At 62.8% G+C, this 57,671-nt stretch carries 44 protein-coding genes and 1 pseudogene (1 of these 45 cut by a window edge); 28 read left to right on the plus strand and 17 right to left on the minus strand.

Annotated features, from left to right (window positions below):
- The first annotated feature begins 144 nt into the window (after positions 1-144).
- From J2J99_RS04640 to J2J99_RS04650, 3 genes are all read left to right on the plus strand, one after another.
- On the plus strand, positions 145-1,077 hold the full coding sequence (locus tag J2J99_RS04640; RefSeq protein WP_205918928.1) for a TAXI family TRAP transporter solute-binding subunit: 933 nt from the start codon (positions 145-147) through the stop codon (positions 1,075-1,077).
- A 165-nt stretch (positions 1,078-1,242) separates the two neighbouring features.
- Positions 1,243-3,354: a TRAP transporter permease gene (locus J2J99_RS04645; RefSeq protein ID WP_168297616.1), complete on the plus strand. Its 2,112-nt coding sequence runs from the start codon at positions 1,243-1,245 to the stop codon at positions 3,352-3,354.
- 32 nt (positions 3,355-3,386) lie between these two features.
- Positions 3,387-3,710 carry a DUF1850 domain-containing protein gene (locus J2J99_RS04650; RefSeq protein ID WP_311043843.1) on the plus strand — a complete coding sequence of 108 codons (324 nt, stop codon included), beginning with the start codon at positions 3,387-3,389 and terminating at the stop codon, positions 3,708-3,710.
- Positions 3,711-3,967: 257 nt separating this feature from the next.
- On the opposite strand, the gene J2J99_RS04655 is transcribed toward J2J99_RS04650, so the two are convergent.
- Positions 3,968-5,308 carry an Nramp family divalent metal transporter gene (locus J2J99_RS04655; RefSeq protein WP_168297614.1) on the minus strand — a complete coding sequence of 447 codons (1,341 nt, stop codon included), beginning with the start codon at positions 5,306-5,308 and terminating at the stop codon, positions 3,968-3,970.
- 181 nt (positions 5,309-5,489) lie between these two features.
- Between J2J99_RS04655 and J2J99_RS04660 the strand changes: the two genes are divergently transcribed.
- The 10 genes from J2J99_RS04660 (at position 5,490) to J2J99_RS04705 (ending at position 16,417) form a co-directional block, all read left to right on the plus strand.
- On the plus strand, positions 5,490-6,350 hold the full coding sequence (locus tag J2J99_RS04660; RefSeq protein ID WP_168297613.1) for a S49 family peptidase: 861 nt from the start codon (positions 5,490-5,492) through the stop codon (positions 6,348-6,350).
- Positions 6,351-6,368: 18 nt separating this feature from the next.
- The gene (locus tag J2J99_RS04665; RefSeq protein WP_064837015.1) at positions 6,369-6,560 is read left to right on the plus strand and encodes a hypothetical protein; all 192 of its coding nucleotides are present in this window, start codon (positions 6,369-6,371) and stop codon (positions 6,558-6,560) included.
- 321 nt (positions 6,561-6,881) lie between these two features.
- Positions 6,882-7,838, plus strand: a complete 957-nt coding sequence (locus tag J2J99_RS04670; RefSeq protein WP_168297612.1) for a glycine--tRNA ligase subunit alpha — start codon at positions 6,882-6,884, stop codon at positions 7,836-7,838.
- On the plus strand, positions 7,835-8,386 hold the full coding sequence (locus J2J99_RS04675; protein ID WP_168297611.1) for an AAA family ATPase: 552 nt from the start codon (positions 7,835-7,837) through the stop codon (positions 8,384-8,386). Before J2J99_RS04670 ends, J2J99_RS04675 begins: the two co-directional genes overlap by 4 nt.
- 61 nt (positions 8,387-8,447) lie before the next feature.
- Complete coding sequence (locus J2J99_RS04680; protein ID WP_168297610.1) at positions 8,448-8,999, plus strand: LemA family protein; 552 nt, start codon at positions 8,448-8,450, stop codon at positions 8,997-8,999.
- A 90-nt stretch (positions 9,000-9,089) separates the two neighbouring features.
- Positions 9,090-10,352, plus strand: a complete 1,263-nt coding sequence (locus J2J99_RS04685) for a 3-phosphoshikimate 1-carboxyvinyltransferase (protein WP_168297609.1) — start codon at positions 9,090-9,092, stop codon at positions 10,350-10,352.
- Between the two features lie 38 nt (positions 10,353-10,390).
- Entirely contained in the window at positions 10,391-12,325 is a 1,935-nt protein-coding gene (locus tag J2J99_RS04690; protein WP_207600947.1) for a DUF2207 domain-containing protein, read from the plus strand.
- A 65-nt stretch (positions 12,326-12,390) separates the two neighbouring features.
- Positions 12,391-13,662 carry a phosphoribosylamine--glycine ligase gene (purD, locus tag J2J99_RS04695; RefSeq protein WP_168300695.1) on the plus strand — a complete coding sequence of 424 codons (1,272 nt, stop codon included), beginning with the start codon at positions 12,391-12,393 and terminating at the stop codon, positions 13,660-13,662.
- Positions 13,663-13,767: 105 nt separating this feature from the next.
- Positions 13,768-14,229 carry a plant virulence effector HPE1-like domain-containing protein gene (locus J2J99_RS04700; protein WP_168300696.1) on the plus strand — a complete coding sequence of 154 codons (462 nt, stop codon included), beginning with the start codon at positions 13,768-13,770 and terminating at the stop codon, positions 14,227-14,229.
- Positions 14,230-14,593: 364 nt separating this feature from the next.
- Complete coding sequence (locus tag J2J99_RS04705; protein WP_168300697.1) at positions 14,594-16,417, plus strand: methyl-accepting chemotaxis protein; 1,824 nt, start codon at positions 14,594-14,596, stop codon at positions 16,415-16,417.
- A gap of 79 nt (positions 16,418-16,496) precedes the next feature.
- On the opposite strand, the gene J2J99_RS04710 is transcribed toward J2J99_RS04705, so the two are convergent.
- Entirely contained in the window at positions 16,497-16,985 is a 489-nt protein-coding gene (locus tag J2J99_RS04710; protein WP_168300698.1) for a 2-thiouracil desulfurase family protein, read from the minus strand.
- A gap of 395 nt (positions 16,986-17,380) precedes the next feature.
- Entirely contained in the window at positions 17,381-19,495 is a 2,115-nt protein-coding gene (gene glyS, locus J2J99_RS04715) for a glycine--tRNA ligase subunit beta (protein ID WP_168300699.1), read from the minus strand.
- Between the two features lie 354 nt (positions 19,496-19,849).
- Between glyS and J2J99_RS04720 the strand changes: the two genes are divergently transcribed.
- From J2J99_RS04720 to ubiA, 5 genes and pseudogenes are all read left to right on the plus strand, one after another.
- Positions 19,850-22,159, plus strand: a complete 2,310-nt coding sequence (locus tag J2J99_RS04720; RefSeq protein ID WP_168300700.1) for a Tex family protein — start codon at positions 19,850-19,852, stop codon at positions 22,157-22,159.
- 133 nt (positions 22,160-22,292) lie between these two features.
- Positions 22,293-23,552, plus strand: a complete 1,260-nt coding sequence (locus J2J99_RS04725) for a cyclopropane fatty acid synthase (protein ID WP_168300701.1) — start codon at positions 22,293-22,295, stop codon at positions 23,550-23,552.
- Positions 23,553-23,620: 68 nt separating this feature from the next.
- On the plus strand, positions 23,621-24,199 hold the full coding sequence (locus J2J99_RS04730) for a histidine phosphatase family protein (protein WP_168300702.1): 579 nt from the start codon (positions 23,621-23,623) through the stop codon (positions 24,197-24,199).
- Positions 24,200-24,463: 264 nt separating this feature from the next.
- Positions 24,464-24,718, plus strand: a pseudogene (locus J2J99_RS04735) (MipA/OmpV family protein); the annotation flags it as partial.
- A gap of 114 nt (positions 24,719-24,832) precedes the next feature.
- Entirely contained in the window at positions 24,833-25,792 is a 960-nt protein-coding gene (gene ubiA, locus J2J99_RS04740; protein ID WP_168300703.1) for a 4-hydroxybenzoate octaprenyltransferase, read from the plus strand.
- A gap of 82 nt (positions 25,793-25,874) precedes the next feature.
- On the opposite strand, the gene J2J99_RS04745 is transcribed toward ubiA, so the two are convergent.
- Positions 25,875-26,441: a DUF6101 family protein gene (locus J2J99_RS04745; protein WP_168300704.1), complete on the minus strand. Its 567-nt coding sequence runs from the start codon at positions 26,439-26,441 to the stop codon at positions 25,875-25,877.
- A gap of 300 nt (positions 26,442-26,741) precedes the next feature.
- On the opposite strand from J2J99_RS04745, the gene J2J99_RS04750 reads away from it, so the two are divergent.
- Entirely contained in the window at positions 26,742-30,071 is a 3,330-nt protein-coding gene (locus J2J99_RS04750) for a DUF1217 domain-containing protein (protein WP_168300705.1), read from the plus strand.
- A gap of 330 nt (positions 30,072-30,401) precedes the next feature.
- On the opposite strand, the gene J2J99_RS04755 is transcribed toward J2J99_RS04750, so the two are convergent.
- From J2J99_RS04755 to J2J99_RS04765, 3 genes are all read right to left on the minus strand, one after another.
- Positions 30,402-31,838: an FAD-binding oxidoreductase gene (locus J2J99_RS04755; protein ID WP_168300706.1), complete on the minus strand. Its 1,437-nt coding sequence runs from the start codon at positions 31,836-31,838 to the stop codon at positions 30,402-30,404.
- 33 nt (positions 31,839-31,871) lie between these two features.
- Positions 31,872-32,846, minus strand: coding sequence for an L-threonylcarbamoyladenylate synthase (locus tag J2J99_RS04760; protein ID WP_168300751.1), 975 nt, complete (start codon positions 32,844-32,846; stop codon positions 31,872-31,874).
- 61 nt (positions 32,847-32,907) lie between these two features.
- Positions 32,908-33,516 (minus strand): DUF6656 family protein, encoded by a 609-nt coding sequence (locus tag J2J99_RS04765; protein WP_168300707.1) that lies wholly within the window; start codon positions 33,514-33,516, stop codon positions 32,908-32,910.
- A 413-nt stretch (positions 33,517-33,929) separates the two neighbouring features.
- Here J2J99_RS04765 and J2J99_RS04770 point away from each other — a divergent pair, with 413 nt between their 5' ends.
- A complete protein-coding gene (locus tag J2J99_RS04770) occupies positions 33,930-35,174 on the plus strand; it encodes an aromatic ring-hydroxylating oxygenase subunit alpha (RefSeq protein WP_168300708.1) in 1,245 nt (414 codons plus the stop codon).
- A gap of 117 nt (positions 35,175-35,291) precedes the next feature.
- Positions 35,292-35,759, plus strand: a complete 468-nt coding sequence (locus J2J99_RS04775) for a BA14K family protein (protein WP_168300709.1) — start codon at positions 35,292-35,294, stop codon at positions 35,757-35,759.
- Between the two features lie 113 nt (positions 35,760-35,872).
- Here the strand turns inward: J2J99_RS04775 and J2J99_RS04780 are convergent, their stop codons facing one another.
- Both J2J99_RS04780 and J2J99_RS04785 read right to left on the minus strand, forming a co-directional pair.
- Positions 35,873-36,136, minus strand: a complete 264-nt coding sequence (locus J2J99_RS04780; protein WP_168300710.1) for a DUF982 domain-containing protein — start codon at positions 36,134-36,136, stop codon at positions 35,873-35,875.
- 424 nt (positions 36,137-36,560) lie between these two features.
- A complete protein-coding gene (locus J2J99_RS04785; protein WP_168300711.1) occupies positions 36,561-37,556 on the minus strand; it encodes a transporter in 996 nt (331 codons plus the stop codon).
- A 208-nt stretch (positions 37,557-37,764) separates the two neighbouring features.
- Between J2J99_RS04785 and J2J99_RS04790 the strand changes: the two genes are divergently transcribed.
- Positions 37,765-39,543, plus strand: a complete 1,779-nt coding sequence (locus J2J99_RS04790) for an acyl-CoA dehydrogenase family protein (protein WP_168300712.1) — start codon at positions 37,765-37,767, stop codon at positions 39,541-39,543.
- 29 nt (positions 39,544-39,572) lie between these two features.
- The gene (locus J2J99_RS04795; RefSeq protein ID WP_168300713.1) at positions 39,573-40,325 is read left to right on the plus strand and encodes a crotonase/enoyl-CoA hydratase family protein; all 753 of its coding nucleotides are present in this window, start codon (positions 39,573-39,575) and stop codon (positions 40,323-40,325) included.
- Positions 40,326-40,354: 29 nt separating this feature from the next.
- Here the strand turns inward: J2J99_RS04795 and J2J99_RS04800 are convergent, their stop codons facing one another.
- Positions 40,355-41,359: an MBL fold metallo-hydrolase gene (locus tag J2J99_RS04800; protein WP_168300714.1), complete on the minus strand. Its 1,005-nt coding sequence runs from the start codon at positions 41,357-41,359 to the stop codon at positions 40,355-40,357.
- Positions 41,360-41,978: 619 nt separating this feature from the next.
- Between J2J99_RS04800 and mcpU the strand changes: the two genes are divergently transcribed.
- Positions 41,979-44,060, plus strand: a complete 2,082-nt coding sequence (mcpU, locus tag J2J99_RS04805; RefSeq protein WP_168300715.1) for a methyl-accepting chemotaxis protein McpU — start codon at positions 41,979-41,981, stop codon at positions 44,058-44,060.
- Positions 44,061-44,172: 112 nt separating this feature from the next.
- Here the strand turns inward: mcpU and J2J99_RS04810 are convergent, their stop codons facing one another.
- A complete protein-coding gene (locus tag J2J99_RS04810; protein WP_168300716.1) occupies positions 44,173-45,423 on the minus strand; it encodes a class I SAM-dependent RNA methyltransferase in 1,251 nt (416 codons plus the stop codon).
- Positions 45,420-46,205 (minus strand): TlyA family RNA methyltransferase, encoded by a 786-nt coding sequence (locus J2J99_RS04815; protein ID WP_246735419.1) that lies wholly within the window; start codon positions 46,203-46,205, stop codon positions 45,420-45,422. Before J2J99_RS04815 ends, J2J99_RS04810 begins: the two co-directional genes overlap by 4 nt.
- Positions 46,206-46,481: 276 nt before the next feature.
- On the opposite strand from J2J99_RS04815, the gene J2J99_RS04820 reads away from it, so the two are divergent.
- Positions 46,482-48,425: a methyl-accepting chemotaxis protein gene (locus J2J99_RS04820; RefSeq protein WP_168300717.1), complete on the plus strand. Its 1,944-nt coding sequence runs from the start codon at positions 46,482-46,484 to the stop codon at positions 48,423-48,425.
- 400 nt (positions 48,426-48,825) lie between these two features.
- Here J2J99_RS04820 and dxs read toward each other — a convergent pair whose 3' ends face one another.
- The gene (gene dxs, locus J2J99_RS04825) at positions 48,826-50,742 is read right to left on the minus strand and encodes a 1-deoxy-D-xylulose-5-phosphate synthase (protein WP_168300718.1); all 1,917 of its coding nucleotides are present in this window, start codon (positions 50,740-50,742) and stop codon (positions 48,826-48,828) included.
- Positions 50,743-51,029: 287 nt separating this feature from the next.
- Between dxs and J2J99_RS04830 the strand changes: the two genes are divergently transcribed.
- A complete protein-coding gene (locus J2J99_RS04830; RefSeq protein ID WP_168300753.1) occupies positions 51,030-53,006 on the plus strand; it encodes a phospholipase D-like domain-containing protein in 1,977 nt (658 codons plus the stop codon).
- A gap of 33 nt (positions 53,007-53,039) precedes the next feature.
- Here the strand turns inward: J2J99_RS04830 and J2J99_RS04835 are convergent, their stop codons facing one another.
- The 4 genes from J2J99_RS04835 to J2J99_RS04850 all read right to left on the minus strand — a co-directional run bounded on the left by J2J99_RS04835 (position 53,040) and on the right by J2J99_RS04850 (position 56,181).
- The gene (locus J2J99_RS04835; RefSeq protein WP_168300719.1) at positions 53,040-53,963 is read right to left on the minus strand and encodes a pirin family protein; all 924 of its coding nucleotides are present in this window, start codon (positions 53,961-53,963) and stop codon (positions 53,040-53,042) included.
- Between the two features lie 175 nt (positions 53,964-54,138).
- Complete coding sequence (locus J2J99_RS04840; protein ID WP_168300720.1) at positions 54,139-54,906, minus strand: SDR family NAD(P)-dependent oxidoreductase; 768 nt, start codon at positions 54,904-54,906, stop codon at positions 54,139-54,141.
- Positions 54,907-54,991: 85 nt separating this feature from the next.
- On the minus strand, positions 54,992-55,243 hold the full coding sequence (locus tag J2J99_RS04845) for an exodeoxyribonuclease VII small subunit (RefSeq protein ID WP_003545921.1): 252 nt from the start codon (positions 55,241-55,243) through the stop codon (positions 54,992-54,994).
- Positions 55,244-55,245: 2 nt separating this feature from the next.
- Complete coding sequence (locus J2J99_RS04850; RefSeq protein WP_168300721.1) at positions 55,246-56,181, minus strand: histone deacetylase family protein; 936 nt, start codon at positions 56,179-56,181, stop codon at positions 55,246-55,248.
- Between the two features lie 190 nt (positions 56,182-56,371).
- On the opposite strand from J2J99_RS04850, the gene J2J99_RS04855 reads away from it, so the two are divergent.
- Positions 56,372-56,773, plus strand: coding sequence for an acyl-CoA thioesterase (locus J2J99_RS04855; RefSeq protein ID WP_168300722.1), 402 nt, complete (start codon positions 56,372-56,374; stop codon positions 56,771-56,773).
- Positions 56,774-57,009: 236 nt separating this feature from the next.
- A protein-coding gene (locus J2J99_RS04860; protein ID WP_168300723.1) for a helix-turn-helix transcriptional regulator crosses the window boundary here: on the plus strand, positions 57,010-57,671 show its 5' portion. The gene runs 442 nt beyond the window's last position; the window shows 662 of its 1,104 coding nt (coding positions 1-662); the start codon lies at positions 57,010-57,012; its stop codon lies off the right edge, out of view.

Below are 57,671 nucleotides of genomic sequence, written 5' to 3' on the forward strand. Positions count from 1 at the left end.
GCCCGCTTGGCTGAGTGACGGTGAGAGTTCATTGTTGCGTGCCTTCGTCGTCTCACTCGTTGACGCGCTAGATGTATCCGCCCATGATACATTCTTGACTGATTGATTAGGAGGACAATCGTGAAAAGAATTATCATCAACGGCATGATCGCAGGCGCTTTTGCGCTGTCCGGCCTTTCCATTTCAGGAGCCGCCAGGGCGAGTGAATTCATCAACGTTCTGACCGGTGGCACCTCTGGCGTTTATTATCCTCTCGGCGTCGCACTCGCCAAGATCTATGGCGACGGTATTTCTGGCGCCCGGACCCAAGTTCAGGCGACGAAAGCCTCGGTTGAGAATCTGAATTTGCTTCAACAGGGCAAAGGCGAGATCGCGTTCGCGCTCGGCGACAGCGTGAAGCTGGCGGCAGAAGGCAATGCGGAAGCAGGCTTCAAAGCGCCGCTCGACAAATTGCGTGGCATCGCGGCGATCTATCCCAACTACATCCAAATCGTCGCATCCAAGGATTCCGGTATCAAGACACTGGGAGACATAAAGGGAAAGAGCATTTCCGTCGGCGCGGCGAAGTCGGGGACAGAACTGAACGCCCGCGCGATTTTCAGCGCTGATGGCATATCCTACGGGGATCTCGCCAAGACCGAATACCTGCCCTTCGCAGAATCCGTCGAGTTGATCAAGAACCGACAGCTCGACGCGACGCTGCAGTCGGCTGGGCTGGGCGTAGCATCGCTGAAAGATCTGGCGGCTTCCGTGCCGATCAATGTCGTTGCGGTTCCGAAAGACGTGGCGGACAAATTGGGCGCACCCTATATCGCCGCGACGATTCCCGCCAATACCTATGAAGGCCAGGCGCAAGACGTGCCGACCGTTGCTGTCGTCAACTTTTTGGTCACGCGTGCCGATGTTTCGGATGAGACCGCCTACCAGATGACCAAGCTGCTGTTCGACAACCTCCCTGCCATGACCGCCGCACACAATGCGGCCTCGGCCATAAAGCTGGAAAATGCCATCAAGGGTATGCCGATCCCGCTGCATCCCGGTGCCGAACGCTACTACAAGGAAAAAGGGCTCCTGTAGGACGCAAGCGCAACGGCGTCCGTTAGAGGTGCTGGGACCCTCTGTCATTTTGAAACTGCACAAAGTCCTTTCCTGAAATCGCTTCTGGTTTTCGGGATTTTGCGCCAGTCTGGCCGCCGCCAGAGATATCGGCGGCCGTCTTGATCACGCTGGGAGGAGAATTGCGTGCGTCAATCAGAAACTGCAGCGGGCGCGCTGTCCGCCGATGCAACTGAATCTCACAATAGGTTGGGTGACGACTTTCCGGGTTCCAGAGAGGGCCGATTGCTGTTCCTGATCGCCGTCGTTTTCTCGCTGTTCCAGATCGTCACGGCAGCGCATATTTTGGATCTGCCGAGCCAGATTGTCCGCGCCGTTCACGTCGGTTTTCTGCTGCTGTTGGCCTATCCGCTGGTTGCATCTACGGCCCGTAGCGCGATCGGCTTTCGCGTGCTTGCGTGGGTCCTGGCGGCCTCAGGCGTTGCTGTCGCCATCTATCAGTACGTCGAATATTCGGACCTTCTGATTCGCGCCGGCGATCCGCTTCCGATTGACATCGCCGTCGGCATAGTCAGTCTTGCGGTGATCTTCGTGGCGTGCTGGATCAGCCTGGGGCCAGCACTGCCGATCATCAGCGGCACGTTTCTGGCCTATTGTCTGCTTGGCCAGTATCTGCCGGCGCCTCTCGATCATCGCGGCTATGATCTCTCGCAGGTCATCGATCACATGGCTTACGGCACCGAAGGCATTTACGGGACCCCAATTTATGTGTCCTCGTCCTATATCTTTCTGTTCATACTGTTCGGCTCTTTCTTGGAAAAAGCCGGAATGATCCAGCTTTTCACGGATACGGCTCTCGGGCTTGTCGGCCATATGCGCGGTGGCGCTGCGAAAGTCGCCGTGATCTCGTCCGGGCTGATGGGAACGATCTCCGGCTCTGGCGTCGCGAATGTCGTTACAACAGGTCAGTTTACCATTCCGCTGATGAAGAGATTCGGGTACCGGCCCGCTTTCGCCGGCGGTGTCGAGGCTACAGCGTCCATGGGCGGCCAGATCATGCCGCCGGTGATGGGAGCGGTGGCGTTTATCATGGCGGAAACTCTCGGCGTCGAATATTCGGAAGTGGTGAAAGCTGCACTCATCCCGGCGATTCTCTACTTCATGTCCGCGTTCTGGATGGTGCACCTGGAGGCGGGAAAACGCGGTCTCGTGGGCCTCCCGAAGTCTGAATTGCCCTCGGCATCACAAGCCCTCAGAGAGCGATGGTATCTCATCCTGCCGTTGGCTGCCCTCGTCTGGCTGCTTTTTTCCGGATACACTCCGCTTTTTGCCGGTACCATAGGGCTCGGGTTGACGGCCATGCTCATTCTCGGCGGCAGCATTGCGCTCGGCCTGCCGTTCGGCGCAATCCGGATTTTGTTCTGGGTGGCTCTCGGCATCATCGGCGCTGCTTTCCTGCAGTATGGCTTCAATGTTCTCCTTGCTGCACTCGCCGTGCTGATCGCTTGGAATGCCGTGAGCCGGGGCGGCAGGGAGACCTTGGTTGCCTGTGTCGACAGTCTGGCCGAAGGTGCTAAGACGGCCCTCCCGGTCGGCATTGCATGCGCCATCGTCGGGATCATCGTCGGCACGATGACGTTGACAGGCGTTGCGACGACCTTTGGCCAGTTCGTCGTCGCAGTTGGACAGTCCAGCCTGTTCCTGTCCCTGCTTTTGACCATGATCACCTGCATCATCCTCGGCATGGGTATTCCGACGATTCCGAACTACATCATAACCTCGTCAATCGCAGGACCTGCTCTTCTTTCGCTCGGCATCCCGCTTCTCGTCAGCCACATGTTCGTTTTCTATTTCGGCATTCTGGCGGACCTGACGCCGCCGGTGGCGCTTGCTTGCTTTGCGGCGGCACCAATCGCCAAGGAAAGCGGCTTGAAAATCTCGATCGAAGCCATCAAAGTTGCCGCGGCAGGCTTTATTGTGCCGTTCATGGCGGTCTATTCGCCGGCGCTGATGTTGCAGAGCGGCGGACCGCTTGCCGCTGAAATCGGCTATATACCCGCCGTCGGCTATATCTCTATCAAGGCCGTAATCGCCATCGGATTGTGGGGCGCGGCCGTGATCGGTTACTGTACGAGAACACTCACCGTTGCCGAAAGAATGGTCGCGATAGCGGCAGCCTTTCTTCTGGTAGCCGCATTGCCGCTCACCGATGAAGCAGGCTTTTTGCTGTCGGGCGGTTTTGCGCTCTGGCTCTGGTACCGGTCTCGAACAGCGCAGAAGGCCGAGCCGGCGCCGTGAGCCTTTGCGTGTTGACAGGCGGAAAGTTAACGGTGATCGCCACAACGACGTTCATGTTGCAGTGGACGCATTCCGTCGAGAAAATCGAGTGGCGGGAGCGCTGGCAGGTGGAACCGACCGGTCTCCATGTCATGGAAGCGAGCGTCAAAGGCTCCGGGGCAGGAATGGAACCGGGGGACGGCGCCGTATTCAGAGACGGCTGGTGGACATGGCAGCCGAAACTAGCACCCCTGAAGCAGCTTTTGTTAGCGGCATCCGGAGCAACGGCCAGCGGCTGGCGCCTCTGTTATGCGAATAACTGCCGGGAACTCGGCGTACAGTCAGGTGAAGACACGACGCTCAGTTCCTGTCCATGACAAGGACGTATGAAGCCGGCGGAGCGTCGTCGTCAGACAGCTCTTCCGGTTGTCGAGAAAGCCCAACTCACGCCTCTCGATCATTCGTTCAGCCAAGACGCAAACAAAAGCTGTCACCGATTGCAAACTTGTCACTCAAATGAACCGTCGCCGGAACCTTGACCCGGCGGCGTCGATTCCCCGGACGATAATTGACGCCGAGTGATCCGCGCTGGTGCGCTGAACGTTCGGCAGTCTGAGCTCAGACTAGACCCGGTTTAGCCGGTGACGAAGTCGAGGAGCAGCTTGACGTTCAGCCCGGCGATCACGACCGCGATCACATAGGCGATGCCGCTCAGCCAGCGGGGCGCCACGAGTGCTCCCATCTTGGCCTTGCTGGCGGTAAACATCACGAGCGGAAAGACGGCGAAGGAAAGCTGCAGGCTGAGCACCACCTGCGTGAGGATCAAAAGCTCGGCCGTGCCTTGGTCGCCGTACCAGATGGTGACGATTGCCGCCGGGACGATGGCGATGGCGCGGGTGATCAGCCGGCGAACCCATGGCTGCAGCCGGATTTTGAGGAAGCCTTCCATGACGATCTGGCCGGCAAGCGTCGCCGTCACCGTCGAGTTGAGGCCGCAGCAGAGAAGCGCGATGCCGAACAGCGTCGGCGCGATCGCCAGACCCAGCAGCGGCGACAGCAGCGAATGCGCCTCGCCGAGTTCGACGATGTCGGTCCTGCCGTGCGCATTGAAGGCGGCGGCGGCCAGGATCAGGATCGAGGCGTTGATCAGCAGCGCAAAACAGAGAGCAACTGTCGAGTCGATCGTCGCATAGGTCAGCGCCTCCTTCTTTTCGGGAACCGTGTGGCCGTAGGCCCGCGTCTGCACGATGCCGGAGTGGAGGTAGAGATTGTGCGGCATGACGGTCGCGCCGAGAATGCCGAGGGCGAGATAGAGCATCTCAGGATTGGTGACGATCTCGGTGGTTGGGAAGAAGCCGGTGATGACGGAGCCCCACTGCGGGTCGGCCAGCAGGATCTGCACGCCGAAGCAGAGCGCGATGACGCCGAGAAGCGCGATGATGAAGGCCTCCACCCAGCGGAAGCCGAGTTTCTGCAGGAAGAGGATCACGAAGACGTCGAGCGCGGTGATGAGAACGCCGAGTTCGAGCGGAATGCCCATCAGCAGGTTGAGGCCGATCGCCGTGCCGATCACCTCGGCGATGTCGGTGGCGATGATGGCAATTTCGGCAAAGGCCCAGAGCGGCACCGAAACCCACTTCGGATAGGCGTCGCGGCAGGCCTGCGCCAGGTCGCGGCCCGATGCGATCGCAAGACGCGCGCAGAGCGATTGCAGTACGATCGCCATCAGGTTGGAGAGCAGGGCGACGGTGAGCAGCGCATAGCCGAATTTCGAGCCGCCGGCGAGCGAGGTCGCCCAGTTGCCGGGGTCCATATAGCCGACGGCAACCATATAGCCCGGCCCGGCAAAGGCCGCCGCCCTGCGCCACCTCGAGCTGTGACGCCCGGTTCCGACCGTGCGGTAGACATCCGACAGCGACGCCTCTCCGCGTTCGTGCCGCCAGCCGCTTCTTGCATTGGGATTGAGGGCGTCCATACCATTTCCACCTGTTTATCGTCCTGCACTATGACGAATTAGAATGATAATGCAAGTCATTCGCAACAAGAAAATTCATCCTCGATGTTTTGCAAACGCGGCCATTGCGTTTGTCGTTCCAGCGCATACATGGATGCCGATCGCAGATGACGATCGGGCGAGCTGAAGCGAAGGATTGGAAATGGCCGGATTCTTGAGAAAATTGCTGCCGAAACGGTTCCGCAAGGATGGCGTCACCATTCCGGTCGTCAGATTGCAGGGCGCGATCATCAGTGGCGGCGGCCAGTTTCGGCCAACCCTCAATCTCGCCAATGTCGCCCCGGTTCTCGAAAAGGCCTTCGCCATCAAGGACGCACCGGCGGTTGCCATCTCGATCAACTCGCCGGGCGGCTCGCCCGTCCAGTCCCGGCTGATCTTCACCCGCATCCGCGAACTTGCCCGCGAGAAACAGAAGAAGGTTCTGATCTTCGTCGAGGATGTCGCCGCCTCCGGCGGTTATATGATCGCGCTTGCCGGCGACGAGATCATCGCCGACGCCACCTCGATCGTCGGCTCGATCGGCGTCGTCTCCGGCGGTTTCGGCTTTCCCGAGCTCCTGAAGAAGATCGGCGTCGAGCGCCGCGTCTATACAGCGGGTGAGAACAAGGTGATCCTCGATCCGTTCCAGCCGGAAAAGGAAAAGGACATCGAATATCTGAAGAGCCTGCAGCTCGAAATCCATCAGGTCTTCATAGCGATGGTGCGCGAGCGCCGCGCCGGCAAGCTGAAGGATGACGCGACGGTCTTTTCCGGCCTGTTCTGGAGCGGCACCCGCGGCCTCGAACTCGGCCTCATCGACGGCCTCGGCGACATGCGCCAGGAACTGAAGCGGCGTTACGGCCAGAAGACCAAGCTGGAGCTGGTCACCGCCAGCCGCGGCCTGCTCGGTCGCCGCATTCCCGGCGTGTCGCCGGTCTCGCTCGAGGGGGCGGGATCCGGTCTTGCGACGGGGCTTGTCGAAGCGGCCGAAGAGAGGGCATTGTGGAGCCGCTTCGGGCTTTGAGAGGAGCAAGAGAGGGACATGGCGCAGCTTATCACCATCCTGGTGCTGGTCTTTTCGGCCTGGTGGCTCTACCGCCGCTTCGTCTCCGATGCCCGCAAGCTCGCCGAAAAGTCCCGCCGCGCCGAAAAAGAGCGTCAGACCGGCGCGATCGGCACGCTGGTCAAGGATCCCGTGACCGGGGAATATCGATTGAAGCGGGATGACGAATAGGCCTCGTTTCCCCTTCTCCCCATCGGGGAGAAGGTGCCCGTAGGGCGGATGAGGGGGCCGCACGGCACGCCATTCATGCCCTTCGATGCGCTCAGCGCATTCGCGGCTCTGCGCTCACCCCCTCATCTGCCTGCCGGCATCTTCTCCCCGCTGGGGAGAAGGGACGTGCGGCGCCGCCCGGCGAAAAACAAAATGGGGGCGGCGGAATCCTCTTCCATATCAGCATCTGACAGTCGCCCGACCGCCCGCAAAACCCTTGACCGCCGCCGCCCACCATGGCACCTGTCGCGCCGATATTTCCCAAGCAATCGGTGCCGTTTCATGTCAGCCATCCCAGATCATATGAACCCGAAGCGCTCCTTCCAGGCGCTGATCCTGACCCTGCATAGTTACTGGGCGGACAAGGGTTGCGCGGTGCTGCAGCCCTACGACATGGAAGTCGGCGCCGGCACCTTCCATCCGGCCACTACGCTGCGCGCCCTCGGGCCGAAGCCGTGGAAGGCAGCCTATGTGCAGCCGTCGCGGCGCCCGTCCGACGGCCGCTATGGCGAAAACCCGAACCGGCTCCAGCATTATTACCAATACCAGGTGATCCTGAAGCCGAACCCGCCGAACTTGCAGGAGCTCTATCTTGGCTCGCTGGCGGCCATCGGTCTCGACCCGCTGCTGCACGACATTCGTTTCGTCGAGGACGATTGGGAAAGCCCGACGCTCGGCGCCTGGGGCCTCGGCTGGGAATGCTGGTGCGACGGCATGGAGGTCTCGCAGTTCACCTATTTCCAGCAGGTCTGCGGCATCGAATGCGCCCCGGTCGCGGGCGAACTGACTTATGGTCTCGAGCGCCTCGCCATGTATGTCCAGGGCGTCGACAATGTCTACGACCTCAATTTCAACGGCCGCGAGGGCGACGAGAAGATCAGCTATGGCGACGTCTTCCTGCAGGCCGAGCAGGAATATTCGCGTCACAATTTCGAATTCGCCAACACCGAGATGCTGCATCGCCACTTCGTCGACGCCGAGAAGGAATGCCAGGCGCTGCTCGACGCTGGCGCGCCCGGCGACAGCGCCAACCAGCGCCTGCACAAATGCGTCTTCCCGGCCTATGACCAGTGCATCAAGGCCAGCCACGTCTTCAACCTGCTCGACGCCCGCGGCGTCATCTCGGTGACCGAGCGCCAAAGCTATATCCTGCGGGTGCGCACCCTCGCCAAGGCCTGCGGCGAAGCCTTCCTGCTGACCGACGCCGGCGGGTACAATGTGTCGAAAGAGGCGGCGTGACGCAAAAGCCTGCCAGCCGTATCGTCCATATCAACGGCTGGCCAGGCACCGGGAAGCTGACTGTCGGCCGCTTGCTGGCGAAAAGCCTCGGCGCGCGGCTCATCGACAATCACACGCTGCTCAATCCAGCCGAAGCTCTTTTCGCCCGCAGCAACCCTCTGCATGCTTCCCTGCGTGAGCAGGTTCGGCGAGCGGTTTTTGACCATGCCGTGCACGCCGATCCGGCCGAAAGCTTCGTCTTTACCGATGCGCTTGCGGATGACGAGCATGATGGTGCGATATTCTCCTGGTATGTCGATCTGGCCGCCGCCAGAGGCGCGGATCTGGTCGCGGTTCTCCTCGATTGCGCGCCGGAGGAGAATGCCAGGCGCCTCGTCTCTCCGGGCCGCTCCGAGGCGCTCAAGCTGACGGATACGGCGAAGCTGCAGCAGCTCCGGGCGACCTACAAACTGTTGCGCGGACTGGCTGAACACACAGTCGAAATTGATACGACGAACCTTTCGCCGGAGCAGACGGCGGCCCGAATCCTCGCCGATATCGGCGTTTGACGGCAGCCGGCAAACCCGCGTAGTCTCCGCGCGAACATTACTTCGCTGCAGGGGATTCGCGATGTATATTGCACTTGCCGTCATCGTCGTCATCGCACTCTACATCGTCTTCATCTACAACGGCCTGGTTCGCTCCCGTCAGATGGCGGAGGAAGCCTGGTCGGGCATCGACGTCCAGCTCAAGCGCCGCGCCGACCTGATCCCGAACCTGATCGAGACGGTCAAGGGTTATGCCGCCCATGAGAAGTCGACGCTCGAGGAGGTGGTTGCGCTCCGCAATAAGGCGCAGGCCGTGCCATCCGGCGATGTCGCGGGCAGGGCGCAGGCGGAAGGCCTGCTCGGCCAGGCGCTCGGCCGGGTGATCGCGCTTGCCGAGGCCTATCCCGATCTCAAGGCCAACCAGAATTTTGCCGAACTGCAGGCGTCGCTCGAAACTCTGGAGGGCGAGCTGCAGATGGCGCGGCGTTATTACAACGGCGCGGCCCGCGACCTCAACGTCAAGGTCGAAAGCTTTCCCTCCAATCTCGTCGCCGGCCAGTTCGGTTTTGCCAAGCGGGAGTATTTCGAGATCACCAACGAGGCCGATCGCGCCGTCCCCAGCGTCAAATTCTGACAATCCGGCATTTTGCCTTTGCAAAAAACCGATTAAGAGCAGGGGCAGGTGGCGACGCGCTCTAGGTCGCCTATGGACGGAAGACGTAGCATGACACGCACAGCCAAACTCACGATCATCCCGCCGGGCCGGCCGCTTTCCGGTCGCGCCATGCCGCCGGGCTCGAAGTCGATCACCAATCGGGCCCTGCTGCTCGCCGGCCTTGCCGAGGGCACGAGCCGGCTGACGGGCGCGCTGAAGAGCGACGATACGCGTTATATGGCCGATGCGCTACGCGCTATGGGTGTTGCGATCAACGAGCCCGACGACACGACTTTCGTCGTCACCGGCAGCGGCAGGCTCATGCCGCCGAAGGCGCCGCTCTTCCTCGGCAATGCCGGTACCGCCACCCGCTTCCTGACGGCGGCTGCCGCTCTCGTCGACGGCACCGTCATCGTCGACGGTGACGAGCACATGCGCAAGCGCCCGATCGGCCCGCTGGTCGAGGCGATGCGCACGCTCGGCATCGACGTGAGCGCTGAGACCGGCTGCCCGCCGGTCACCGTCAGGGGCACCGGCCGCTTCGAGGCCGACCGAATCCTGATCGATGGCGGGCTGTCCAGTCAGTATGTTTCGGCGCTGCTGATGATGGCGGCCGGCGGCGACCGTCCGGTCGATATCGAACTTGTCGGCGAGGATATCGGTGCGCTTGGCTATATCGATCTCACCACGGCGGCGATGAAGGCCTTTGGCGCCAAGGTCGAAAAAACCAGTCCCGTCACCTGGCGCGTCGAGCCGACCGGCTACCGCGCCGCTGACTTCGTCATCGAGCCGGATGCATCGGCCGCGACCTATCTCTGGGCGGCCGAAGTGCTGAGCGATGGCGAGATCGATCTCGGCGTACCGAACGATGCCTTCACCCAGCCGGATGCCAAGGCCTATGAGACGATCGCCAAGTTCCCGCACCTGCCGGCCGAAATCGATGGCTCGCAGATGCAGGACGCCGTCCCGACCATTGCCGTGCTTGCCGCCTTCAACGAGACGCCGGTCCGCTTCGTCGGCATTGCCAACCTGCGCGTCAAGGAATGCGACCGCATCCGCGCCCTGTCCACGGGGCTCAACAATATCCGCGAAGGTCTGGCCGTCGAGGAGGGGGACGATCTGATCGTCCATTCCGATCCGGCTCTCGCCGGCCAGCGTCTGCCGGCCGAAATCGACACCTTCGCCGATCACCGCATCGCCATGAGCTTTGCGCTCGCCGGGCTGAAGATCGACGGCATCACCATTCTCGATCCCGATTGCGTCGGCAAGACCTTCCCGGCTTACTGGCGCACGCTCGCCGCACTCGGCGTGACTTATCAGGACAAGGGTTGACGAAAAGCGCGGCCGGGGCCACTGGCAGGGAGAGAGGAATGGGGCGTCGGTTTTTCGGATTCTGCTTGGCGCTCATCTTGATGCTCGCCGCGCCGGCGGTCTTTGCCGCCGAGGTGATCGACAGCTTCACCTCCGACATCACGCTGGAAAAGAGCGGCGCGATGACAGTGGCGGAAACGATCACCGTCAATGCCGAGGGCAACCGCATCAATCACGGCATCTTCCGGGACTTTCCGCTTTATTTCACCGATGCCGGAGGTCGTCGCCGCAGCGTCGATTTCGACATGGTGTCGGTCAGCCGCGACGGCCTGGACGAGCCCTGGCATACCGAATCGATATCGGGCGGCATCCGCATCTATGCCGGTTCCGCCGATGTGTCGGTGACGCCGGGCCGTCACCGCTACGTCTTCACCTACAGGACCAACCGCCAGATCCGCTATTTCGACGATCATGACGAACTCTACTGGAACGCCACCGGCAATGGCTGGATCTTTCCGATCCGCTCGGCCACCGCGACGGTAAAGCTGCCGCCTGGTGTCACAGCAACGGAAACGACCTTTTTCACCGGCCCGCAAGGCGCGACGGGAAAGAACGCCCGCGTCAGCGAAACTGCCGCCGGCCTCGTCTTTTCCACCACCGCGCCACTCGATGCCAATGAGGGCCTGACCTTCGCAATCCGCATGCCGAAAGGGTCGATCGATCCGCCGGGCGCTGACATGGAAAGCACCTGGTGGCTGAAGGACAACCGCGATTATTTCATCGGCTTCGGCGGCCTGATCCTGGTTTTCGCCTATTATCTGAGATCGTGGCTGAAGGTCGGCCGCGATCCCGCCCGTGGGGTCGTCGTGCCGCGCTGGGATGCGCCAGAGGGCATCTCGCCGGCGCTGGTCAACTATATCGACAATAAGGGCTTCTCCGGTGGAGGCTGGACGGCGCTTGCCGCAACCGCGCTCGATCTGGCCGTCCGCGGTTACGTCAAACTCGAGGATCTCAAGGATTCGATCATCATCCGCGGTACCGGCAAGCCACCCGGGAGGGAGAAATTCCAGGCCGGCGAGACTGAGCTCCTGAAAGCGACCGGCGGCGCCGGATCGACGCTGACGATCGACAAGGCCAATGGCGAACGGGTGAAATCCGTCGGCCAGGCCTTCCGTTCGGCGATCGAGAAGGAGCATCGCGGCAAATATTATAATTCCAACATCGGCTACACCGCGGGCGGCATCGCCCTCAGTGCCGCCGCCCTGGTGGCGCTGTTCGTCTTCGGCTCGCTCGATCCCGATACGATCATGCTGATGCTGGTCCCGATTGCGATCTCGGTCTTCATTGCCGTCTTCATCGCCGGTTTGGTCAAGTCGCTGCATCACGGCAGATCGCTGTTCGCCAAGGTGATGGCCATCATCGCCGCGGCAGTCGGTGTTTTCGTCGGCGTCAGCATCCTTTCGATCGTGGTCCTGACATTTGCCTCGTCGCTGATGGAACTGCACGAGACGCCGATGCTCTTTGCGATCGGCGGCATCGTGCTGCTCAACCTCCTCTATTTCTTCATCATGGGCGCGCCGACCCCGCTCGGCGCCAGGATGATGGACGGCGTTGACGGCCTGCGGCAATATCTGACGCTGGCCGAGAAGGACCGGATGAACATGGCCGGCGCGCCCAAAATGTCGCCGCAGCATTTCGAGACGCTGCTGCCCTATGCGGTGGCGCTCGGTGTCGAAAAGCCCTGGTCGCGCACCTTCGAAACCTGGCTTGCGGCAGCCGCTGCCGGCACGGCTGCTGCCTACGCGCCCTCCTGGTATTCCGGCAATTTCGACGGCGGCCGCTTTTCCGATCGTGTCGGCGGCTTCTCCTCGTCGATGGCCTCGACCATCGCCTCGACGATCCCTTCGCCGCCGCCGTCGAGCTCGTCCTCCGGCTTTTCCGGCGGCGGTTCGTCCGGCGGGGGTGGCGGCGGTGGCGGAGGCGGGGGCTGGTAAGCTTTCCCGCTTGACCTTTCGGCGCTTGGCCCTTAACCGCCAGGGACAAAAGGAAAGGGTGGCGCATGAAGGTTCTGTTGATCGGATCGGGCGGACGCGAGCACGCACTCGCCTGGAAGCTGGCGCAATCGCCGTTGCTGACGGAATTCTATGCCGCACCCGGCAATCCCGGCATTGCCGAACACGCCATCCTCGTACCCGTGAATATCGACGATCATGAAGCGGTCGCCGCCTTCTGCCGGGAGAAGGCGATCGATTTCGTCGTCGTCGGCCCCGAGGCGCCGCTCGTTGCCGGTCTCGCCGACCGCTTGCGCGCCGATGGCCTGGCGGTCTTCGGTCCATCCGCTGCCGCCGCCCAGCTTGAAGGCTCCAAAGGCTTCACCAAGGATATCTGCGCCCGCTACGGCATTCCCACAGGCGCCTACCAGCGCTTCAACAATGGGCCGAAGGCCAAGGCCTACATTCGCGCTCAGGGCGCGCCGATCGTCGTCAAGGCCGATGGTCTCGCCGCCGGCAAGGGCGTGACCGTCGCGATGAGCCTGGATGAGGCGCTTGCCGCCGTCGACGACTGTTTCGAGGGCGCCTTTGGCGCCGCCGGCGCCGAAGTCGTGGTGGAAGCCTATCTCGACGGCGAGGAGGCGAGCTTCTTCTGCCTCTGCGACGGCAAGAATGCGCTGCCGCTCGCAACAGCCCAGGACCACAAGCGGGTGGGTGAGGGCGATACCGGCGTCAACACCGGCGGCATGGGCGCCTATTCGCCGGCGCCGGTCATGACCGCCGAAATGGTCGAGCGGACGATGAAGGAAATCATCGAGCCGACGATCCGGGGCATGGCCGAGAGCGGCCATCCCTTCTCCGGCGTGTTTTTCGCCGGATTGATGATCACCGAAAAGGGCCCCGAGCTCATCGAATACAATGTCCGCTTCGGCGATCCCGAATGCCAGGTGCTGATGATGCGGCTGAAGAGCGATCTGCTGCCGCTGCTTCTGGCCGCCGCCAACGGTACGCTCGATCAGGTGAGCGCCGACTGGAGCGACGATCCGGCCCTGACGGTGGTCATGGCCTCGAAGGGTTATCCCGGCGCTTACGAGAAGAACACGCCGATCCTCTCCCTGCCGGAGACCGGCGAGGGCGAGAAGGTGTTTCATGCCGGCACGGGCCTGAAGGACGGTGCGCTGGTTGCGACCGGCGGCCGCGTGCTGAACGTCACCGCGGCCGGCGGCACCGTCGCCGAAGCGAGGGACCGCGCCTACGCCCTGCTCGACAAGGTCCGCTGGGAAAACGGCTTCTGCCGGCGCGACATCGGCTGGCGGGCGATCGAGCGCGAAAAGGCGTGATATCAGGTGTAGACCGGCGCCTTCGTTAAATTTTTACCCTTTCCCGTGACGGGATGGAAACAAAGCTGCGTTAAAACGCTCTCATCGTGAGACGGAGCAGCCTTCATGCGTCAGATTTTCCTCGGTGCGGCAATCCTGCTGATGGCGGGTACGGCAATGGCATCCTCGATCGAGGTCATCGGCAAGACCGCGCCACGCGCCGCGGGCAGCATCGTCACCGAAAGCTGCGCCGATTGCCCGCCGCTGCAGGCCGAGGTCACCAAGAAAGATTACACCGTGCCGCAACTGAAGCCCGGCGCGCTGCAAACGACTGAGGTCCGGGATGTCGGCGGCGAAAAGAAGGTCTATCGCACCGAAGCCTGGATGGGCGGTTCGCCCGTCGTCTTCGTCAGCAAGGCAACCCCGGAAGCGATGATTGCCGCCGCCCCGCCGGCCCCGGCCGCAGACGGGATCGATATCAACGCCACCACCGCCGCCGTCATCGGCAGCGATGCCCAGCCGGTCGCCGCCGGCATGGCAAAACAGCCGGCGCCTCTCGACGTTTCCGAATTCAAGCTGCGTTTCTAAAAAGTTCCCTGCCCCTGCCCGATCAAGGTTTCGATCGTTTGGGGTTCCACCTCGGTGGACCGAATGCACCCTCGAAGAGAAGCGGGGGTGCATTCTTGCTTTGAGACGCTCTTCGAAAACCGAACGGTACGACCAGTGCATGAAAGTCCGAGGTTTCCGTGTCGTTCCCACCCCAGATTTTTAGGGAAAATTTGCATCGTTTTTCGTTAAGTTAAAGATTTCTTATGGGGTGAACAGTGATGCTTCCTCACCGGTCGCAGCATGTTATTTGGCAGCAGTAGAAGCGTCGTCCCTTCGGCGCGCTCGCACAGGCGGTAGAAGACCGCACCGGAATTTACTTTCGCCGTTCCCGTTGCGAGGATTCATGAAAAACCTAAAGATATCGAAGCAGCTTATATTGCTGGTCGTCGGCCTGATGGCGGCGTTCGCGATCGCCACCTCCCTGCAGATCCGCTCGTCGGTCGATGCAATTTATAAGGAGCGCTACGACATGCTCCGCGCCGAGGTTCAGTCGGCCGTCTCCGTTCTCAAGCTTTATCAGGCCAAGGTCGCTGCGGGCGAGATGACGCTCGAGGATGCCAAGAAGCAGGCCTATACCACCGTCAACGGGATGAAATATGATCCCGACGGCTATTTCTTCGGTTATAGCTACGACCTCCAGATGATGTTCCACTACGACGCATCGAAAGTCGGCCAGAATCTGAAGGGGCAGCCGGACAGCAAGGGCAAGCTCTATCGCGAAGAGTTGGTCAAGCTCGGGCAGCAGGGCGGTGGCCTCGTCGAATATTATTCCACCAGCAAGCCAGGGCATCCTGTCGGCGATTACCGAAAGACGGCTTATGGGCAGGCCTTCGACCCATGGAAGGTCGTCGTCGTCACCGGCGTCTATACGGATGATCTCGATGCGCAGGTCAACAGCACGATCCTGACTGCGCTCTCCGGCAGCATTGTTCTGTTCTGCCTCGCCATGGCAGCCGCCTACTTCGTCATCCGCGGCATTTCAGGACCTCTCAACAACGTCCATGCCGCTCTGAAAGCTGTCTCCGAAGAGGACGTGTCCATCGCCATTCCGCACACCGGCATGAACAACGAAGTCGGCATGATGGCGAAGGCGACGCAGTCGCTGCAAGAAAAGATCCGGGAGCGTCACGCGATGTCGGATCGCGAGGCGGCCCAGCAGCTGGCGCTGGAAAGCGAGCGCGAAAACAACCTGCGCCAGCAGCACGACGAAGCCGCACTTCAGGCCCGGGTAGTGGCGACGGTCGGTCAGGCGCTGGAGATGATCGCCCGCGGCGACCTCACCGTCCGCTGCGCCGATCTCGGTCAGAAATATGCAGCCCTTCGCGACAACTTCAACGATGCACTGTCGCATCTGGAAGCCGCCATGGCCAAGGTCAGCGCCAAGGGCAGCGATATCGGCACCAGCAAGGAAGAAATCCGCCGCGCCTCCAACGAGCTGTCGCAGCGCACCGAGCGCCAGGCTGCAAGCCTGGAAGAAACCTCTGCCGCCCTCGACGAGCTCACCGTCGCCGTCCGTCAGACCGCCGACGGCGCACACGAAGCCAGCAAGCGCGTTCACTCCGTCAGCACCGAGGCCACCCACAGCGATGCGATCGTCAGCCAGGCGATCGAGGCGATGAGCGGCATCGAGAAGTCGTCCTCGGAAATTTCCAAGATCATCGGCGTCATCGACGAGATCGCCTTCCAGACCAACCTCCTGGCGCTGAATGCCGGCGTCGAGGCGGCCCGCGCCGGCGACTCCGGCAAGGGCTTTGCGGTCGTCGCCCAGGAAGTGCGTGAACTTGCCCAGCGCTCAGCCGCCGCGGCAAAGGAGATCAAGGATCAGATCGCCCGCTCCTCCACCCAGGTGGATCACGGCGTCCGTCTAGTCGGCGAGGCGGGCGAGGCGCTGAAGCGCATCTCCGACCAGATCAAGGCCGCAAACGAGATCGTCGCCAAGATCGCGCACAGCGCCTCCGAGCAGGACACCACCCTGCGCTCGATCTCATCCTCGATGAACCAGCTCGACGCCGCCACCCAGCAGAACGCCGCCATGGCCGAGGAGACTACGGCATCGGCCGAAACGCTGGCGAGTGATACCGACGAACTGATCGATCTCATCCGCGGCTTCCGCGTCGGCGCAACCGGTGCTGCGCCGGCCACGCACCAGGGCCGCCGCGCCGCCTGAGGGCGCGGGGACATTCATGATTTCATCACCAAAGCCTTTGCGGCCGTTGGGTTTCCGGCGGCCGCATCCTTTTGGATGATCACTCGGAAACGAGCTCGACCAGCCGGTCGATTTCGCGATCGGAAAATACCGCGATACCGGCCGCCTTCAGCGCGGCAGCCGTCACGCCATTGCCGGCCTGCCTGCGGCTGGAAAAGCTGCCGTCATAGATGAAATCCGAGCCACAGGAGGGGCTGCCGTCGATGAGTAGGGCATAGCGGCAGCCGGTTTCTCTTGCCAGCCTCACGGCGTTCTCCGCCGCCTGGAGGAAGGCATCCGTCACGTCGCCGCCGGTGAGCTCGACAACCCGCGCCTTGCCGGCCAGCACTGCTTCGCCCGTTGCCGCGCCTGCGATCTCCGCCGGCGGCCGCGGTACCGGCATACCCGCCGACATCTCCGGACAGATCGTCACCAGCCGCCCTTCGGTGCGCCATCGCTCGATAGCCGGATGCACCAGCGGCTTCGCGCGCCCGTCATAGCGGACGGCGTGCCCCATAAGACAGGCGCTGACGAGAATTCTGTCTTGCATGCTTTTGGATAGCGCCACGGCGGCGATAATGCCAGCTTTGGATGACCTCGTATTGCGTGATCGTTCCTCGGCGGTGGCTCGAAGATCCTGACCGCACAATTGAGCGCCAGAGGCATGGGTCCTCGGCTCAAGGCCGAGGATGACGGAGGGTGGGGTTACGGCCGTGGCAAGAGGCGAGAGGTCTGGAGCAAGCTTAGCGAGGTTGTGTAGCGGTATTTGCCTTCATAATCATGCAAAGCCACCCAGAAACCTTTGTCCCAGCTGGCTCGTCGTTGGTGCGTATGGCACTCTATTTGGCACACAGGCTCCACCACACTCCGTCGTCCTCGGGCTTGACCCGAGGACCCACGGCCGCAAGCACTGCGTTCGCCTGAAAATACCAGCCAACCCGGATATCAACCCGAAATCTTCGAGAAATCCGCAACCGTTCCCGTCGCTTCGCGGATCAGCCGCAGCAAAGCGAGGCGGTTGGCGCGGATGGCGGCGTCCTCGTCATTGACCAGCACCTCTTCGAAGAAGCGGTCGACCGGACCGCGCAGCTTGGAGAGCGCTTCCATCGCCGAGCGGAAATCTTCTCCGGCGACAGCCTCGGCCGCATCCTTCGAGGCGCTTGAGATGGCGGCAAACAGCTCCTTCTCGGCGTCGAGCTTCAGGAGCGCTGGCGAAACGCCGTCGGCGATGACCGTGCCCTTCTTTTCCTCGGCGGCGAGCAGCTGCGTCGCGCGCTTGGTGCCGGCAAGCAGGTTCTTGCCGTCCTCCGAGGTGATGAAGGCCGTCAGCGCCTCGACGCGTCGCGCCACCATCAGCAGGTCGTCGGCATCCGGCGTCAACACAGCGTCGATCAGATCGTGGCGGGCGCCCTGATCGCGCAGATAGACCTTGAGACGGTCGTGGAAGAAAGAGAGCAGATCGCCATCCCTGGTGGTCGCCAGAAGCGGCAGGCGGACCCTTCGCTCCAGCAGGATCCGGACGACGCCGAGGGCTGCCCGCCGCAGTGCAAACGGGTCCTTGGAGCCGGTCGGCTTTTCGTCGATCGCCCAGAAGCCTGTCAGCGTATCCAGCTTGTCGGCAAGCGCCAGCGTGATCGCCACCTTGTCCTCCGGCACCCGGTCCGACGGGCCCTGCGGCTTGTAGTGGTCCTCGATCGCTGCGGCGACGGAGGCGTTTTCGCCCTGCAGCACCGCATATTTACGGCCCATCAGGCCCTGCAGCTCCGGGAATTCGCCGACGGCTTCGGTGCGCAGATCCGCCTTGGCGAGCACGGCGGCGCGATCGGTGAGCGCCGTATCGGCGCCGGTGACAGCAGCCAACTGCTTTGCCAGCGCCCGGATGCGGGCGACGCGTGCGCCCTGCGTGCCGAGCTTGGCATGGAAGGTCACGTCGAGCGCGTCGAGCTTGGCCATGCGCTGGTCGAGCGGCTTCTGCAGGTCGAGGCCGAACTTTGCCGCCGATGCTGCAAGGGTCTCGAGATCCGGCAGGTTGCCCTGGTCGCGCTTCCAGAAATGCAGCGCGTCCGAAAGCCGGGCCCGCACCACCTTGCCGTTGCCGTGGACAATTTCCTTGCCGCCGTCATGCGCCTGTATGTTGGAGACGAGGATGAACCGGTTCGACAGCGTGTCCTCGCCCTGCCTGCGCGTGACGAAGCACTTCTGGTTGGTCTTGATCGTCAACCGGATGATTTCCGAGGGGATGGAGAGATAATCCTCTTCGAAGCTGCCCATCAGCACCTGCGGCCATTCGACGAGGCCAGAGACTTCCTCCAGCAGGCCCTCGTCTTCCACCAGCTCCAGCCCGTTGGCAAAAGCGATGTCGCGGGCGTCGTGCAGGATGATGTCCTTGCGCCGCTCGGCGTCGAGGATGACCCTCGCCCTCTCCAGGCTCGCCGCATAATCGTCGAAGCGCCGGACGGTGATAGCCTCGGGCGCATGGAAGCGGTGGCCGTAGGTGATGTTGGAGGCGGTGATGCCGTCGATTTCAAAGGGGATGACGGTAGTTTCGTCATGCTCGGGTCCGAAGGTGCAGACGATCGACTGCAGCGGCCGCACCCAGCGCAGCGCGCCGGACTTGGAGGAGGCCTTGCCCCAGCGCATCGACTTCGGCCAGGGAAAATCGCGGATGATGCCGGGCATCACCTCGGCGACGATCTCTTCCGCGGCGCGGCCGGGCTTGGAGATGACCGCGACGTAGAAATCGCCCTTCTTCGGGTCGCTGACCACCTGCGCCTCGGAGATCGCCGAAAGGCCGGCGCCGCGCAGAAAACCTTCGATTGCCTTCTCATTGGCGTCGGTGCGCGGTCCCTTGCGCTCTTCGCGCACATCGGCCGAACGCGCCGTCAGGCCGTGAATGTCGAGCGCCAGCCGCCGCGGCGTCCAATATTCGCGCGCGCCCTCATAGGACAGACCCGCTTCGACGAGCGCATCGGTGACGAGCTTCTTCAGATCGCCGGCAGCCTTGCGCTGCATGCGGGCAGGAATCTCTTCGGAGCGGAGTTCGAGAAGAAGGTTCGGCATGTCACACTTTTCCTTGCGCCCGCGGGCAGGGCGATCCAAAACGTTGCTTCTGCTATCAAAGAATGCCGCATCTGCACAACCGCAAAAACAGAAGAGAGTGATGGGCTTCAGCGACCCGGCAAAGGTGTTGCCGCGCCGCCCCTTCATTCGCCCTCGGGTGTCCGAAGGACGGGCGAGACCTGCGGCTCGCCCCGGTTGATGCCGGCAGGCAGATGAGGGGGCCAAAGGGCGACACGCCTGCCGATCCCCAATCACCCAACTTCCGCTGTGGAAACCACAGTCGGGCATTGCCTTGCCGCTTTTCGCCGCTATGGTCCCGCAACTTTCGTCGAAACAGGAAATCCAGGGAAGCCCATGGCCGCAGACCTCCGTTTTCTCGCAGCCCGCATCGCGACTGAAATCAATGCCCGGCCGGATCAGGCCAAAGCCGCCATCGAGCTGCTCGACGAAGGCGCCACCGTGCCCTTCATCGCCCGCTACCGCAAGGAGGTGACGGGCGGGCTCGACGACACGCAGCTGCGCGATCTCGCCGAGCGGCTGGTCTATTTGCGCGAACTCGAAGCCCGGCGCGCCACAATCGTCGAATCGATCACAAACCAGGGCAAGATGACCGACGAGCTGATGGCCAAAGTGGCCGGCGCCGAAACCAAGGCTGAACTCGAGGATCTCTATCTGCCCTACAAGCCGAAGCGCCGCACCCGCGCCGAAATCGCCCGCGAACGCGGCCTCGGCCCGCTTGCCGAGATGATCCTGTCTGACCGCGCCAGGGAACCGGCCGCGCTCGCCGAGGGCTTCCTCACCGCAGATGTGCCTGATGTGAAGACGGCGCTCGAAGGCGCGCGCGACATCATCGCCGAAGGCATTGCCGAAAATGCCGACCTGCTCGGCAGATTGCGCGCCCATATGCGCCAGGCGTCGCTGCTGAAGGCCAGGGTCGTCGACGGCAAGCAGGCGGCGGGCGAGAAGTTCTCCGATTATTTCGACCATTCCGAACGCTGGGCGACTGCGCCGGGCCACCGCGCGCTTGCCATGCTGCGCGGCTGGAACGAAGAGGTGCTGACGCTGACGATCGAGGCCGACGCCGAGACCGCCTCGCCGAACAAGCCGGTCGAGCGGATGATCGCCGCGGCTTACGACATCGGCGCCAGCCGCCCCGGGGATCGCTGGCTGATGGAGGTCGCAAGCTGGACCTGGCGCGTCAAGCTTTCCATGTCGCTCTCGCTCGACCTGATGCGCGAGCTGCGCGAGAGGGCCGAAGAGGAGGCGATCCATGTCTTCGCCCGCAATCTCAAGGATCTGCTGCTCGCCGCCCCCGCCGGCTCGCGCGCGACGATGGGCCTCGATCCCGGCATCCGCACCGGCGTCAAGGTTGCCGTCGTCGACGGCACCGGCAAGGTGGTGGCGACCTCGACGGTCTATCCCTTCCAGCCGCGGAATGATGTGCGCGGCGCGCAGGTCGAACTCGCATCGCTGATCCGCAAGCACAATGTCGAGCTGATCTCGATCGGCAACGGCACCGGCAGCCGCGAGACGGAAAAGCTGGTGGCCGACATGTTGGCGGAGCTGCCGGCGCCGAAGCCGACCAAGGTCATCGTGTCGGAAGCCGGCGCCTCGGTCTATTCCGCCTCGGCGACCGGCGCGGCCGAGTTTCCCGATCTCGACGTGTCGCTGCGCGGCGCCGTCTCGATTGCCCGGCGTCTGCAGGATCCGCTCGCCGAACTCGTCAAGATCGAGCCGAAGTCGATCGGCGTCGGCCAATATCAGCACGATGTCGACCAGCAGAAGCTGTCGCGTTCGCTCGATGCCGTGGTCGAAGATGCGGTGAATGCCGTCGGCGTCGATTTGAACACCGCCTCGGCGCCGTTGCTCGCCCGCGTCTCCGGCCTTGGGCCGTCGATCGCCGACGCCATCGTCCGTCACCGCGACAGCGAGGGCCGCTTCGAGACGCGGCGCGATCTCTTGAAGGTCGCCCGGCTCGGCGGCCGCACCTTCGAGCAATGCGCTGGCTTCCTGCGCATCCCGAACGGCAAGGAGCCGCTCGACGCCTCCTCGGTCCACCCGGAGGCTTATGGTGTCGCCAAGAAGATCGTCGCCGCCTGCGGCCGGGATCTGCGCGCGTTGATGGGTGACAGCGCCGTGCTGAAATCGATCGACCCACGCCAGTTTATCGACGAGAAATTCGGCCTGCCGACGGTTCGCGACATCATCGCGGAACTGGAAAAGCCCGGCCGCGACCCGCGCCCGAGCTTCAAGACCGCGACCTTCGCCGAGGGCGTCAACGAAATTTCCGACCTGAAGCCCGGCATGGTGCTTGAGGGAACGGTGACCAATGTCGCTGCCTTCGGCGCCTTCGTCGATATCGGCGTGCATCAGGACGGGCTGGTGCATGTCTCCCAGCTTGCCGACCGTTTCGTCAAGGATCCGCATGAGGTTGTCAAGGCGGGCGACGTCGTCAAGGTGCGGGTGGTCGAGGTCGACGCCAAGCGCAAGCGCATCGGCCTTTCCATGCGCCGCGACGATGGTTCTCAGTCATCTCAGCCGCGAGGTGATTCTCGCGGAAATCAGGGTTCTCGGCCGCAGAACGAGCGCCGGCCTGCGGCTCCGAAGCAGCAGAGCCAGGGTGCCTTCGGCGCGGCACTTGCCGAAGCGATGAAGCGAAAATAAAGGCTTAGCCGCCATTTCGGCAAAAATGCAACAGTTTGGCAGCGTTCTTTACGGAGTGCTAAATCCGGCGCTTGTAAGGCGAAAGAGATCGCCTAAGTTGATGTGACCATCCTGTCACATTTGCGAGGCGTTCATGGCGTCGGCTTTCTTATCGATCGTCCAGCAAATCATCCGCAAGGGTTCGTTGAAACTTACCCTTGCCAATGGCGAGACTCATATGATCGGCGACGGCACCGGCGACATGGTGGTCGCCCGGCTTGCCGATCAGGAGGCCGAGGACGCGATCCGGCGCGACCCGACGATGAAGCTCGGCGAAATGTACATGCAGGGCCGGTTCATTCTCGAACAGGGCAACATCTATGATTTCCTGTCGCTGGTGAAGCAGAACACCACCAACGAAATCTTCGATTTCAAGATGGCGGCACTGCTCCTCGGCCGCATTGCCTTGCAGCAGCTGAAGAGCCGCCTGCCGGTCAATCGCAACAAGCACAATGTCGCCCACCATTACGACCTGTCGGCCAAGCTCTTCGATCTTTTCCTCGATGAGGACTGGCAATATTCCTGCGCCTATTTCAACCCGCCGGGCATCGGTCTCGACGAGGCGCAGCTTGCCAAGAAACGCCATATCGCCGCCAAGCTTCTGCTTGAGCCCAACCAGCGCATCCTGGAGATCGGTTCCGGCTGGGGCGGCATGGGCATGTACCTGGCGGAGGCGACCGAGGGCGCCGATTTCACCGGCATCACGCTCAGCGAAGAACAGCTGAAGGTCTCGCGCACCCGCGCCGAAAAACGCGGCCTTGCCGAGCGCGTCCGGTTCGAACTGCAGGACTACCGCACCATGACGGGCAGGAAGTTCGACCGCATCGTCTCGGTCGGCATGTTCGAGCATGTCGGGATCGGCAACTACGGCAATTTCTTCCGCAAGGTATCGGACCTGCTCGACGACAACGGCGTCATGGTGCTGCATTCGATCGGCCGTCCCAAGCCGAGCTTCGGCACCAATGCCTTCATCGAGAAGTATATTTTCCCCGGCGGCTACATCCCGTCGGTCGGCGAAGTCGTGCCGCCGCTCGAAAAGGCCGGGCTGCTGGTCAAGGATATCGAAATCCTGCCGCTGCATTACGCCTATACGCTGCGCCATTGGCGCGAGCGTTTCGTGGCGCGCAAGGCCGAAGCCGTGGCGCTTTACGACGAGCAGTTCTTCCGTATGTGGGAATTTTATCTCGCCGGCTCGGAAATGGGCTTCCGCTGGGACGAGCTCTTCATTCTGCAGATCCAGATTGCCAAGAACCAGTTCGCCGTTCCCGACAATCGCAACTACATCGCCGAGAACGAAGCCAGGCTGAAGGAATTCGAGGCGCGACGCCCGCCGCTGGAAAAGGTAACGTTCTAGAACATGGTGCGTGCTTCGGCGCCGGCAGCGGTTGCCGGTGGTGCCGGCCGTGATGAAAGGGCATGCCGATGAGCGCGTTTCCCGAGATCTACCTCGTCCGCCACGGCGAGACAGAATGGAGCCGGTCCGGGCGCCACACCGGCCGCAGCGACATTCCGCTGACGGCGGTGGGCGAGGCCGCTGCCCGCAAGCTTGCCGAGCGGCTGGCGGGCCTGTCCTTCGCCGCCGTCTGGTCGAGCCCCTCCGCGCGCGCCCGCAAGACCTGCGACCTTGCCGGCTTCGGCTCGGGCGCGCTGATCCGCGACGATCTCGCCGAATGGGACTACGGTGCCTATGAGGGCATCACCACCAAGGATATCCTGGCGGAGCGCCCCGGCTGGCAGCTCTTTCGCGACGGCTGCCCGAATGGCGAAACGGCCGCCGATGTCGGTGCCCGCGCCGACGCCGTCGTCGAGGCGCTTCGCCAGGCCGCCGCTCCGATCCTGATTTTCTCCAGTTCGCATTTCCTGCGCGTGCTTGCCGCCCGCTGGCTCGGCCTGCCGCCCCAGGGCGGCGCGCTTTTTTCCCTCGATACCACAAGCATCAGCATCCTCGGCTACGAACACGACCTGGCCGAACCGGTCATTCGTGGGTGGAACCAGCGGTAGGGATGGTGAGGGGGCGGGTGATTTTGCAGAATTGCAGTGACGGTGTTTGGAGAAGATCAATCCTCGTTGGCACCGTGCTGCCGCCCACTTATCGACCCTTCGGGCCACCGTCTTGCCGCTGGGGAAAAGAGGAAGCAGGGTGTGCCGACACTGCCCAATCGAACCCGCCCGTTTAAGGGCACTTCCAATATGATCGACGGCGAGGCCGCATTTGAGGGGGGCCTTACGGAACGGCTTTCATTGGCACCCTTTGCTCGCCGTGGTTACGGCGTCAGCGCCGAGCACGCCGCAGCAAGCGGCCTTGATCCTTACAAACCGTCATCGGACATCCAGTCCTATGGCGCCGGCGCGGCGCTGACATGGAAAGCGACCGAAAACCTCTCGGCAAGCTCCTTCCTCGAATATAAGCGGCTGGCCGGTCCTGCCGCCGACAGCAGCCTGGTGCGGGACCGCGGCTCGAAAAACCAGGTCGTGATCGGCGTCTCGGCGACCTACAGGTTCAATTTTTCGCTGCAGTGAGCCCACGTCGTCGCCCGCGGGCGGCCCCGGGACCACGCATGCATAGACAAAGAACCAAAGCGCCGCGGCGATCGCTTCTTGACCGGATCGCCGGGCCGTCGCTAGATGAGCGGCATGCAAGATACCGACCATTTTAACGACCGCGTCTCCGACGCGCCTTCCGACAACTGGGTCTACCGGATCCTGCCGCCATGGCTCTGGCCCTATGCGCAGCTTGCCCGCTGGGATCGTCCCATCGGCTGGCAGTTGCTGATGTGGCCATGTTTCTGGTCGGCGACCCTTGCCGCCAATGCGGCGATCGGCGAGGGGGTCTATTCCGGCAGCCTGCTGGTCTCCCATCTTTTCCTCTATTTCATCGGCGCCGTCGCCATGCGCGGCGCCGGCTGCACCTACAACGATCTCGTCGATCACGAGATCGACATGCAGGTGGCGCGCACCCGTTCGCGCCCGCTTCCCTCCGGCCGTGTCACACGCGCCCACGCGAAAGTCTTCATCGGCCTGCAGGCGCTGGTCGGCCTTTTCGTGCTCTTGCAGTTCAACTGGTTCACGGTCTTCCTGGGTCTGCTTTCGCTCGGCATCGTCGCGCTGTATCCCTACGCAAAACGTTTCACCGACTGGCCGCAATTCTATCTCGGCCTTGCCTTTTCCTGGGGCGCATTGATGGGCTGGGCCGGCATTCTCGGCGGCCTCTCCTTTGCCGCCATCCTGCTTTATGCCGCCTCCGTCGCCTGGACGATCGGTTATGATACGATCTATGCCCATCAGGACAAGGAGGACGACGAGCTGATCGGCGTCCGCTCCACCGCCCGCCTGTTCGGCGACAGGACGAGGGCATGGCTGATCGGCCTTTACGGGCTGACGCTGGTGCTGATGTTTGTGGCCTTCGCGCTTGCTGGCGCCAATCTCATCGCTTTCCTGGCGCTGCTCGGCGCGGCCGGCATGTTTGCCTGGCAGGTCGTCCGGCTCGATATCGAGGATGCCGCCCAATGCCTGGCGCTCTTCAAGTCGAACAACCGTGTCGGCCTGATCATCTTCTTCGGCCTCTTCCTCTCGCTGCTCTTCGCCATTCCCTGAATGGAACGACGAGTGAAACGACAAAACCCGGCGCGGGCGCCGGGTTTCAAATGCTTGCGAAAGCCAGGTGTCGCGATTTCGCTCAGTTGCGGGCGATGATTTCCTTGCCTTCGATCTTCATGGCGACGCCGAGCTGACCGGTGGTGCGGCGCACCAGGAAGCGCGGACGGCGATTGGCGAAGTAGGAATGGCGGCGGCGCGGCTTCAGATCGCCGGTGCGCAGGGCGCCGATATGATCCTCGAGCGGCCGCGCGACGCCGTCGGCCTCGACCATCAGCATCGGAATGCGGAAGGCCTCGGACCAGCTGCGCCAGTCGGCGGCGATATCGCTGAGATCATGGGCGACCAGCAGGGGAATGCAGAGCTCCGGGTCGGAGTGATGGAGTTCGAGCGTGACGGTCACCTCGCCGTCGCCATGGTCGATGGCGCGGGCGGCGACACCCTTGAAGACGCGCTTCGGCAGGGCAATCGAGAGCGGCAGGCCGCTGGAGGGAAGGACTTTGCGCAGCACTGCGCCGCGTTCGTCCAAGGTGATGCTGACGTCATCCGAACAATCATGGATGGCGTAGCTGACCTGCTGCGGGAAGCGGGACGGATCGAGACGCAGCGTTGTGCCAGCCCAAGCGGGCTTCAAAACGGGATTGTTCATTTCATTCTACCCTTGTCTTACCTGAGAGCCGGTTTGCGGTCTTCTCCTCGGGACTTTTCGTCCTCTATGGCTGACAATAGGCGGGCGCCCTTCCGTACAGCTTAAAAATTGCAGTTAAGAAAACTTTGCCTCCCCTGATGGTTATCAAAACCGAATCCGGCAGGGTTTCCGGAAGGTGAACGGTGTGCTGACCTGAAATGACGCAACTCAGAGGTAAGTCTCGGGTAAGTTTTGCATGGCAAAATGGGCTTACCGGCAGTTCGTCGTTCTTTTAGAGATTTTGCCAAAAGGGCGCTTTTGATGATTACGGCTTCCCTCGCTTATTCGATCCTGTCGAAGGATATGACGTCGAGCCTCAACAGGGTTGCGTCGCAGGCGACGGTCAAGAAGGATGCGCAGTACTACGCCGACCATATCAACAAGGTCGAAAACGTCGACGATTTCCTCGGCGATTACAAGCTCTACAGCTATGCGATGAAGGCCTATGGTCTTGAGGACATGACCTATGCCAAGGCGTTCATGAAGAAGGTGCTGGAAAGCGATCTCACCGATCCCAACAGCTACGCCAACAAGCTCTCCGATACGCGCTACCGCGAATTCGCCGCCGCCTTCAATTTCAACGCGCCCGAGAAGGACGTGCAGACCGACGCGCAGGAGGACGATTTGATCGGCCTCTACAAGCAGTCCTTCGTCGATGCCGACAAGGCATCGACCGCCGAAAGCGCCTATTACAGCGATCATATCGACAGCGTGCAGACCGTCGACGATCTGGTCAACAACACAAGGCTGCGGACCTATGTGCTGAAAACCTTCGACATCGATCCGACCTATGCGTCGAAGGATTTCCTGCGCCAGGTGCTGACCAGCGATCTGAGCGACCCCACGAGCTTCGTCAACACGCAAGGGGGCGACAAGTACAAGGCGCTGGCCGCCCAGTTCAGCTTCAATGCCGACGGTAGCGTCACCGGCAGCGCCCAGACCGCGACCCAGAAAGCCTCGGTCATCGAGACCTATACGCTAAGCAACCAGTCCGTGATCATCGACAATTCCGTCGGTTCCGATGTCGTTTATGTCAGCAAGACGGCGGCCGAATACAACCAGGCCTATTACACCGCCAAGATCGGCACGATCACCAATGTCGACGATCTGGTCGCCGACAGCCGGCTGACCTCCTATATCAAGACGGCCTACAGCATGGGCGCCGACTTCACGTCGGCAGCGCTGCGCACGGTGCTGACCGACCCCGGCTATGCCCAGCTGATGGGCTTTACCAATGTCTACAACGCCTTCAACTTCAGGTCGGATGGTTCGACCTCGAACACCGCGCGCGTCCGGACGATCGACCAGGCGAACGCGCTGTCGTCGGCGGCGTCGAGCACGGCCAATTATTATAAGGTGACGTCGCAGTCGAGCGGCATCACCAATGTCGACGACCTGCTCGCCGACGGCATCATGGCGCGATACATCAAGGATGCCTATGGGCTCGGCACGAATTTCAGTAACGCCGATCTGAAGAATATCCTGACCGACCCGGCCTATGCCGCCGCGCAGGGCCATGCCGATATCAATGCCGATTTCAACTTCCAGGCGGATGGCTCGATCAACGGTTCGGTGATCCAGACCGACACGCAGCGCAAATCGACGACCGACAAGTCGGCGGCGAACGCCGCCCACTTCAACGCCATGATCGACAGCGTCACCAATGTCGACGACCTCATGTCGGATCCGGTTGCGGTCAGCTATCTCAGAACCAGCATGCAGATCGCCGACAGCGTCTCCGATGCGACGCTGCGGACCTTCCTCGTCGATCCGGCGGCAGCCAGCGCCCAGGGCTATAGCGACGTTCATGATCTCTTCAATTTCAAGACCGACGGCTCGGTCGCAACGCTTTATGCCACGCAGACCGCCGCACAGAGCGCCAACACGTCAAGCAAGGCCGACAGCGCGGCCGTCTATTACCAGTCGACGATCGCCGGGATCTCGAACGTCGACCAGTTGCTGGCGGACCAGAAGCTCAACAACTTCGTGCGTAATGCCTACGGCATCCCTGCTACCGTCACCGACGTCGATCTTCGCAACATCCTGACCGATCAGAGCGGCACCGGCACCTATGCGAATGTCGCCGCCGCCTTCAATTTCAAGGCCGATGGATCGCTCGAGGATGGCTTGGCTGCGCAGACGTCCAGCCAGATCACCAACACGAAAATTGCCGCCGGAGCGCGCACCGACGACTATTCTTCCCGCATGGCGACGATCGCCAATGTCGACGAGCTCATCGCCGATCCCGCCATCACCAATTTCCTGAAAAGCACCTACGATCTGCCGTTCGACATCTCGGACGCCGAGCTGAGGAGCATCCTGACCGATGCGACGGCTGCCGCAGCCGCCGGCCATGCCGATCTCAACGCGGATTTCAACTTCGCCGCCGACGGGTCGCTGCCCGCCGTCAGCTCGGTCCAGACGGCCGACCAGGCGCAGACCACCAACGACAACTATATGGCGCGCTATGACGACGAGCGCGACGAGGCGATCGCCGAGGTCGTCGATAATTACTCGAGCATGATGGCCGACAGCACCAGCCTGCTCGATACTGCCGAGGTCAAGTCCGTCAACGATTTCCTGCGCACCAATGCTTCGGCCGATTTCAAGAAGAGCAACGACAAGCTGCCCGATCCCTATCACGTGGCGCTGCAGGCCTTCGGCCTGACGGACCAGGAAGTGCCGCGCTCGATGATGCGCAAGATCCTGACGAGCGATGCCTACGACCCGAACGGCTATATCGCCTCGTTAAAGGACGAGCGCATCACCAACCTGGCCCGCGCCTTCAATTTCGGCGCCGACGGCAAGGCGGCAGCACCTCTGCAGGCGCTGCCCGACGCGACCCTGGCCAAATACGCCACCGATTACAAGGCGCATGTCACCATGCTGCTGAAGGCCGGCCCGGTGAAGGACAAGGCATCGAAGGACGCGACGACCGAGGTGGATTATTTCGCCAAGGGCATGGCGAAGGTTCAGTCGCTCGACGATTTCCTTGACGACAGCCGCCTGACCGATCTGGTGCTGAAGGCGAACAACCTCGACCCGAAGAATTACGACAAGGCGACGCTGAAGAAGATCTTCACCTCCGATCCCGACGATAAGAAGAGCTACCTGAACACCAAGGCCGATACGCGCTTCAAGGATATCGTCGCTGCCTTCAACTTCGACAAGGACGGCAACCTGACCCGAGCCAAGATGGGCGCCATCCAGAACAAGGCGGCCGAGGCGCATACCCAGGACCTCTTCATCAAGCAGACGTTGGAAACCCAGCAGGGCGAAAGCAACGACGGTGTGCGCCTGGCGCTCTATTTCAGCCGCAAGGCCCCGAGCATCACCTCGATCTATTCGATCCTCGGCGACAAGGCGCTCTATCAGGTCATCACCACGGCCTACAGCCTGCCGGCGCAGATATCGGGCATGGACGTCGCCAAGCAGGCCGATTTGATCAACCGCTTCGTCAAGCTCGAAGATCTTCAGGATCCGAAGAAGGTCGACAAGCTGCTGCGCCGTTTCACCGCCATGTACGACGTCCAGAACAGCACCCAGCAGTCGCCGGCGCTGCAGATCCTGACCGGCGGCGGCACGCAGTAGGCTTATGTCAGTTCCGGCAGGAGTGCGCAGAGTTTGGCGCGGATGGCGACCCTCACTTTGACTTACCGGGGGAACCACTCGTCTCGCCCCCGGTGGTGAACCGGCGCACCCGCTTCGTTTGGCTAGAAAGCTAACTCCATACTCCGTCATCCCAGGCCTTGAGCAGCCTTGAGCCTGGGATCCATGTCGCCGCTACGGGTGGATGCGGTGTGGATGCTCGGCTCAAGGCCGAGCGTGACGGAGTGTGAGGTCGACGGAAGAGCAAATCAGGGCGCTCTGCCCGGTCCGTGCCTGCAGGCGGACGAGGGCCAATCCCTCCAATCGCCGACTTCACACGTCGAGACTGACGACCTTTCCGGGATTCATGATACCGGCCGGGTCGAAGGCCCGCTTGATGCGGCGCATCAGCTCGATTTCGATCGCCGGGCGGATCGCCGCCAGTTCGTCGCGCTTCAGCTGGCCGATGCCGTGTTCGGCCGAAATCGAACCGCCATGGGCGAGCACCAGCCCGTGGACGATGTGGTTCATTTCGCGCCAGCGGGCGATGAAGGCGGCCTTGTCGGCGCCGACCGGCTGGGAAATATTGTAATGGATATTGCCGTCGCCCATATGGCCGAAGGCGCAGATGCGGGCTCCGGGCATCGCTGCCATAACGGCCTCTTCGGCCTCGGCGATGAAATGCGGGATCTTCGACACCGGCACGGACACGTCGTGCTTGATCGATCCGCCTTCCGGCTTCTGGGCATCCGACATGCTCTCGCGCATGTGCCAGATGGCTTTCTGCTGTGCCACGGATGAGGCGATCGCCGCATCGAGCACCAGCCCGGCCTCAAAACCTTGTTCGAGCACGCCGTTCATCATCCGCTCCGCCGTCTCGGCCGAATCCGACGTCGAAATATCGATCAGCACGTACCAGGGATAGGCCGCTTCCAGCGGATCGCGCACGCCGTCGATATGGCGCGTGGTGATCTCGACGCCGAAGCGCGGCATCAGTTCGAAACCGGTGAGCGAGGTGCCGCAGAGGCTGGCGGCAAGATTGAAAAGCGCAAGCGCATCCTCGACCGAATTGAGGCCGGCAAACGCCACCTGATGGCCGAGCGGCTGGGGAAACAGCTTCAGCACCGCGCCGGTGATGATGCCGAGCGTGCCTTCGGCGCCGATGAAGAGATCGCGCAGGTCGTAGCCGGTATTGTCCTTCTTCAGCCGGCGCAGGCCGTCCCAGATCTCGCCGGTCGGCAGCACCACTTCGAGGCCGAGGCAGAGCTGGCGCATGTTGCCATAGGCGAGCACGGCCGTGCCGCCGGCATTGGTGGAGAGATTGCCGCCGATGCGGCAGGAGCCCTCCGAGCCGAGCGAGAGCGGAAAGAGCCGTCCATGCGCCTCGGCCGCTTTCTGCACATCGGCCAGGATGGCACCGCCGTCGGCAACCAGCACGTTGGCCACCGGATCGACGTCGCGGATTCTTGTCATGCGTTCGAGCGACAGGATGATGTCGGCCTGGCCGGCGCGCGGCGTCTGGCCGCCGACGAGGCCGGTATTGCCGGTCTGCGGCACGATTGCGGTTCCGGTCTCGGTGGCGAGCTTCATGATATCAGCGACCTCCTCGACCGAGCCGGGCTTCAGCAGGAGAGGGGAGGAGCCGTGGTAGAGCCCGCGGTTTTCGATGAGATGCGGCGCCAGATCGGCTTCGCCGCGCAGCGCATATTTGTCGCCGACGATTGCGGCGAAGCGGTCGAGAAGATCGGTGGAAATGCCGGGGTTGCTCATCGGGTCGATCCTCTGTCGCTTTTGTCAGCTCTGTCAGTCGCGCGGGGCGGCAGCCCTTTGCAGGCGGTCGTTGATCGCTTCGCCCAGGCCGTCGTCTGGAATGGGGGAAAAGGCGATGCTCGAAACCCCGCTGGCATCGGCCCGCTTCATGTAGTCGAAAAGATTGGCCGCCGCTTCCGCAAGGTCGCCGCGCGGGCTGAGGTCGAGCACGATGCGTGCGTCGCGCGCGCCTTCGACCGCTGCGCCGCCGAAGGCGATCAGCGCCTCGCCGGGTTCCACCGCGCTCGCATTGAGACGCACGCTGGCGCCCGGCGCATAATGCGAGGCCAGCATGCCCGGCGCCTCGATCGCCGCCGATGCCTTTTTGGCGCGCAGCAGCGGCCGGCCGGCGATACGCTCGATTTCGCGCGCCGCCAGGCCGCCCGGCCGAAGCAGCCTCACCCGATCGCCTTCCACCTTGATGATCGTCGATTCGACGCCGACGGCGCTCGGGCCCGCATCGAGGATCAACGGGATCTTCGCGCCGAGATCAGCCTCGACATGGGCCGCACTCGTCGCGCTGATGGCGCCCGAGGTATTGGCGCTCGGGGCGGCGAGCGGCCGCCCGAAGGCGCCGATCAGGGCGCCGGCGAAACCCTTCGGCACGCGCACGCCGACGCTGTCGAGACCGGCGGTCGCCAGCGAATGGATCGGGCTCTCCGGCCTCAGCGGCAGCACGAGCGTCAGCGGGCCGGGCCAGAAGGCTTCGGCGAGCGCCCGCGACAGCGGATCGAACGCGGCATGCTGTTCGGCCATGGCAAGGTCGGCCATATGACAGATCAGCGGATTGAAACGCGGCCGGCCCTTCGTCTCGTAGATGCGGGTGATTGCGGCCGGATTGGTGGCGTCGGCGGCAAGGCCGTAGACCGTCTCAGTCGGCATGGCGATGGCAAAGCCGTCGGCAAGAGCGGTCGAGGCCGCTTCGAGCGCCGCCTGCCTGTCTGCCTCTATGTCGATGATGCGTGCCATGTACTGCCCGGAGTTGATCCCGGCAGTCATTAGGCTTTCCGTCGCCGCCGATCAATCGCTGTTATAGCTGCCGGATGATTTCGCGCAGCTGTTCGTTGCGGGCGCCGAGCAGCAGGATGTTGCGGATCGCCGCTTGCGGATCGTGGGTGCGAAAGAGCAGCCCGTTGCCGCGCACCGAGCGGTCGATGGTCATCTTTTCCGAGGAATCCTCGCCCGGCTTCATCGCGACGGCGAAATACATGCGGGAATAGCCGACGTCGATCCGCTGGAAGAAATTGTCGTTGTCGCCGATGTCGGAGTAGAAGTTGGCGATATAGAAGGCCCAGCTGACGTCTTCATAGTGCGCGAACTTCGTGCGCGCGGCGGTAACGTGGCAGTAGCCGAGATGCGGGCTGTCCTCCAGCGTCCGGTGGAAGATCATCTTCGGAAACTGGATCGAGTGGTGAAAACCGTTGATATGCTGATGCGTCTTCTCGCCGGCCGCCTGCAGCTTGCGGCCGGTCTTTGCGGCGACCTCGTCATGGGTGAGGTAGCGCCTTTCCTCCGCCAGCCAGTGCCGCCGTTCGCGCGGGATGCGGCCGGTGCGCAGAAATTCGGAATGGGCGGCAATCGGCTGCCGCTCCGGTATTCTGCCGGTGTCCTTCGCATCGAAATAGCGGAGTCTGGCCATGGTTCGCATTCTTCGGTCGGTCTGTTTCCTCTCAAGAATAGGGTCCTATGCTTAAGGCGGTGTTAACGTGGTTCTCGCCGCGCCACCGCTGGCGGCGGACTCGAATGGATGTCGCAAATGCGACGGTGACCGGCATCCGGCGGCCGACCTCTTTACGAAACGGGGCTTTACGCCATGTCGCAATTGACGATAATCGCCTGAAGAGTCGGCGATGCGATCGATCGGGGCGGGCCGCCACAGCCTTGCCGCATCCTGTCGTCAATTTCGAAGCCGATGTCGCATTACAACCAAGCAGCAGGCGGGCTCGGTGATTAAATGACGCCATGAACAATTCTCCCGAAGGAGAAGGAAGCGGGCGCGCTTCCGCCAGCCCTCTGCTTGAGGGCGGCAACCACGGGCACGAGGACATGAAGATGGATATTCGCAGCAACGTTTTACGTCAGCTCAAGAGCCGCCGTGAGGGCTTCAGCCTCGAGCAGCCGTTCTATATCGACGAGGATTATTTCCAGCTCGACATGGAGATGATCTACTATCGCGACTGGCTGTTCATGGGCCATGATTGCGAGCTGCCGAAGCCGGGCGCCTATTTCACCGTCCAGATCGGCAGCTATCCGATCGTCATCGTCCGCGGCCGCGACAATGTCATCCGTGCCTTCCACAACAGCTGTCGCCATCGCGGCTCGCGCGTCTGCACCAAGGACCACGGCTCCTCCGTGCGCCTCGTCTGCCCTTACCATCAGTGGACCTATGATCTCGACGGCAAGCTCGCCTTCGCCCGCCACATGGGCGATGATTTCGACAAGACCGGCTTCAACCTGAAGCCCGTCCATTGCGAAAGCGTGGCCGGCTACATCTTCATCTGCCTTGCCGACACCGCTCCGGATTTCCAGACGCTGCGCGACAAGATCGAGCCCTACATGGCGCCGCATCGCATCGGCGAGACCAAGGTCGCCTTCCAGAGCACGATCATCGAGAAGGGCAACTGGAAGCTCGTCTGGGAAAACAATCGCGAGTGCTATCACTGCGCCGCCAATCACCCCGAACTCTGCCGCACCTATCCGGAAGCGCCGAGCGTCACCGGCACCGATGGCGGCGCCGACGATCCTGAGATCGCCGGCCATTGGGCGCGCTGCGAGGCCGCCGGCCTGCCGAGCAAGTTCCAGATTTCGCCGGATGGTCAGTTCCGCACCGCCCGCATGCCGCTGATCGAGGATGCCGAAAGCTACACCATGTCGGGCAAGCCCGCCGTCAAGCGCCGCATCGCCGACGATATCTCGATCAGCCATATCGGCACCATGCTGCTCTTTCACTATCCGACGACCTGGAACCACCTGCTCGGCGACCACGCGATCTCCTTCCGGGTGCTGCCGCTCAGCGCCAATGAGACGGCGGTGACGACCAAGTGGCTCGTCCACAAGGACGCCGTCGAAGGGGTGGATTACAATCTCGAGGAACTGACGCATGTCTGGACCGAGACCAACGATCAGGATCGCCGTATCGTCGAAGAGAATGCCTTCGGCATTCACTCGCCCGCCTATGAGCCCGGCCCCTATTCTTCCCTGCACGAGGGCGGCGTCATGCAGTTCCTCGAATGGTATTCGAACTTCATGGTGAACCGCCTGCAGGGTGAAACGGCGAAAATCTCAGCCGTCGCCTGAGCGCGCCGGTTGACCCCGCTTATCCAAAAGCGGCCCGTTCCGGCCGCTCTTGGAACCATTTTCTCCCGAAAGCGTTGCAAGACCAAGCGGTTATCGCTACTGAATGGAGAGAGAGAAATGATCGGCCTGAGAAACAAAATTGCGACCGCGGTATTGGCCGCCGCCGTCGTGCTGACGGGCTTCGTGCCGTCGCAAGCAATACAGATGCCGGCCGCGCCGCAGGTTGAAAAAACCTCGGCTGTCGAGAACGTCCAATACTACCGCGATTATTATCGGCCTTACCGCCGCGACTACTACCGGCCCGGCTATCGCCCCGGCGCCTACTACCGCCCCGGCTGGTATGGCGGCTATCGCGGCTATTCCTACTACCGCCCCGGCTATCGCCGCTATAACGGCTACTGGTATCCGCTCGCCGCCTTCGGCGCCGGCGCGGTCATTGCTGCTCCGCGCTACGCCGCGCCCGCGCCGCGCATGGGTTCGGCTCACGTCGCCTGGTGCGCGAACCGCTACCGGTCCTACCGCGCCTACGACAACACCTTCCAGCCTTATAACGGCCCGCGCCAGCAGTGCTATTCGCCTTATTGACAGGTCCTGAATGCTGCCCGTCACCCTTCCCCTTTCCCGCAAACGGAAGAGGGGAAGGGCCAAACGTGGGGAGCGAAGCGGAGGGCCGTGGCACGAAGGAACGGCGCAACAACTCAATGAACGACGGTGATCACCGGAATGCCTGCTTCCTTGGCGGCACGGATTAGCGCTTCCCGCGCGTCCTCAGCCGGAACATCCCCATGGATCGCATCGCGGCACACCATGATAGCTGTAAGATATTCCTCCCCATCGTCGAGGGGCCAGCAGGCGGTCAGCATTTGGGCCGCCTCCCAGAGGCTCGCGACGAGCTTGTATTTTTCCGGCCCGTTCACGACGAGCATCAGAGGGCAAAATTCTCCAGGTGTGTGCCACTTCATGACATTAGACCTCCACACGGTGAACATATTAGTAACCGTGCAAGAACCGTTCCGGGCGAGGTGTGGCATGAATGAACTGATCACGCGGGCACCGATGTCTGAGATTGCCCGCCATCGCCGAGGCCATAATCAGATGGACGAAGCGTCGCAATGCTGAGAGCGGCCGCGTCCCGCATGATGCGATAGGCGCAACGGAGCGGCATCCGCTGCGTCGGCGGCGAGTTTGGCAAGAACGCTAACCCGCCCTCCGTTATCCTTCGGCCTTGAGCCGAGGATCCATGCCCGGTACTGGTGGAGGAGGTGTACGTGGATCCAGGGTCAAGCCCTGGGATGACGGAGTGTCGGGCGAGCCCTGTGCCAAACCTCGCAACTCACGACAGAGTAACAACGGAGTTGCCCAGCACGCCAACCGCACCTGTCACATTCAAAGTATATTCACCCGCCGCAGCAGCCACCAGGCGAATGCGATCGAGGCGATGATCAGGGCGACGGCGTATTCGGTGCCGTAGTCGCCGACGGCGAAGGGCAGGTTTGCCGTATTCATGCCGAAGAAACCGGTCACCAGCGTCGGTGGTAGCAGGAAGGCCGTCATGATCGACAGCAGGTAGAGGTGGCGGTTGGTCTCGGAGGATTGCTTTGAATCGATTTCTTCGTGCAGCAGGCGCGCTCGGTCCTGCAGCGCGTAGATATCGTGGTCGACCGTTTCCAGCCGGCTCGTCAGCCGCCGCGCCACGTCGTCGAAGCCGAAGGGCATCTCGTCCTCGTCCGCCGCCGCCGCCCGGCGCATCAGCGCCAGCACCGTGCGCAGATGCCGATGCAGCCTGACCACGGTTCGCCGCACCGGCGCCAGCCGGCGGCGCTCGTCGCGCGGGGCGTTGTCGTAGACGATATCCTCGATCTGGTTCAGTTCTTCTGTGAGTTCGATAACGATGGCGATCAGCGTGCGCTGAAATTCGATCACCAGCAGTTCGAAGAGATCGACCGGCCGTGAGAATTTGCCCGGATTTTTCTCGATGAGTGCCCGCGCTCGCTCGACGCTGCGCAGCGGCTGCAGCCGGGTCGTGATGATGAAACGGTCGGACATGGCAAAATGCAGCCAGCCGAGATTGTTGGTATCTTGAGCGAAATCGCGCTGACAGTCGACCAGCGTGCCGTAGAGCATCTGCTCGTCGACGGTGATGGCCGCATGCGTGTCATGCGTCGTCAGCGCCGATTTCGCGTCCTCCGTCAGCCCGTTGAGCGTCTCGAGCAGGGCCGGCACGCGGGCGTCGACGAGGTTGAGATGCAGCCAGTAGAAACAGTTCTCCGCCGTCAGATCCGCCACGGTCGCGCTGTTGGTCAGCCGCACTGCCCTCTTTTCTTCAGGTGAGAAGCGATAGGCCCAGACGAAACCGGGTATGTTGACGGGCAATGTATCCATTGTTCGCCGATCCTCTGCGAAGGCGATGTCCATCCTGGAGATTCTTCATGACGTCCATTTGTGCAACTGTGCAAGAGCAAACCGCCACGGCGTGCGAAATATGGCACGGCGGCAGGTGAATCGAAATTGACGTTTACGTAAAAATCAACTAGCCCTTGCCTGGCAGGGACTTTGTGCGAGGTGCAAGCCGGTCCCCCGGAGGAGAAGCATGTACAAGGCGCCCGTCGAGGAAATCGCGTTCACATTGAAGCACGTAGCCGGCATGGGCGAGGCGATGTCCAGCGGTCTTTTCGGCGATCTCGGTGAAGATCTCGTCGAGGCGATTCTCTCCGAGGCGGGACGTTTTGCCACAGAGGAAGTGGCGCCCCTCGCCGAGATCGGCGACCGCCAGGGCGCCCGCCTCGTCGATGGCGAGGTCCGGCTGCCGGATGGCTGGCGTGATCTCTATCGCAACTGGATCGCCGGCGGCTGGAACGGCCTGACGGCGCCGGAGGCTTTCGGCGGCCAGGCCCTGCCTGACATGCTGAATGTCGCGGCGCTGGAAATGTGGAATTCCGGCTCCATGGCCTTCGCGCTCGCCCCGACGCTGACGATGGGCGCCATCGAGGCCGTCTACACCCATGGCAGCGCCGCGCTGAAGGAGACATATCTGGAAAAGATGGTATCCGGCGAATGGACCGGCACCATGAACCTCACCGAGCCGCATGCCGGCTCTGATCTCGGCGCCCTGAAGGCCCGCGCCGAACGCCGGCCCGACGGCAGCTACCGCATCTTCGGCCAGAAGATCTTCATCACCTGGGGCGAGCACGACGCGGCCGACAATATCATTCACCTGGTGCTGGCCCGCCTGCCGGACGCGCCGGCCGGCACACGCGGCATCTCGCTCTTTTTGGTGCCGAAATTCCTAGTGAATGACGACGGTTCGCTCGGACCCCGCAATGATCTCTTCTGCCATTCACTGGAGCACAAGCTCGGCATTCATGGCTCGCCGACCTGCACGATGATCTATGGCGACGGCCGTTTCGGCGGCGATAAAGGCGCGATCGGCTGGGTGGTCGGCGAGGAGAACAAGGGGCTCGCCTGCATGTTCACGATGATGAACAATGCGCGTCTCGCCGTCGGCATGCAGGGCGTAGCGATCGCCGAGGCCGCCACCCAGAAGGCGCTCGCCTACGCCAAGGAGCGCACGCAGGGCAGGGCGCCAGGGTCGACCGGCGCCGGCATGAGCCCGATCATCGACCATCCTGACATCGCCCGCACGCTTCTGACCATGAAGGCGCTGACCCAAGGTTCGCGCGCCATCTCCTACGCCTGCGCCCATGCGATAGACATGTCGCGTCGGGCCGGCGAGGCCAGCCGCCACTGGCAGGAGCGCGCCGCGCTTCTGACGCCGATCGCCAAATCGTTTTCGACGGATGCCGGCGTCGAGGTCGCCTCGCTCGGCATCCAGGTGCATGGCGGCATGGGATTCATCGAGGAGACGGGTGCCGCCCGTTATCTTCGCGACGCCCGCATTGCGCCGATCTATGAGGGCACCAACGGCATCCAGGCGATCGACCTCGTCACCCGCAAGCTGCCGCTCTCCGGCGGTGATCAGGTCATGGGCTTCATCGGCGAATTGAAGGCGATCGCCGAGGCCGTCGGCCGCTCCAATCTCGATGGTTTCGGCGAGACTGCCGCGAGGCTCGCCGTTGCGATCGCCGATCTCGACGCGGCGACAGCCTGGCTTCTGGCAGCACTTGCCGATGGCAGGGCCGCCGAGGCGCTTGCCGGCGCCACTCCCTATCAGCGCCTGTTCGGGCTCGTGCTCACCGGCTGTTACCTCGCCAAGGGGGCTCTTGCCGAAGGCGGCGACGGCAAGGGCGGGGGCCGCATCGCGCTCTGCCGCTTCGCCGCTGAAAACCTGCTTGCCGAGACCGCGGCCCTGCGCGACCGGGTGGTCAACGGCGCGGCAAGCCTTGCCGCCGCCCGCATCCTGCTTGCCTGACGAGACCCCATGAGTTGCAAGGAGATCCAATGACCGATCACATCATCGTCGAGCAGCCTTCCGCCCATCCCGGCGTTCAGGTGATCCGCTTCAACCGGCCGGAAAAGAAGAACGCCTTCACACGGGCGATGTATCGCACCATGAACGAGGCGCTCGCCGCCGCCAATACGGACGCGAATATCAAAGTCACGGTCTTTCTCGGCACCGAAGGCAGCTTCTCGGCCGGCAATGACATCGGCGATTTTCTTGCCACTGCCATGGGTGGCAGCATGGGAGACGAGCTGATCGATTTCCTCTATGCGCTCGCCGGATCCGAAAAGTCGCTGGTATCAGGGGTCGACGGCTTGGCGATCGGCATCGGCACCACCCTCAACCTGCACTGCGATCTGACGATCGCCTCCGACCGCAGCCAGTTCCGCACGCCTTTCGTCGATCTGGCGCTGGTGCCGGAAGCGGCTTCCAGCCTGATCGCGCCGCGCGTGATGGGCCACCAGCGCGCCTTTGCCATGCTGGCCGCTGGCGAGGCCTTCAGTGCCGAGGAAGCCCGCGAGGCCGGCCTCATCTGGAAGGTGACGGCGCCGGACGAGGTGGAGAATGCGGCGCTGGCCGCGGCTGCGAAACTTGCCGCCAAGCCGCCGGAAGCCTTGAAGATCGCCCGCGATCTCATTTGCGGCTCCCGGGAAGAGGTCATCGCCCGCATCGATGTCGAGGCCCGCCATTTCGCCGCGCGCCTGAAAAGCGCCGAGGCCCGGGCGGCCTTCGAAGCCTTCATGCGCCGCTGAACGGCGGCCCGGGAACAAACGGATACCGATTAGACCATTGGCACATTGAACACCTCTCCGGCCCTGAGCGGCCGGAACCGTTCCGGGGCAATGGCGTGCTCGCGCATGGCGTCCTGCAAAGCTCTTGTCGGCGCATCGACCGCCTCATTCGTCAGTTGGAACGTGGCGAAGTGATGCCCGGCGACATACGCCGCATTTGCCAGCTTCATCCCGATCACCGCTTCCTCGGGATTCTGGTGCTGCCCTTTCATGAACCATCGCGGCTCATAGGCGCCGAAGGGTAAGATGGCCAGGCGAAAACCGCCATGTTTGCGCTGCGCCGCCTTGTAATTGATGCCGTGGTGAAAGCCCGTATCGCCGACGTGATAAATTTTTCCGGCGGGCGTCGACAGCACGAACGACGCCCAGAGCGCCATCCGGCGATCGGCGGTTCCGCGCGCGGACCAATGATGGGCCGGCTCCGCATCGATGCTTATTCCGGCGTGCGAGATGCGCTCGCCCCAATCCATCGACGTCGTCTGTAGATCGGGCACGGCGCGGCGGATGATCGTGTCATTGCCGAGCGGCGTCACGATCCGCGGCCGATGCTTCGCATGCAACCGCTTCAGCGTTGCGATATCGAGATGGTCATAATGATTGTGCGAGACCAGCACGAGATCGATCGGCGGCAAATCATCGAACCCGATGCCCGGTGGAACGACGCGTCTGGGTCCGGCAAAGGTGAAGGGGCTGACTCGCTCCGACCACACCGGATCGGTGAGAATATTGAGACCGGCGACCTGCACCAGCAGGGTTGCATGCCCAACCATGGTGACCCGCAGATCCCCGCCTCCGACACGGGGTTCCGGCTTGGCGGCCGGATAGGGACTGGGGACAGACCGCGGCCACCGCTCACGGCCGCCGCCGAATTGCCACCGCAAGAGCTCGCGGAAACCGAGCGGTTCGATTCCTTCGGGATTAAAGAAAAGGGTGCCGTCGAAGTGATCGGACACCGGACCCGCATAGTAGGGATTGCGTCTCTTGGTCTTGCGCATTCAGGTTCGGTTTCCTTGGCCTGAAGCGCGTCGCGATCTTTGATATTCGCTCCTCGCGCTTTAGGTCTATGTTTTTGCGCATGTCGCTAGCGCAAAAACGCTGCACAGTTTTGCGCGACATGCTTTGGGACAGGATGACCTTAAGCCTGTCGGCTTAATATCGGAATCCTGTCCCATCGATCGCCCGGTTCGCTTCCCCGCTGCAAACTCATCCGCATTGGCCGCGTTCCGAGCTTTGCGCCGGACACGGCATCGATTGCGATCGGCTCGATCTCCGATCCTACCGCGCCGCCTTCGAAGCTTCATGCGCCAGTGACCCTTAAAATTCGGTGGGTTTGGCTAAAAATTTAAGCTCCTTTTAAGTATAGGCTGGCTATCACCCTCGGGACGGATTCCTGGAGGGGGATTGTTCAGGTCGGCTCGGCCTAAACTGGATCTCTTCTGGACCAATAATTGGAGCATCGCATCGTCCGAAAGCTGCCCGTACTTCGGCATCGTGCTCTAACCGCCGGGCGCATGACGTGCTCCGTACATCCTCCTGCGAACACATCCAACGGCTGCTGCCCGTTTCGCCGCGCACCCGATCCCTGCGCCGCGACCCCATCAAGGAGTGCATGGCATGACAAAGAAGACCAACCTGATGACGCGGATTCTGGTGGCCGCGTCTGCCGTGGTTCTGGCCGCTTTCGCCGCCTTTTCATATTATATCGACCACGTCGAGCGTAGCGTGACCATGGCTTCGGTCGAAGCCAATATCAAATCCTCGGGCAAACAGGCCGCACACAGCCTCGCCAACTGGATGAACGGCCGCGTCATCTTGACCGCCATGGTCGGCGATGCCGTCGGCAAAGCCGCCGATGCGGATGGCGTGCGCAAGATTCTGCAGAACGACGTCCTCATCGGCCAGTTCACCAGCACCTATTTCGGCGACGAGCAGGGCGTCTTCACCTCTTGGCCCAATCTGGCGCTGCCGGACGGCTACGACCCGCGCAAGCGTCCCTGGTACCAGGATGCCGTCAAGGCGAATGCGCCCGTCCTGACGGAGCCCTATTCCGACGCATCGAGCGGCGATCTGATCATGAGCTCTGCCGTTCCTGTGTCTCGCGAGGGCAAGCTCGCAGGTGTGGCCGCAAGCGATTTCTCGCTCGAAACCATGGTCAAGATGATCAAGGAAATCGATCTCGGCGGGCAGGGCGCGGCTTTCCTCGTCAATGGCAACGGCCAGATCCTGATCCATCCCGATGCGAAACTGGTCACGAAGACCTTGGCCGACGCCTTTCCGACCGCCACCCCGGCAATCGGCGGCAGTCTCACCGAGACCGAATATGCCGGCAAGCCGGTGCTCGTCTCCTTCGTGCCGGTCGAGGGCCTGCCGAGTGTGAACTGGTATCTCGGCTTTGTGGTCGACAGCGACAGCGCCTTTGCTGCGCTCAATGAATTCCGCATCGCCGCCCTCGTCGCCACGGTCCTTGCCATCGGCATCATGATCGCCGCCATGGCGTGGCTTCTGCACGGCCTCGTCATTCGCCCGATCACCGAGATGACCGCTGCCATGCAGAAACTTGCCGCCGGCGATCTCTCCGCCGCGATCCCGGGCGAGGAGCGCCGCGACCAGATCGGCTCGATGGCCGAGGCGGTCGCCGTGTTCAGGGCGAATGCCGTCGATCGCGAGCGCCTGGAAGGCGAAGCCGAACAGGGCCGTTCGCTGACCGAGCGCGAACGCCAGGAACGCGAAGCGCAGAGAGCACGCGAGGGAGCCGAGATCCGCAGCGCCGTCGATGCACTTGCCGCTGCGCTCGAAGCGCTCTCCGATGGCAATCTCGCCCACCGCATCGAAACGCCCTTTGCCTCTCATCTGGATCGGCTGCGCAACGACTACAATATCTCGGTCGCCAAGCTCAACGCCGCCCTCCAGGCTGTCGGCAGCAATGCCCATGCCATCGACGCGGGTGCGGCGGAAATCCGCACGGCCGCCGATGGTCTTGCCCGCCGCACGGAGCAGCAGGCGGCCTCGGTCGAGGAAACGGCTGCTGCCCTCGAACAAATCACCACAACCGTCAAGGATACGGCTCACCGGGCCGAAGAGGCCGGCAGCCTCGTCGGCCGCACACGCAGTGACGCTGAACATTCAGGCGAGATCGTCCGCAAGGCCGTCGACGCCATGAATGGCATCGAGCAGTCCTCGGAGCAGATCTCCAGCATCGTCGGCGTTATCGACGACATCGCTTTCCAGACGAACCTGTTGGCGCTCAATGCCGGCGTCGAAGCCGCGCGCGCCGGCGAGGCCGGCAAGGGTTTCGCCGTCGTTGCCCAGGAGGTGCGCGAGTTGGCCCAGCGCTCGGCACAGGCCGCCAAGGAGATCGAGGCCCTGATCACCACTTCGAACGCTCAGGTTCGCTCCGGCGTCACTCTGGTCGGAGATACCGGCAAGGCGCTGCAGGCGATCGTCACCCAGGTGCAGGAAATCAGCCGCCATGTCGACGCGATCGTGATCGCCACCCGCGAGCAATCCACGGGCCTCGCCGAGATCAACACCGCCGTCAACACCATGGATCAGGGCACGCAGCAGAACGCGGCCATGGTCGAGGAACAGACGGCCGCCAGCCATGGTCTCGCACAGGAAGCGGCAAAGCTGACCCAGCTGTTGGCGCAGTTCAACCTGAATGCTCAGGTGGCATCGCCCGCCCGCCGCGCCGCCTGAGACGAACATCGACACGAGAGCGGTTCACGTTTTCCCGCAATTGCTCTGATCCGAAATGCCCGCGGCCGCCGTGGGCATTTTCTTTCGTCGGCGCGGGCAAAGGATCGGCCGGTTATTTCTCCAGTGTCGCCACCACCTCGACATGCGAGGTCCAGAGGAACTGGTCGATCGGCGTCACGCTGGTGATGCGGTAGCCGCCCTCGACAAGGATTGCGAGGTCGCGCGCCAGCGTCAGCGGATTGCAGCTGACGGCTGCGATCTTCTTCACGCCTGAGCGGGCGATCTCCCTGCACTGGAACTCCGCGCCGGCGCGCGGCGGATCGAAGACGACGGCGTCATAGGGCTTGAACTCCTGCGTCATCAGCGGACGGCGGAAGAGATCGCGCTTCTCGACGCTCACCGGCTTCAGCCCCTGTGTCTTGCGGGCGGCCTGGTCGAGTGCCGCGAGCGCCGCTGCCTCGGCCTCGACCGCATGGACGCGGCCGATCCGTGCCAGCCTCAGCGAAAACGTGCCGGCGCCGGCAAAGAGATCAGCAATCCGCTTGGCTTTGCCGACATGAGCGAGCACCAGCTCCCCCATCGCCTCTTCCGCCGGCTTGGTCGCCTGGGCAAAGCCGCCCGCCGGCGGCGAAACCTCGACGCCGCCGAATTCGACGATCGGCTTGGCCGGCTCGACGAGGATTTCGCCGTTCAGCGTCACGCGGGCGATGCCGCGCAAGGCCAGCACGGTCTCGATCGCCTTGCGCCGCTGCGGGTCGGAGAGTTTCCTGATCTCGTCGACTGCGAGATCGAGGCCGGAGAGCGTTTCGAGCACCGCCACCCGGAAGGGTTCGGCATTGGTCGCGAGCGAGGCGGCGATCGCCTTGATCGCCGGCAGCCGGGCGATGATCCCGGCCGACGAGATCGGACATTCCTCGATCGCGACGATATGATGGCTTTCGGCCTGGTTGAAGCCGATCAGCATATCCTTCTCGGTCTTGCGCGCCGCAAACACCACGCGCCGGCGCTCGCCCGGCCGGGCCGGAACGATCTCGCCGACCTCCGCCGTCAGCCCCTTGGATCTCAGCGCATCGACGACCAGCTGGCGCTTGAAGGCGCGGTAGGGGGCATCCGCCAGATGCTGCAGCGTGCAGCCGCCGCAGGTGCCGTTGACGCCATCCGGGCCGAAATGCCGGCAGGCCGGCTCCTGCCGGTCGGGCGAGGCCGTCGCGATCGACATGATCGTGCCCTGGCTCTTGACGCGGGCGATCGCCACCGTTTCCCCGGGAAGGGAAAAGGGCACGTAGACCGGCCCGCCGGCGCTGCCGGCAATGCCGTCGCCCTGGGCGCCGAGCTTCTCGATGGTGACGGTTTCGGTGCTCACGGTTTCAATCCTGCCAGAAGAAATTCCTGATTGCCGTCGCCGCCGGCAATCGGAGAGGGGATGAGGCCGAGGCTGTTCCAGCCCATGTCCTCGGTGAACCAGCGTTCCAGTTCCGCAGCGACGGCGGGCGCAGAGGCGGAGTCCTTCAACAATCCGCCCTTGCCGATCGCCTCGCGCCCCGCTTCGAACTGCGGCTTGACCAGCAGCACGGCGATGGCACCCGGCGCGGCAATATCAAGAGCCGGCGCCAGCGCCAGCTTCAGAGAGATGAAGGAGACGTCGGAGACGATGAAGCTGGCGGGTTGGCCGATATCGTCGGCCGTCAGGTTGCGGGCGTTGAGGCCTTCCCGGTTCGTCACCCGCGGATCGCCTGAGATGCGCGGGTGCATCTGCCCATGGCCGACATCGATCGCCGTGACATGCGCCGCACCGTGCTGCAGCAGCACCTCGGTAAAGCCGCCGGTGGACGCGCCGATATCGAGACAGTGATGGCCGGCGGGATCAAGCCGGAAATGCTCGAGGGCGGCCGCGAGCTTCAGGGCGGCGCGCGAGACGTAATCCTGCGCCGGATCGTCGATTTCGATATCGGCGTCGTCGCCGAAGAGCGCGCCGGCCTTCGTCACCATCTGGCCGCCGATCCGGACGGTGCCGCGCTGCACGGCGTCGCGCGCCCGCGAGCGGCTGGCAAAGAGGCCGCGGGAGACGAGCAGCTGGTCGAGGCGTTGGCTGTTTTGATCGGACATCGGCTGTGAATGACCGGCAAAGCCGCCGGTTGCAAGCATTTTGTTCCGAAGGCCGGATTGTCCTGCAAGAGAGTTTGGGCGCGCGAAACGCGATAATCCTTAAGCTGACTGTTCTTGTGGTGCACGGTTTAAACAAATTTAAAGCCTGCCCGCATAGTTTCGTTTCGATCGCAGCGGTCGTCCGAACTGCTTGGCGCCATGACGGCGCAGGGCGTCTCTCCGCCGATCATGTTCCCGATTCAAATCGCTCAAGGTTGCGCATTCCGGCGCGACCTCTCTCTCGCCGCGTCGACTGTCGTCAGGAGAAACTCACCGATGTCCGCTAAAAACATATCCTTGAACGGGAAGCTTGCGGCCACGTTCGCAGCCCTCATCCTCATCTTCATGTCCGTCTCGGCCTTCGTCTATTCCAAGGCGACAGCATCGGCGGCCGCATCGGCCGAACAGGAAAAGTCGGAGCTGCTCGTCAACCAGATCGACGATGCGCTGCAGGCGATGCTCGAGCAGGCTGTCAACCTGCGCGGCTTCATCCTCTTCCGCAGCGACAGCACCTATGGCGATGTCTTCGCCAATCGTGAGCGCATGCTGAAGGCGATCGCCGCCGCCAGGCAGACGGCGGCCGGCGAGCCGCAGCTGCTCGAGATGATCGACGGCATGCAGAAGGCTGCCGACCTCTATTTCCATGAGCTTGCCGAACCGCAGACCAAGGCGCGCAAGGAAACCGACATGCCGATCGAGGAGGTCGTCAAGATCGGCGTCAACGCCACCAAGGGCCAGCTTGATGGTTTCCGCCAGGCGTCCGCCAAGATCAAGGCCACCGCCCGCGAAAAATCGGATGCACTCGCCAAGGTTCGCGCCGATGCCAATAGCCATCTCAAGACGACGCTGCTGGCAGGCGGCATCATTGCATCGCTTGCCGCCGCCCTTCTTGCCTGGCTTATGTCGCGTACCATCGTCCGCCCGGTCGTCGGCATGACTGCGGCCATGGATCGCCTCGCCGGCGGTCAGAACGATATCGAGGTCCCGGCTGTCGAGCGCGGTGACGAAATCGGTCGCATGGCCCAGTCCGTCCTGGTCTTCAAGCAGGCGGCGATCGAGAAGCTGCGCCTTTCCGGCGAGACCGACCGCATGCGCGGCGAAGCCGAGCGCCAGCGCCAGGCGAGCGACGAGCAGAAGGCGCGTGAGGAAGGCGAGCTGCGTTATGCCGTCGACGCCTTGGCCGGCGGCCTTGCCGGCCTTGCCGTCGGCGATGTCGCCGCCCGCATCCAGACGCCGTTTGCGCCGCAATATGACAGCCTGCGCAACGACTTCAACAATGCCGTCGAAAAGCTGCAGGCGGCACTCCAGTCGGTCGGCCGCAACGCTTCGGCGATTAATGCCGGCGCCGGCGAGATCCGCTCGGCCGCCGACGATCTTGCCCACCGCACCGAGCAGCAGGCCGCCGCCGTCGAAGAGACCGCCGCAGCACTCGAAGAAGTGACGACGACGGTGCGCGACAGCGCCAAGCGCGCCGAGGATGTCGGCAATCTTGTCGAGCGCACCCGCCTTGGCGCCGAAAAGTCCGGCGATGTCGTCCGCAGGGCCGTCTCCGCCATGCAGCAGATCGAAAAGTCCTCGGGCGAAATCTCCAACATCATCGGCGTCATCGACGACATCGCCTTCCAGACCAACCTTTTGGCGCTGAACGCCGGCGTCGAGGCTGCCCGCGCCGGTGAGGCCGGCAAGGGCTTTGCCGTCGTCGCCCAGGAAGTGCGCGAGCTCGCCCAGCGTTCTGCCAAGGCGGCGAAGGAGATCAAGGATCTGATCACCACGTCCGGCACGCATGTCCAGACCGGCGTATCGCTGGTCGGCGAGACCGGCAAGGCGCTCGAAGCGATCGTTGCCGAGGTGCAGGAGATCAACCGCAACGTCAACGCGATCGTCACCGCCACGCGCGAGCAGTCGATCGGGCTGCAGGAGATCAACACCGCCGTCAACAACATGGATCAGGGAACGCAGCAGAATGCGGCCATGGTCGAGGAACAGACCGCGGCGAGCCATGCGCTTGCCCAGGAAGCAAGCGCGCTCGACGAGCTGCTGCGCCAGTTCAAGCTCGGCACCCAGCTTGCCGCTCCGGCCCAGAAGACTGCCGCCGCAACGCCAACCTCCCGCCCGGTCGCCTCTCCGGCCCGCGCCCTTGCCAACCAGGTCACCAAGGCCTTCGGCGGCAAACAGGCAAGTGCTGCGGTTGCGGTTCAGGAGGACTGGACGGAGTTCTGAGAGCGCTGCTTTCGGAGACAGGTTAAAGGAAGAGGGCGGCGCAGGGGTGCCGCCTTTTTTTCAATTGGGGCACTGTGATCAAACACGAAAAGCATTATGTTTCCGATGCTTAGACATCTTGATTGGCTACGGCGTCTCCTCACTCTCCGTCATCCTCGGCCTTGAGCCGAGGATCCATGCCACGGCGATCGGTGGATGCTGTGTGGATGCTCGGCTCAAGGCCGAGCATGACGGAGGGTGGGGTGGCTGCTGGAGCATGTACAGCAATGGGGGCAGAGGATGGGCGGCATATAGGAAATCCTGCGCCCTGCCGGTTGCGGCCTCAATCTCCTTCAGTACTCATCCCGGTTGGTGCCGGCAGGCGGATGAGGGGGCCACGCGGCACGCCCTCACAATTCATCTACCCCGCAACCCCAACCGCAACCCCGCGCCCCAGCGCCCGGAATACGGTCGAGACGATCCCGGCGCGGTCCAACCCGGCATGGGCGTTCATCGCTTCCGGCTTGGCCTGCTCCATCCAGATGTCGGGCATGACGAGCGAGCGGATCTTCAGGCCGTTGTCGAGCAGGCCTTCGCTCGAGAGATATTGCATCACCTGGCTGCCGAAACCGCCGACGGAGCCTTCCTCGACGGTGATCAGCATTTCGTGGTGGCGGGCGAGCTGGCGGATCAGATCGTGATCGAGCGGCTTGGCGAAGCGCGCATCGGCGACCGTCGTCGACAGGCCGGCGGCTTCGAGATCTTCGGCGGCAAGCAGACAGTCGGCAAGCCGGGTGCCGAAGGAAAGCAGCGCAACCTTGGTGCCTTCCTTGACGATGCGGCCCTTGCCGATCTGCAGGATTTCGCCGCGTGCGGGCATGTCGACGCCGACGCCTTCGCCGCGCGGATAGCGGAACGAGATCGGCCCGGCGTCATAGGCGGCGGCGGTGCGCACCATATGCTTGAGTTCGGCCTCGTCGGCCGCTGCCATCACCACGAAGCCGGGCAGGGTGGTGAGGAAGGCGGTGTCGAAGGAGCCGGCATGGGTCGGGCCGTCGGCGCCGACATAGCCGGCGCGATCGATCGGAAAACGCACCGGCAGTCCCTGGATCGCCACGTCGTGCACGACCTGGTCGTAGGCGCGCTGCAGGAAGGTGGAATAGAGCGCCGCAAACGGCTTGTAGCCCTCCGCCGCAAGCCCGGCGGCGAAGGTCACGGCATGCTGCTCGGCGATGCCGACGTCGAAGCAGCGCGACGGAAAGGCTTCGGCGAGTTTGTCGAGGCCGGTGCCGTTCGGCATGGCGGCGGTGATCCCGACGATCTTGTCGTCGAGGGCGGCTTCCTGCACCAGCGCTTCGGCAAAGACACTGGTATAGCTCGGCGCATTCGGTTTCACCCGTGCCTGGGCGCCGGTGATGACGTCGAACTTGTTGACGCCGTGATATTTGTCGGCAGCGGCTTCCGCCGGCGGATAGCCCTTGCCCTTCTGGGTGACGACATGGATCAGCACCGGGCCGCGCGCATTGTCGCGCACATTGCGCAGCACCGGCAGCAGGTGGTCGAAGGAGTGTCCGTCGATCGGCCCGATATGATAAAAGCCCATCTCCTCGAACATGGTGCCGCCGGTGACGTATCCGCGCGCATGTTCGACGGCGCGGGTGATGGCGCGGTCGATGTTCTTGCCGAGATAGGCCGTCAGCTTCTTGCCGAGGTCGCGAAAGCCCATATAGGTGCGCCCCGAGGCGAGGCGGGCGAGATAGGCGCTCATTGCGCCCGTCGGCGGCGCGATCGACATGTCGTTGTCGTTGAGGATGACGATAAGGCGGGCATCGAGCGCGCCGGCATTGTTCAGCGCCTCGTAGGCCATGCCGGCCGACATCGCGCCGTCGCCGATGACGGCGACGACGCGCCGGTCGTTCTTGTCGAGATCGGCGGCGATCGCCATGCCGAGGCCGGCCGAGATCGAGGTCGAGGAATGCGCCGCGCCGAAGGGGTCATATTCGCTCTCCGCCCGGCGGGTGAAGCCGGACAGCCCGTCTTCCTGGCGCAGTGTGCGGATGCGGTTGCGCCGGCCGGTCAGGATCTTGTGCGGATAGCACTGGTGGCCGACATCGAAGATCAGCCGGTCGTTGGGCGTATCGAAGACGCTGTGGATGGCGATCGTCAGCTCGACTACGCCGAGGCCGGCGCCGAGATGACCGCCGGTGCGCGACACCGCATCGATCATTTCATCCCGGACCTCGCGGGCAAGCTGCGGCAGGTCGCGATCCTCGAGCTTGCGCAGGTCGGCGGGGTAAGTGACCTGGTCGAGCAGAGGGGTCTTCGGCGGATGTGTCACGGGCGGGCGCTCTTTCTTACTTTTCCTTGTATCGCTTTATTCGATTAGAACGAGGCAAAACAAGTGATTTCAGGAACCGAAGGTTTTCACCTTAGAGCATGGCGGAAAAATGTGTGAGCGGTTTCGGGAGATATCACATTCTATTTCCGCGAGTTGCATTCGTCTGATCCTGCCCCGGCGCTGCCCTTATTTTCCACCCCGTGATGGAACGCGCCCGGGTGCGGCGAGCCGCTTGAATATGACACGGAATGGTAGCAACGTGGTGGGGCTGGCTGGGGGATCAGGTGATGGGAACGGTTGTTGCAGCGCATGCCTATGTGAACAACGAGGTCGCCTACGTGGCCTGGGATATCGACGCCAAGATCGACGGATGCCTCGGCTTCGAAGTCGTCCGCGTCTATCTCGACGAGCAGGGAAACGTGGCGAGAAAGTCCGATGGCAGCGAGGACCGGGTGACCTGCGCCGCCTGGGTCGCCTTCAAGGGGCAGCGCAATCCGCATTGGCTGCCGCAGACGACGTCGCTCTGGCCGGTGCAGAAGCTCTCCTGGCGCGACCTGACTCTGCGCAAGCGGCGCAACGAAATGAGACGGCGGCCGGACGAGGTCCGGGTGCGTTACGAGATCCGCCCGCTCGGCGACCTGAAGCCGGGCATGCAGGCCGCCCCGGATCCGACACCTGCGCTCGTCGAGATCAACAAGCGGGACGAAAAGGGCAGGCCGATCAAGAAGGCCGACGGCACCTTCGAGAAAATCGCGGTCAAGGCCTATGAGGGACCTGCGCGGCCACTCGGTTATCTCGGGCCGGCCGTCCCGACCAACCCTGTCCATGTGACGCGCAAGCGCGGCCAGTTCGAATCGACCTTCACCAACGGCATCCTGGCTGCCCAGTGGCTGCGAAACGTCCTGCTGGGAGACGGTGTGAAGAAGCCGAACGAGTTGATCGACATGATTTCCGATCCGGCGAATGGCATCCGCAAATATCTGGCCGGCGATGTCATTCCGATGCTCAGGGAGTTCATGAATGCGCCTGGACGCTTTCTGATCGCCCTCTATGAGTTGGAGGACAAGGAACTGCTCGAGCTTCTGCAGGCCAACAAGGACAGGTTACGCATCATCCTCGCCAACACCGGCAAGGTCGGCGACGATTGGGATGTGCGCAATCATGAGGCGCGCAAGGCGCTGATTGAGGCCGGCGTCGAGATTCACCACCGGATGTTCAACAATTCGAGCCAGATCGGCCACAACAAATTCGTGGTGCACATAGCGCCCGACGGGACGCGCAGCGTGTTCACCGGCAGCACCAACTGGACGGCCACGGGACTTGCCGGCCAGTCCAACAACGCCTTGATCGTCCGCAACGATGCGGTTGCCGCGGCCTATGTCGCCTATTGGGAGCGGATGCTGGAAGACAATGCGACGCTGGAAGCACCCGTCGAATTCGATGACGGCATGCCCGACAACCAGCAGAGCAAGGAATTCCGACGCTCGAATGAGACACCTTCCATCGTCCCGACCGGCAACGGCGCTTCGGTCGAAGCATGGTTCTCGCCGAACATGCAGAGCCGCAGAAAGGGCAAGGCGACGCCGCCCGATCTCCGCGAGGTCTACCGCCTGATGCGCCGGGCCGAGCATGCGGTGCTGTTTCTGGCCTTCTACCCCGGACAGTCGGGCAGGGATTGCATCGTCGGCGAGGCGATCGACATCGGCCTCAAGGATCAGAAGCTGATCATCACCGGCGCCGTTTCAAGCCCGCAGGCCATGCCCAATTACGTCGCCGCCAAGAAGAACGATCCCGACGACGAGGACGACGATGTCGACGCTGTGTCGCCGCATACGTTCGATGAGGCCAATGTCTCGATCGTCCGGGCCTCGCGCATCGATGACCGCCAGCTGCTGGCGGATTTCGGCGCGGAGGAATTGACGGCAAAGAAGGTCGGCGCCATCATCCATGACAAGGTGCTGGTGATCGATCCCCTGTCGGACGACTGCGTCGTCGTTCTCGGCAGCCACAATCTCGGTTTCAAGGCCTCCTACGCCAATGACGAGAACATGCTGATCGTCAAAGGCGACCGGGCGCTCGCCGAGGCCTATGCCGTCCACATCCTCGATGTCTATGATCACTACCGTTTCCGTGCCGTCGAGGCGGAGCTGAAGCGCCAGGGCAAGAAGGGCTGGTCAGGCTTTCTCAACGTCGACGACAGCTGGCAGGACGGCTACGTCAACCGCACGAAGGGCGCGCTGACACGTTACTTCGCAGCAGGTTGATGTTCGCAAGTTGCCGGCGGCGCGTCGCCGCCGTCAGCCCTCCGGCAGCGGCACGAATTCCTCTTCATCACCCGGCACGATATCGAAGCGGCCGGTGCGCCACTCCTCCTTGGCCTTTTCGATCCTCTCCTTCGAGGAGGAGACGAAATTCCACCAGATATAGCGCTTCGAATTCAGCGCCGCGCCGCCGAAGAGCATCAGGTGACAGCCGTCAGTGCCGGCTTCGAGCGTGATCGCATCGCCCGGCCGGAAGACCAGTAGCTGGTCGGCGGCAAAACGGTCGCCTGAGATCACGACTTCGCCCGAAAGTACGTAGACGGCGCGCTCCTCATGGCCCGCGCCGAAGGGAAAGCGCACGCCGGGCTGCAGGTTGAGATCGACATAGAGCGTGTCGGAGAATGTGCCGACCGGCGATGTCATGCCTTCGAACGAGCCGATGACGACGCGCCCGCGCACGCCCGACGTTTCGATCAGCGGCATCTCAGCCTTTTCCGTATGGGCGAAGGAGGGATCGATCTCCTCCTTGTCGTCGGGCAGCGCCAGCCAGGTCTGCAGCCCCGACATCAGCAGCGGGTGGCCGCGCAGATTGTCGGGCGTGCGCTCGGAATGGACGATGCCGCGGCCGGCCGTCATCAGGTTGATATCGCCGGGACGGATGACCTTTTCGGTGCCGAGGCTGTCGCGATGGCGGATCTCGCCGTCGAAGAGATAAGTGACGGTCGACAGGCCGATATGCGGATGCGGCTTGACGTCGAGCGCCTCATTGGGCTTCAGGATCGCCGGCCCCATGCGGTCGAAGAAGATGAACGGCCCGACCAGCCGCCGCTGCCTCGTGGGCAGCGCGCGCCGCACCTGGAAGCCGCCGATATCGCTGGTGCGCGGAATGATCAGATTCTCGATCGCATCACAGGCGAAGGCATCGCCGGGCAGGGGATCTTTGCCGGGAAAGAAGGACATGTCGGATCTCCGATCGCGAGAGCATTTCCGTTTTCACCGAATCACGGAATGCTCTATCTCTTTGTTTTCACGCAATTCCGGACGCACAAACCGCTATGCACTTTTGCTGGATTGCTCTACCGGATCGACCACAAATAATGCCTCAAGGGCCGGCCGTCCAATGGAACGCGTCGGCTCAGATGGCGGTGAAGCCGTTATCGACGAAGAGGTGGGCGCCGTTGACGAAGTTCGACTCGTCGCTGGCGAGATAAAGGGCGGCCCGCGCCACATCCTCCGGCTCGCCGATCCGCCCCTGCTGCGCGGCGATGGCGGCATCCGAGACATCGACGCCGAGCGCCTGCAGGTCAGCCACCTCGCGCAAACCGTGCGGCGTGCGGATGAAGCCGGGGCAGACGGCATTGCAGCGGATGTTGCGGTCGCGGAATTCCACCGCAATCGCCCGGGCAAACATATGCACGGCGCCCTTGGTCGTGTCGTAAAGCACTTCCATCGGCGTGGCGGCGACCGCCGAGATCGACGAGGTGCAGACGATCGAGCCGCCGCCCGCGGCAATCATCTTCGGCAGCACCGCCTTGGTCATCAGGAACATCGAGCGCACATTGACGGCGTGCAGCCAGTCCCATTCCTCAAGCGTCGTTTCCAGGAAGGGCTTGATAACGATCGTGCCGGCATGGTTGAAGAGCACGGTGACCGCGCCGTAGCGTTCCTCGACGCCGGCGACGGCGGCATTGACGGCCGCCTCGTCTGAGACATCGGCCGTCCAGCAATCGGCCTCGCCGCCGGCCTCACGGATCTGCTTGACGGTTTCGGCCGCCGCTTCGCCGTTGCGGTCGATGATCGCGACGCGCGCGCCTTCCGCCGCAAACAGCTTCGAGGCAGCGCCGCCCATGCCGGTTGCGCCGCCCGATACGATGGCGACCTTACCCTTCAACCTGTCCGTCATTTGTCCGTCCCCTCATGATTTGGAGGGATCATAGATCGGGCGCCAGCCGATCGCCAAGCGCCTTTGCCGAGATCTGCTCGAGGCCTCAGGCCCCGTCGAGCGGCTCGACGCCCTGCGGCTTGCCGGCGCGGTCGAGCCGGATCTTCTCTATGCGGTTTTCGGCGGCCGAAAGCAGCGTCTCGCAATGTTTCTTCAGCGCTTCGCCGCGCTCGTAGATTTCGATCGATTCATCCAGCGCCACGTCGCCGCGCTCCAGCCGGGCGACGATGCTTTCGAGTTCGGCAACCGCCTTTTCGAAGGAAAGGCCGGACACTTCCGGCTTGGCGCTGTCAGTCATTCTCAACCCTTCATCATTCGCAGGATATGCATGCCCGCCGATTCGGCCAGACCCTCGAGATCATAGCCGCCTTCGAGCAGGCTGACGACCCGGTTCTTCGCGTGCCGGTCGGCCAGTTCCAGGACGCGGCCGGTGGCCCAGTCGAAATCCTCGCCGGTCAGGTTGATCTGTGCCAGCGGGTCGCGGTGATGGGCGTCGAAACCGGCGGAGATGATGATGAGATCCGGCCGGAAATCGTCGAGGGCCGGCAGCACGCGCGATTTGAACGCCTCGCGGAAATGGTCGCTGCCGACATTCGGTGAAAGCGGCGCGTTGACGATGGTATTGTGCTTGCCCTTCTCCTCCTTGGCGCCGCTGCCCGGATAGAGCGGCATCTGATGCGTCGAGCAGAACAGCACGGAAGCATCGTCCCAGAAGATGTCCTGGGTGCCGTTGCCATGGTGCACGTCCCAATCGACGATGGCGACGCGTTCGGCGCCATGCCGCTTCTGCGCATGGCGGGCGGCAATCGCCGCATTGTTGAAGAAGCAGAAACCCATCGCCGTCATCTTTTCGGCATGGTGCCCGGGCGGGCGGGCGGCGACGAAGACATTGTCGGCGGCACCGGAAAACACGTCGTCCACCGCCGCCATCGCGCCGCCGATCCCGGTCAGCGCCGCCTGCAGGCTCTTGACGCTGGCATAGGTATCGGCTTCCAGCTGGTTGATCCGGTCTTCCTCCTCGGGGATCTCACGCATCACGGCGGCAAGATGCTCCTCCGGATGCGCCAGCAGCACAGCATCCTCGCTCGCCTCGGGCGCCTGCCGGCGCTCCAGCCGTGCGAAATTCGGATGTTCCAGCGCGACATTGATGGCGCGGATCCGGTCCGACCGCTCCGGATGGCCGGAAGGCGTCACATGTTCCAGGAAGATCGGGTGTTCATAAAGACGGGTGCTCATGGAGACACTCTATCGGCCGCTTGTGTCATGTTCCACAGCAGATGGGGCGTTGGTCGACGATTTCAACAAGCGCTCCCGTCGCGCCGACTTGCCCCTGGCGGCATAAGAAGTTCCTGTCATCTCAGCCGTTTACTTCGACGGACCCCATCGCTACTGTTGATGACGGGAAATTTAGTAGGCAGAGTTGCTGATGAGTCAGTTGAAACGCCCGGGTGTGACGGAAATACGCGTGCCGTTTCGGGATGTCGATATGACCGGCCGGATGTTTCTGGCCTCCTATATTTCCTATGCCGAGTCCGTTGTTGCGAGTTTCTGGTTGGCGCGGCCCGAGATCGAGGACGAACCGATCTATAGCGCCAGCAAGGTTACCTGCTTTCTCCACCGCCCGCTGCATTACGACGAGCCGGCGATTTTCACCGCTGCCGTCGACAAGATCGGCGTGCGCTCCATCGGCTTTCTCGTTTCGATCGACACCGGCGAGGAGCGCGCCGCCGAGGTGGAGATCATCTGGCAGGCCAGCAACCGCGAAGATCAGCAGCCGGCCTCGCTGCCGGAGGAAACACGCGACTGGCTCTATCGGTTCTTGGATTAGCATGTTGCCCGGGCAGCGGACGCTTAAGACACGAGATCCAAGTTCCAAGCTTTCCGGGTCGAAGGCGTCAGCCGCAAGATCTAGCGCCGGTGAAGCTGTGCCATGCTATGGTTATAGTATTGATCGCTTCACGAAGGTGAGAAGCTGTCGCTAACGTTCGAATTCCGTTGCATTTGGAAAGCCGACACTATTCAATATTCGAAGATACTTTCATTCTGCGATGTTGAAAATCGATCATGATTCAATCGACCGACGTCTCGTCTCTTCTGACGGATATGATCTATGGAAGTCTCTTCGGAGAGTGCAGCTGGCAGGATTTCCTGGATCGCCTGGCGCAGACGTCGCCGGGCGGCAAGGCGGCGCTTCACTATCATGATTTGACTGCGTCCGTCGCCCATGTTCCCTTCATGTCGGGATTTTCCCAGACCGAGGTCGATCAGTTCATGAGCCACTTCGCCTCGGTCAATCCCTGGATTCCGAGACTGGATCGCGTGCCCGTCGGCCAGGGCCTGTGCGGCGACGAGATCGTTCCGCGCGAGGAGTTGATCAAATCGGAGTTCTATAATGACTGGCTGAAGCGCCAGACCGGATGCGAGACGAGTGTCGGCGTCTCGATCATTCGCGAGGAAAACCGCACCTTCATCCTGTCGGCCTGCACGACGTCGGCAGACCCGGATCTCAACTGGGAGGCGGCCAAACTTTACACGCAGCTCGCGCCGCATCTGAAGAGAGCCTTCGACTTCATCCGCAAGCGCGATCTGTTTGCTCCGCACGAACAGGCGACACAGACCCTGTTCGACAGCATCGGCGCCGGATTGATTTATGTGACGGAGCAGCGGAAGGCCCGTCGCTGGAATAAGAGCGCAGAGGCACTGTTGGCCGCCGGCACGCCTTTGCA

Source organism: Rhizobium binae (genome assembly GCF_017357225.1).
Classification (GTDB): Bacteria; Pseudomonadota; Alphaproteobacteria; order Rhizobiales; family Rhizobiaceae; genus Rhizobium; species Rhizobium binae.

Excerpts from the sequence above, each read along its gene's own strand:
- J2J99_RS04640 (WP_205918928.1), top strand. The coding sequence starts at position 145 with ATGATCGCAGGCGCTTTTGCGCTGTCCGGCCTTTCCATTTCAGGAGCC.
- J2J99_RS04655 (WP_168297614.1), bottom strand. The coding sequence starts at position 5,308 with ATGGACGCCCTCAATCCCAATGCAAGAAGCGGCTGGCGGCACGAACGC.
- J2J99_RS04660 (WP_168297613.1), top strand. The coding sequence starts at position 5,490 with ATGGCCGGATTCTTGAGAAAATTGCTGCCGAAACGGTTCCGCAAGGAT.
- J2J99_RS04665 (WP_064837015.1), top strand. The coding sequence starts at position 6,369 with ATGGCGCAGCTTATCACCATCCTGGTGCTGGTCTTTTCGGCCTGGTGG.
- J2J99_RS04670 (WP_168297612.1), top strand. The coding sequence starts at position 6,882 with ATGTCAGCCATCCCAGATCATATGAACCCGAAGCGCTCCTTCCAGGCG.
- J2J99_RS04680 (WP_168297610.1), top strand. The coding sequence starts at position 8,448 with ATGTATATTGCACTTGCCGTCATCGTCGTCATCGCACTCTACATCGTC.
- J2J99_RS04685 (WP_168297609.1), top strand. The coding sequence starts at position 9,090 with ATGACACGCACAGCCAAACTCACGATCATCCCGCCGGGCCGGCCGCTT.
- J2J99_RS04690 (WP_207600947.1), top strand. The coding sequence starts at position 10,391 with ATGGGGCGTCGGTTTTTCGGATTCTGCTTGGCGCTCATCTTGATGCTC.
- purD (WP_168300695.1), top strand. The coding sequence starts at position 12,391 with ATGAAGGTTCTGTTGATCGGATCGGGCGGACGCGAGCACGCACTCGCC.
- J2J99_RS04700 (WP_168300696.1), top strand. The coding sequence starts at position 13,768 with ATGCGTCAGATTTTCCTCGGTGCGGCAATCCTGCTGATGGCGGGTACG.
- J2J99_RS04705 (WP_168300697.1), top strand. The coding sequence starts at position 14,594 with ATGAAAAACCTAAAGATATCGAAGCAGCTTATATTGCTGGTCGTCGGC.
- J2J99_RS04710 (WP_168300698.1), bottom strand. The coding sequence starts at position 16,985 with ATGCAAGACAGAATTCTCGTCAGCGCCTGTCTTATGGGGCACGCCGTC.
- glyS (WP_168300699.1), bottom strand. The coding sequence starts at position 19,495 with ATGCCGAACCTTCTTCTCGAACTCCGCTCCGAAGAGATTCCTGCCCGC.
- J2J99_RS04720 (WP_168300700.1), top strand. The coding sequence starts at position 19,850 with ATGGCCGCAGACCTCCGTTTTCTCGCAGCCCGCATCGCGACTGAAATC.
- J2J99_RS04725 (WP_168300701.1), top strand. The coding sequence starts at position 22,293 with ATGGCGTCGGCTTTCTTATCGATCGTCCAGCAAATCATCCGCAAGGGT.
- J2J99_RS04730 (WP_168300702.1), top strand. The coding sequence starts at position 23,621 with ATGAGCGCGTTTCCCGAGATCTACCTCGTCCGCCACGGCGAGACAGAA.
- ubiA (WP_168300703.1), top strand. The coding sequence starts at position 24,833 with ATGCAAGATACCGACCATTTTAACGACCGCGTCTCCGACGCGCCTTCC.
- J2J99_RS04745 (WP_168300704.1), bottom strand. The coding sequence starts at position 26,441 with ATGAACAATCCCGTTTTGAAGCCCGCTTGGGCTGGCACAACGCTGCGT.
- J2J99_RS04750 (WP_168300705.1), top strand. The coding sequence starts at position 26,742 with ATGATTACGGCTTCCCTCGCTTATTCGATCCTGTCGAAGGATATGACG.
- J2J99_RS04755 (WP_168300706.1), bottom strand. The coding sequence starts at position 31,838 with ATGAGCAACCCCGGCATTTCCACCGATCTTCTCGACCGCTTCGCCGCA.
- J2J99_RS04760 (WP_168300751.1), bottom strand. The coding sequence starts at position 32,846 with ATGGCACGCATCATCGACATAGAGGCAGACAGGCAGGCGGCGCTCGAA.
- J2J99_RS04765 (WP_168300707.1), bottom strand. The coding sequence starts at position 33,516 with ATGGCCAGACTCCGCTATTTCGATGCGAAGGACACCGGCAGAATACCG.
- J2J99_RS04770 (WP_168300708.1), top strand. The coding sequence starts at position 33,930 with ATGGATATTCGCAGCAACGTTTTACGTCAGCTCAAGAGCCGCCGTGAG.
- J2J99_RS04775 (WP_168300709.1), top strand. The coding sequence starts at position 35,292 with ATGATCGGCCTGAGAAACAAAATTGCGACCGCGGTATTGGCCGCCGCC.
- J2J99_RS04780 (WP_168300710.1), bottom strand. The coding sequence starts at position 36,136 with ATGAAGTGGCACACACCTGGAGAATTTTGCCCTCTGATGCTCGTCGTG.
- J2J99_RS04785 (WP_168300711.1), bottom strand. The coding sequence starts at position 37,556 with ATGGATACATTGCCCGTCAACATACCCGGTTTCGTCTGGGCCTATCGC.
- J2J99_RS04790 (WP_168300712.1), top strand. The coding sequence starts at position 37,765 with ATGTACAAGGCGCCCGTCGAGGAAATCGCGTTCACATTGAAGCACGTA.
- J2J99_RS04795 (WP_168300713.1), top strand. The coding sequence starts at position 39,573 with ATGACCGATCACATCATCGTCGAGCAGCCTTCCGCCCATCCCGGCGTT.
- J2J99_RS04800 (WP_168300714.1), bottom strand. The coding sequence starts at position 41,359 with ATGCGCAAGACCAAGAGACGCAATCCCTACTATGCGGGTCCGGTGTCC.
- mcpU (WP_168300715.1), top strand. The coding sequence starts at position 41,979 with ATGACAAAGAAGACCAACCTGATGACGCGGATTCTGGTGGCCGCGTCT.
- J2J99_RS04815 (WP_246735419.1), bottom strand. The coding sequence starts at position 46,205 with ATGCTTGCAACCGGCGGCTTTGCCGGTCATTCACAGCCGATGTCCGAT.
- J2J99_RS04820 (WP_168300717.1), top strand. The coding sequence starts at position 46,482 with ATGTCCGCTAAAAACATATCCTTGAACGGGAAGCTTGCGGCCACGTTC.
- J2J99_RS04830 (WP_168300753.1), top strand. The coding sequence starts at position 51,030 with ATGGGAACGGTTGTTGCAGCGCATGCCTATGTGAACAACGAGGTCGCC.
- J2J99_RS04835 (WP_168300719.1), bottom strand. The coding sequence starts at position 53,963 with ATGTCCTTCTTTCCCGGCAAAGATCCCCTGCCCGGCGATGCCTTCGCC.
- J2J99_RS04840 (WP_168300720.1), bottom strand. The coding sequence starts at position 54,906 with ATGACGGACAGGTTGAAGGGTAAGGTCGCCATCGTATCGGGCGGCGCA.
- J2J99_RS04845 (WP_003545921.1), bottom strand. The coding sequence starts at position 55,243 with ATGACTGACAGCGCCAAGCCGGAAGTGTCCGGCCTTTCCTTCGAAAAG.
- J2J99_RS04850 (WP_168300721.1), bottom strand. The coding sequence starts at position 56,181 with ATGAGCACCCGTCTTTATGAACACCCGATCTTCCTGGAACATGTGACG.
- J2J99_RS04855 (WP_168300722.1), top strand. The coding sequence starts at position 56,372 with ATGAGTCAGTTGAAACGCCCGGGTGTGACGGAAATACGCGTGCCGTTT.